Genomic DNA, 56,662 nt, shown 5'->3' on the forward strand with positions numbered 1-56,662 from the left:
CCATCAGCATCGACATCCACAACCCACCGCCTTAACAACGCACCAAACCACCTAACTAACCGGCTTTGGGGTTAACCCCTCATGCGGCACGGGTGCGTGGGCCTCGACTACTCGGAGCGGCGTCGCTCCACCACGTCCCAGCCCGGTCCCTGTGCCCCCGCTACCTCCGCGCCCACCCCGCTGACCCACCCCCACCTCCACGCCTTTCGGGGGTTAACCCCTTCGGATGGGGTTACCCCCCTGGTATGCAGGTGGGCGAACCCACAACCGAAGGGTCAACCCCTTAAAGGTGCGGCGCCGGCCCGGGCGTCGCTGCTGGCGTGGGTCTGACGCAATGGCGGGTGGAGGGGGCGGCGTCAGCCAGGAGGCGGCGTAAGCCCGGGGCGGCGTGCGGGTGGAGGCGGTGGCGGTAGTAGGCCCCACGGTTGCGCGGCGGCGGCGGCGCGGGTTGACCGCGGTGGCGTGTGGATGCGGTGGTATAGCCCGGCGTGACTCGCGGGGGTGGGGGCGGGTGACCGCGGCCTCGGAGCGGTGTTGGGGTGGAGTGGGTGGGTTAGACGAGGGTGGGTTGGGTGTTGCCGGCCTCGCGGATGCCTCGGCGCATGTCTACCCGGGACAGCAGGGCCAGGCCGACGACGAAGAAGAAGCCGAGGGCAACGATCGCCGGGCGGTACGAGCCGGTGATCTGGTGGACCAGGCCGAAGACGAGGGTGCCGAGCCAGGAGGTGCCCCGTTCGCCGGCCTGGTAGAGGCTGAAGTACTCCGCCTCGCGGCCCTTCGGGATCAGCTGGCTGAACGCGGACCGGGACAGCGCCTGGGTGCCGCCGAGCACGATGCCGATCGCCGCGCCCATCGCGAGGAACGGCACGATCTGCCCGGCCGGCAGCAGGAACCCGGCGATCACGATCACCATCCAGATCACCAGGCCGCCCATGATCGTGCGCTGGCTGCCGAACCGCCGGGCGAACCGGCCGAACGCGAGCGCGCCGAAGAACGCGATGAACTGGACCAGCAGGATCGTCATGATCAGCACCTGGGTCTCGAACCCGAGCTGCTTCTCGCCGTAGGTCGAGGAGACCGAGATGACGGTCTGGATCCCGTCGTTGAAGAACAGGTAAGCGACCAGGAACAGCAACGTCATCGGGTAGGTCCGGATGTGCCGCAGGGTCGCGAACAGCTGCCCGAAGCTCTGCCGGATCAGGCTCCCGCCACCGACCGGTACGACGCTCGCGGGCGGCCGGTCGCGCAGCCGCAGGTACGGGATGAACGTGAACAGGCCCCACCAAAGTCCCGCGCTGAGCAAGCTCAGCCGGACCGCGGTGGCCTGGCTCATGCCGAGCGCGTCGTGCGCGGTGACCACGCCCAGGTTGATCGCCAGCAGGATGAAGCCGCCCAGGTAACCGAACGCCCAGGCCCGGGAGGAGACGTCGTCGCGGTCGTCGGGTCCGGCGATGTCGATCAGGATCGAGTCGTACACGACCAGGGACGACCCGAGGCACAAGTTGCCGATGAACAGCAGCAGCGCACCGAGCGCCCATCGGCCATCCGTGACGAACACCATGCTGCAGGCGGCGAGCGCCCCGACCCAGGCGAACCCGCACATCAGCAGCTTCTTGCGGGGCGACCGGTCCGCGATCGCGCCGACCACCGGCAGGAACAGCGCCGAGATCAGCGTTGCCACCGTGACGACGTAGAACGCGAGCGAGCCGGGGGAGACGCCGAGCCCGAGCACCTGGAGGTTCGTGTGGCACGGGTCTTCCGTCGTACCGACCCGGCCGCAGGCGGCGGTCTCGGCGACCGAGGTGAGGTACGGCGCGAAGAGCACCGTGCCGACGGTGGTGACGTAACCGGAGTTCGCCCAGTCGTACAGGCTGAAGCCCCAGTACTCACGCTTGTCGACGGTGGCAGGCGCCGAGAGGAATCCCATGCGGAGGAGTGTCCCAGGTGAGAGGCGGACTCGGTGTCTTCTTCGATAACACTTCAGTCCGCGCCCCTGAACAGTGTCGCCGCCCGCGCAGCGGTGTCCGCGGCCCGGCGCCCGGTGCTGACCAACCCCAGCACCAGTACGCCGATGCCGAGCCCGGCCACCAGCCACCACACGCTGTGCTCCGCGCGGGTGAACGCCGCCCCACCGCGGGCCGTGGCGGCCGCCACCATTGCCCCGGAGATCGCGACGCCGAGCGTGGTACCGGTCTGTCGGCCGACCGAGGCCAGTGAAGCCGCCATGCCGGCCATCGACGTGGGCATACCGGAGATCGCCGTGTTGGTGATCGGCGGGTTGACCGTGCCGAGGGCGATGCCGAACAGCAGATAGATCGCGAGCACCGCGGGCAGTGGTGTGTCCGGTCCGAGCCAGAGTGACGCGAGGCCGCCCAGCGCCAGCGCAGTACCGGCAACCACCAGCGGCAGCCGGGGACCTCGCGCGCCGACCAGCCGGCCAGTGAACGGGGAGAGCACGATGATGAGCACCCCGACCGGAAGCAGGCACAGCCCAGCCGCGAGCGCCGACAGACCGCGCACGTCCTGCAGGTACTGGGTGGTGACGAACAGGAAGGCATTGAACCCGCACAACGCGAAGAGCGCCATCAGGATCGCCGAGCTGAACGGCACGCTACGGAAGAGGCGCAACTCAAGCAGCGGGTCCGTACGGCGCGGTTCGTAGGCAAGGAGTCCGCCCACGCCGAGTACCGCGACGGCCAACAGGGCAAGGATGACCGGAGAGGTCCAGCCGAGCTTCCTGGACTCGATGATTGCGTAGACGAGGCTGCCCAGCACCAGGATCACCAGCGCCTGACCCACGGGGTCGAACCGGCGCGCGCGGGTGGCGCGGGACTCGGGTACGAACAGTCTGGTGCAGATGATCGCGGCCACCACGATCGGCACGTTGACCCAGAAGACGGAGCGCCAGCCGAAGCCGTCGACCAGGGCGCCGCCGAGGATCGGGCCCAGCCCCAGCGCCAGCCCGGACATCGCACCGAACACCCCGATGGCCCTGGCCCGTTCGGCCCGGTCGGGGAACGTGGTGGCGACGATCGCCATCGCGACCGGGTTGAGCATCGTGCCCCCGACGGCCTGGAGCGCACGCGCCGCGATCAACCAGCCGATGCTCGGCGCCAGACTGCAGAGCAGCGAGCCGAGCCCGAAGGCGGCGAGGCCGATCTGGAAGATCCGGCGGCGGCCGACCCGGTCGGCGGTGGACCCGGCCAGCAGCAGGAAGCCGGCCAGTACCAGGGTGTACGCGTCGACCGTCCATTGCAGGCCGGAGACGGTGGCGTGAAGGTCCCGGCGGATCGCCGGCAGCGCGACGTTCACGATGGAAATGTCCATCACCACGACGACGATGCTGGCGCAGCAGATGGCCAGTACGAGGAGGCGGCGGCGTCGGCCGAGGTCGGGCGGATGGGTGGCAAGGAGGGAAGTGCTCATGCTCGCGACGCTAGGATTTAGAGCATGCTCGAAGTCAACCAAGCGGGCCTGAGCATCGCCGAGGCAGCTCGCCGCACCGGGGTCACCGCGCATACGTTGCGCTACTACGAACGCGCCGGCCTGGTCGTCACACCGGTCGACCGCACCGCCGGAGGCAGCCGGCGCTACCACCAGCTCGACCTCGAGTGGATCACCGTCTGCACGAGACTGCGGGCCACCGGCATGCCGATCAAGACCATCCGCCGGTACGCCGAACTGGTGGCCGCCGGGCACGGCAACGAGGACAAACGGCTGGCTCTGATGGAAGCCCATCGCGCCGATGTGAGGGCCCGGATCGCCGAGCTGGAGGAGAATCTCGAGCTCGTCGACCACAAGATCGACGTCTACCGCGGCCGCCTCGAAGCCGGCGACGCGGACAGCCTCTGGGCCCCGAACCGCCGGGCGGAGACCGCCAGCTGAAGGGCATCCGCCCAGGCAGAGTTCTGAGCTCAGGACGATCGCTGGGGGTCTCTCCCCACCACATGGGGTTCCGGGCACGATCACGCTGACGCCGCAGACCTTCAAGAGCATCGTCACGGAGTACGTCGGCAGCCTCGGCGCGCACGGGTTCGAGACGGTGCTGGTAATCCCGAGCCACGGTGGGAACTTCGGTCCGTTGCGCGAACTGGAGGCCGAGACAGGCGGCCGGATCGGTGGCGCGCGCTTCGTCCCGTACACGGATCTGCTGAGGTTCGTCGAGGTGATGTCCGAGGTCGGTCTCGCCGACGGGCTGCCCGCCGAGGTGAGCGAGTCGCACGCCGGGGAGGCCGAGACCTCGATCCTGCTGGCTCTGACCCCGGCGCTCGTCGCGATGGACCGGGCCGTGGCCGGCTACGACAAGCCTCTCGACGCTGAGATGGCGGCCAGGCTCTTCGAGTTCGGCACGACGGCGCTCAGTGAGGTCGGCGTCCTCGGCGACGCCCGGCCGGCCACCGCCGAGCGCGGTGGCCGGTATCTCGACGTCCTGGTCGACCTGCTGGTCGGGTACTTCGGTCAGACGACGGGGACGACCTCGGCGTAGTGGCAGGCGGACGGGTGGCCCTGGCCTCGGTCGGCCAGTTCGGGGACCTGCTCGATGCAGGCGGTTCGCTCGCCCTCGGTGAGCTGGGCGAACTTGGGGCACCTGGTCCGGAAGCGGCAACCGGTCGGCGGGGTTACCGGGCTGGGCACGTCGCCGCTGATCACGATGCGCTGTTTCGCGCGGGCCCGTTCGCGCCGGGGGTCGGGCACCGGGATGGCTGAGATCAGCGCCTGCGTGTACGGGTGGGCGGGCCGGTCGAACAGTTGGTCGCGGTCGCCGATCTCGACGATCCGGCCGAGGTACATCACCGCGACCCGGTGCGCGATGTGCCGGACCACCGACAGGTCGTGCGCGACGAACAGGTACGCGAGTCCCAGTTCCTCCTGCAGGTCTTCGAGCAGGTTGACCACACCCGCCTGGATGGACACGTCGAGCGCCGACACCGGCTCGTCCAGTACGACGAGGTCCGGGCGCATCGCCAACGCGCGAGCCACTCCGACCCGCTGGCGCTGGCCGCCGGAGAACTCGTGCGGATACCTGTTCCCGTGCTCGGGATTGAGCCCGACCGTGCGCAGCAGTTCCCGGACCCGCTCGGGTCCGCCGTCGGCGTACGTGCCGTGGATGCGCAAGGGTTCGGCGATCGCGTTGCTGACCGTGGCTCGCGGATCCAGCGAGGCATACGGGTCCTGGAAGACGATCTGCATCCGCTGCCGCAGCCGGCGCAGTTCCTTGGTGCTGGTGGCCCCGAGATCCTGGCCCTGGAACAGCACCTGGCCGGAGGTCGGCCGCTGCAGGTTCAGTACTGCGCGTCCGGTGGTGGACTTGCCGCAGCCCGACTCGCCGACCAGGCCGAGGGTCTCGCCGCGATGCAGGTCGAAGGAGACCCCGCACACGGCGTGGACGTCGCCGGTCGCCCGCCGGAGCAGGCCCTTGCCGCGGACGGGATAGTGCTTGACGAGATCGCGGACCGACAGGAGTGGTTCCCGCACCTGCTCGATGGCAGTCCCGGTCATGATCTTCCTCCAGCTGTCTCGGGATCGGCCGAGGTGGCGACGAAGACGTCCTCGGGCCGCCGGCCGGCCAGCTCCGCGGAGAAGTGACAGGCAGCCAGGTGGTCTGGCGACGAGGTGGCCAGCACATCCGGCTCGAGCTCGTCGCACTGCTCCCGGCGCAAGGGGCAGCGCGGCGCGAACGGACAGCCTGGCGGAAGGTCGAGCAATGAGGGCGGTGAGCCGGTGATCGGTACGAGCCGGTCGCCGCGCCGGGCGGTGTCCAGTCGGGGGAGACTGCCGATCAGCCCAAGGGTGTAAGGCATCCGGGCCTCGTAGTAGATGTCGTCGACGTCCCCGAGCTCGACCGGTCGGCCGGCGTACATGACCAGCACCCGGTCCGCAGTACCGGCGACGACGCCGAGGTCGTGGGTGATCAGCACCATGGCCGCGTTGGTCGCGGACCGGGCCGTCTCGAGGGCTTCGAGGACCTGCGCCTGCACGGTCACGTCGAGGGCGGTGGTCGGCTCGTCGGCGATGATCACGTCCGGGTCGTTGGCCATCGCGGTCGCGATCACCACCCGCTGCCGCATCCCGCCGGAGAACTCGTGCGGGTAGTCGCGGGCCCGCTCCCTGGCCCGCGGGATCTGCATCATGGTGAGCAGTTCGACGGCCCGGTCGCGGGCCGCGGCGACGCTGACGTCGTTGTGCGCCAGGACCGCCTCGGCGATCTGGTCGCCGACCGGGTACACCGGGTTCAGCGAGGTCATCGGATCCTGGAAGACCATCGCGATCCGGCCGCCCCGGACGGCCTGCAGTTCCTTCTCGGGCGCGCCGATCAACTCCTGGCCGCGGAACCGCACAGACCCGCCGACCTTCGCTGAGCCGGGCAGCAATCCCATCACTGCCTTCGAGGTGACCGACTTGCCCGAGCCGGACTCGCCGACGATGCCGAGCACCTCGCCCTGGCGCAGGTCGTAGCTGACCCCGCGGACGGCGCGGACCAGGCCGTCCTCGGTCGGGAACGAGACGGTCAGGTCCTTGACCTCGAGGACGATCTCCGAGCCGGTCATCCGCGCACCTTCGTCTGGGTCGGGTCGAAGGCGTCGCGCAGCCCGTCGCCGATGAAGTTGATGGTCAAAGCGATCAGCACGATGAAGGCGCCGGGGAAGTAGAACAGCCAGGGCCGGGTGCTGACGGCCGTGTCGGCGTCGCTCACGAGCAGGCCGAGTGAGGTGTCGGGTGGCTGGACGCCCAGCCCGAGGAACGACAGCGCCGTCTCGACCAGGATCGCGGCCGCGACCAGGATGGTGACGTTGACGATGATCGGCCCGAGCGCGTTCGGGATCAGGTGCCGGAAGATGATCCAGCGGTCGGTGGCGCCGAGCGCCCGGCTGGCCTCGATGAAGTCCTTCTCCCGCAGCGACAGCACCACGCCCCGTACGACACGTGACACGTAGGCCCACTGCAACGCGGCGATGACGAGGGCAACGAACCACCACGAGCCCGAGGTCGCCCGGGTCAGTACTGCGGCGACGGCGAGCAGCGGCAGCGTCAGCACGAGGTCCGCGATCCGCATCATCACGCTGTCGGTGACCCCGCGGTAGTAGCCGGCCACCGCGCCCCACAAAGTGCCCACCAGCCCGGCGAGCAACGCGATCAACAGGGCGATCTCCAGCGACCGCTGGGTTCCGCGCAGCACCTGGGCGAACGTGTCGTGCCCGAGGTTGTCGGTACCGAAGGGATGTGCGGAAGAGGGTGGCACCGACGCGGGCGACGAGATGTCGGCGTAGTCGTAGCGCCAGACCGCTCCGCCGACGAACGCGAGCAGGATGATGGCGACGAACAGCACCAGACTGATCACCGCGGCCTTGTGCCGCAGGAACCGGCGCAGCACCAGCTCGCTCTGCCTGCGCTGCCGTACGCCGGTAGGGTCGGCCGCGGATGGCACCGACGTACGGTCGGCCAGCACCTCGGTGTGGTCACTCATAGCGGATCCTCGGGTCGAGTAGGGCGTAGAGCAGGTCGGCGATCAGGTTGAAGACGATGACGGCGACGGCGACCACGAGCAGCCACCCCAGTACGGCGTACGCGTCGCGCTGCTCGACGGAGGTGACCAGAAAGTCGCCGAGGCCACGCCACTGGAAGACGGTCTCGGTGATCACCGCACCGGAGATCAGCGCCGCGAAGTCGAGCGCGGTCACGGTCACCATCGGGATCAGCGCCGTCCGCAGCGCGTGCCGCACGGTGACCCGGCGTCTGGACAGGCCCTTGGCCCGGGCGAACAGCACGTAGTCGCTGTTCAGCACGTCCAGCATCGACGCGCGCTGGAACCGGCTCCAGGCACCGAACGAGATCAGCGCCAGCGAGATGGTCGGCAGCACCATGTGGCCCGCGGTGTCGACCAGATGGGCCCAGGCTCCGCCCTCGACCACCACGGAGCTCTCTCCGATGGTGTAGACGACCTGGCCGCCGAGCAGGCTGTTGAGCGAGATCCCCGCCTGCTTGAGCAGTACGGCGAACCAGAACGACGGCATCGACAGGAACAGGAACGCGGCGAAGGTGAAGCCGTAGTCGACCCCGGAGTACTGCTTGACCGCGCTGACGACGCCGACCACGACGGCGAGCACCAGCGCCAGTACGACGGCCAGGGCGATCAGGCGGATCGTCACCCCGAACCGGGTGGTGAGCTCGTGACCGATGTCCAGGTTGGTGCGCACGGAGGGGCCGAAGTCACCGTGCAACACCCCGGTGATCCAGGTCCAGTACCGGTGCAGCAGGGGTTCGTCGAGGTGCAAGCGCTGTTCCTCGACCTGCACCACCTGCGGGGACGGCGGTGGGTTCTTGCCCTTGAAGTTGGCGAGCGGATCACCGGACAGCGTGACCAGCAGGAAGACGACGAAGGTCGACGCCACGATCACCGGGACGGAGGCCAGCAGCCGGCGGAGGGTGTAGGTGAGCACAGGGGCTACCAGACTTCCTTGACCGCGTCGAAGACCTTGGTCACGCTCTGCTCGATCGCAGGGGTGGTGATCTCATCGTTGGACAGCAGGCTGACGGAGATGTCCTGGTCGGGGAACAGACCGTGCACGGTGCGGAATCCGCCCATGCCGCCGTTGTGCCATATGTAGGGCTTGTCCTGGTGGGTCTGGGTGACCCAACCGCAGGCATAGCTGCCGAGCTCCGGCGTGAACATGGTCCGCAGCGACTCACGGTTGAGCAGCCCCGGCCGGAGCATCGCCGCCTGCCACCGGGCGAGGTCCCGGGCGCTGCCCACCAGGCCACCCGCGCCCACCATCCACGGGAGACTCCACTGGTATTGGCGGTGTACGCCGTCGTCCTCGGCGCGGTAGCCGAGAGCGACGTCGGTGCTGTACCGCGCGGGGTAGCCCTGGGTGGTGTCGTGCATCCGCAACGGGTCGAAGAAGGTGCGCTGCGCGAAGCGGCCGAAGCTGGTCCTGGTGACCTTCTCCACCACCAGCGCCAGCAGCAGGAAGTTGCTGTTGCTGTAGGCGTACTTCGAGCCGGGCGGGAAGGTCAGCGGCAACGACTCGAGCTTGGCGACGGTCGCGGAGTGGTCCCGTTCGCCGGAGGCGACGAACGCGTCGTAGGCCTGCTGGAACAGCGGGAAGTTGTTGTAGTCGGGGATGCCGCTCTGCTGGTGCATCAGCTGCAGCAAGGTGATGTCCGCGCCGCGGGTGTAGGCGGGCAGGTACTTGCCGAGCCGGTCGTGGATCGAGAGTCTGCCCCGCTCGTGCAGCCAGAAGACGGCCGCCGCGGTGAAGCCCTTGCTGATCGAGCCGAGGTTGAAGATGGTGTCGAACGTCGGCCGGCTCCGTCCGCGCCGCAGGCCGAGCCGGTCGTCGAGCTGCGCCACCTTGAAGAAGTCCTCACCGGTGAACTCGTCTGGCAGACCGCGGTCGCGCAGACCGTAGCCCTTGGCGAAGAACGTCCGGCCCCGCTTGCTGACGGCAACGGTGATGCCGACGTCGACCGCGGTGATGGCGGCGACGATCTCGTCGATCCGCCGCAGCCACGGGGCTTGGTGCCGCTCGGAGCCGGCCGGTGCCGCCCAGGCGCCGACGGGTCCGGCCGTCAGCGTCGCCGCTCCTGCCGCACCGGCCAGCGACGCCTTCAGCAGCGTTCGCCTGGTGGGGATGTTCTCCATCTTCGACCTCCGCGTCGTAGTGCCGCACCTAGCAGCCCAGTGCAGTCGTTCGCGCGGCGTGGGACGTCGTCGGATGTCACATAAGAATGGCCCGGAGTTCGTGAGATCTGACGAGCAGCCGGAGGCGGTGGCGGGGCCAGGATGCTCGCATGTCGACGACCCTGGTGATTCGCGGTGGAACAGTCCATGACGGCAACGGCGGCCCCGGCCGGCCCGCCGACGTACTGGTCGAGGGTGACCGGATCGTCGCGGTCGGGCCGGGAGTCGGTGATCCCGGCGCGCCCGTGCTCGACGCCACCGGGATGGTGGTCGCGCCCGGCTTCGTGAACGTGCTCAGCCACGCCTACTTCAGCCTGGAGAACGACGGCCGTGGGCTGTCCGACCTCTACCAGGGCGTGACCACGGAGATCTTCGGCGAGGGATTCTCGATCGGGCCGTTCACACCCGAGGTCAAGGCCCTGCTGGCGCCGGGCCTGGAACCCGGTGACCCGGAGCTCACCTGGGATCGTCTGCCCGAGTTCCTCGGGCACCTCGAGCGCAAGGGCGTCGCGCAGAACGTCGCGAGCTTCGTCGGCGCGCACAACCTGCGGATGATCGGCGCCGGCGCCGAGAACCGGCCGATGACCGCCGCCGAGCTCGACCGGGTCCGCGGCATCCTCGACGAGGAGATGGCCGACGGTGCGCTCGGGCTGGGATCGGCCCTGATCTATCCGCCGGGAGCCTTCGCGTCCACCGACGAACTGGTCGCGCTGTCCGAGGTCGTCGCCCGGCACGGCGGAATGTACATCTCGCACATGCGCAGCGAGGGCGACCACTTCCTCGACGCGGTGGATGAGCTGATCGAGATCGGCCGGCGGGCCGGACTGCCGGCCGAGATCTACCACCTCAAGGCGGCCGGCCGGCACAACTGGCCGAAGATGGAACGCGCCGTCGAGCGGGTCGAGGCCGCCCGGGCGGCCGGCCAGAAGGTGACCGCCGACATCTACCCCTACATCGCCGGCCAGACCAGCCTGGGTGCCTCGATCCCGCCGGACTTCCACGAGGGCGGCTACGAGGCGCTCGCGGACCGGCTGCGCGACCCGGCTGAACGAGCCCGGATCCGCGAGGCCGTCGTCACCCCGTCCGACCGCTGGGAGAACCTGTACCTTGCCGCGGGCGGTGCCAAGGGTGTCCTGCTGCTGCCGGACGCGAGCGGCCCGGCAGCGAAGTACCGCGGGCTCAGCCTGCAAGAGGTTGCTGACAGCAACGGGACCGAGCCGGTGGAGATGTTGCTGCAGCTCGTCGAGCAGGAGCCGGCGCTCAACTCGATGTACTTCATGATGGACGAGGATGTCCTGCGCACCGCGTTGCGCAATCCGTGGGTCTCGGTCTGCTCCGACGGCCAGTCCATCGCGGCCGAGGCGCCGTACGTCGACACGCCGACGCACCCGCGGACGTACGGGTCGTTCGCCCGGATCCTCGGCAAGTACGTGCGCGAGGAGTCGTTGCTGTCCCTCGGCGAGGCGGTCCGCCGGATGACCAGCCTGCCGGCCGAGAACCTCGGGCTGCGCGATCGCGGGGTGATCGCCCCGGGCAAGTTCGCGGACCTGGTCGTGTTCGACCCGGACACGATCGGCGACCGGGCGACGTACGAGCAACCGCACCAGTACGCCACCGGGGTCAAGCACGTGGTGGTGAACGGCGAACCCGCGCTCGCCGACGGCATCCCTACCGGCCTGGTGGCCGGCCGGGCGCTGCGGCGCGGGCAGTAGAGCAGACCGATGTCAAGCACCCGATCGGAGGAACGAGTGAAGCAGCAGACGTTCGAGCAAGCCGTCGCCCAGGCCCTCGAGGCAGTCGGTACCCAGGGCTGGATGCACGTCGTCGACCTGGACCACGGCACCGAGCTCGGGTACGGCGAGGACGCGCCGGTGGTGCTCGCCAGCGTCTTCAAGATCCCCGTGCTCGTCGAGCTGTTCCGCCGGTTCGGTGCCGGCAGGCTCGATCCGGCCTCGCGCCTCGACGTCCCGGTCGAGGGGCGTTCCGCCGGGCCGACCGGCCTGTCGGTGATGGCCGACCCGATCGAGCTGTCCCTGCGTGACCTGGCCTACTGGATGATGAGCGTCAGCGACAACGCCGCGACCGACATCCTGGTCCGGCTGCTCGGCACCGACGCGATCAACGCGACGCTGCGCGAGCTGGGTCTGACCGAGACGAGGGTCGACGGCACCTGCGACGACATCTACCAGACGATCTACCAGGACGTACCCCAGGGCGACGACGGTGGGGACGTGGATCTCGAGCGGCTGCGTGCCTCCCGCGCGGTGGATCCTGAGCGTTCGCTGCAGGCGGGTTCGCCGCGCGAGATCACCCGGCTGCTGAGCGCCATCTGGCGGGACGAGGCGGCGAGTCCCGAGATGTGCGCCGAGATGCGCCGCATCCTCAGCCTGCAAGCCTGGCCGCACCGGCTGCGTACCGGGTTCACCGAGCCCGGCGCGAAGGTGAGCGCCAAGACCGGGACGCTGCGCTTCTGGCGCAACGAGGTCGGCGTGGTCGAGGACGGCAACGGCGGCCGCTTCGCCGTTGCGGTGTTCCTGCGGTCTGCCGACCATACCTATCGCCGGCCAGAGATCGACGCCTGCATCGGGACCGTCGCCCGGCTCGCCGTGGACCACCTGCGATCTGTCGAGCCCTTCGACACCCTGGCCGCCGGTCGGATGCTCCGGACGGCCACCGCGGCCACGTCCGAGGAGATCAGGGACCGCGCCCACGAGCTGGGCGCGAGCATCTGGCTGCATGCGCGCGACCTCGAGACCGGGAAGACCGTCGGCGTCGACGAGACGACCCCGGTGGTCACCGCCTCGGTCTTCAAGGTGCCGGTCAGCCTCGAGCTGGCCCGCCAGTCCACCACCGGCGAGGTCGATCTCACCGAACGGATCAAGGTGGCCGACAGCCTGGTGGCCTCGCCGTTCGGCCTGGCCGCGCACCGGGACCACGCTCTCATCTCCTACCGCGATCTGGCCCTGCTGATGATGGTGATCAGCGACAACGTGGCCACCGATCTCGTGCTCGACCTGGTCGGCAAGGACAAGGTCGCGGCGCTGCTGACGGACCTGGGGCTGACCGGCACCGTCGTACCGCAGAACTGCCTGGAGATCCTCGCCACGATCGGCGAGGACCTGGCCATCGACTACGGCGACGACGAGCGGGAGCTGGCCGAGATCCCGGTCGAGCGGCTGCTGGCTCTGCGGGCGCTGGCGCCTGAGGAGACCTGCCGGACCACTCCCGAGGAGATCACCCGGCTGCTGGCCGGGATCTGGCGCGACGAGGCCGCCTCGCCGGAGGCGTGCGCGCTGGTCCGCGACTGGATGGGACACCAGGTCTGGCCGCACCGGCTCACCAGCGGCTTCCCCGGCGACGAGGTCGAGGTGAGCGGCAAGACCGGCACCCTGCCGCTGGTCCGCAACGAGGTCGGCGTCCTCGAGTACCCCGACGGCGGCCGCTATGCCGTCGGCGTCTTCACCCGCGCCGACGATCCCGCTTCGAACGCCCCGCACCTGGATGCGCTGATCGGCTGGGCCGCTGCCCAGGCCGTTGCCCAGCTCCGCGGCGAGCGCTGACCCACCACCGTTCCGACCCGATCCCACCTGGAGCCGATCATGGCCTTCCGCAACAAATTCTCACCGGCCTGGAGAACCAGCCTGCTGTGCGCGTCAGCCCTGCTGCTCGGCGCGTGTGCCGGCAACGCCGGTACGACGACCGGCGACGGGAAGATCTCCGGTGACCTCAACACGGCCAACACCGCGGCGGTCGGCCAAGGTGGCACCGTCACCTACACGATCACCTACCCGATCTCGAACTGGAACGTGCTGAACTCCGGCGGCGCGACGTACTCGGTGCTGGACATCTCCAGCGCCCTGCTGCCCGGCGCGTTCCTGATCAAGCCGGACGGGTCGAGCGCCGTCAACACGCCGGTGGTGACGAGCGCGGAGAAGATCTCGGACTCGCCGCAGACGGTGAAGTACACCATCGACCCGAAGGCGGTCTGGTCGGACGGCACCCCGATGTCGGCCGACGACTTCCGCTACACCTGGAAGGCCCTCGACCCGCGGCAGTGCCCGAAGTGCCAGGCGTCCAACACGGCCGGCTACGACCGGATCAAGTCGGTCACCGGCTCGGACGGCGGCAAGACCGTCACCGTGGTGTTCGACCAGGCCTACGTCGACTGGAAGGCGCTCTTCTCGCCGTTCCTGCCGGCCCACGTGGCGGCGACGTACGGGTCGGTGGACACGCCCGACGGGCTGGCGAAGAGCTTCAACGAAGGGTTCGCCAAGTCGGTGCCGAAGTACTCCGGCGGTCCGTACAAGATCGACGAGGTCACCAGCGACGGCTCGGTCGTGATGGTGCGCAACGACAAGTGGTACGGCGAGCCGGCGCACCTGGACAAGCTGATCTTCCGGCTCATCACCGACGTCTCCCAGCAGCCGACCTCGCTGGCCAACTCCGAGGTCGACGTCATCTACCCGAACCCGCAGGTGGACATCGTCCAGCAGGTCGACGAACTGCCCGGGGTCCGCTACCAGGTGACGCCCGGCGCGTCGATGCACCAGATCTGGCTGAACCTGAACGCCGCGGTGATGAAGGACGTCGCGCTGCGCAAGGCGATCTTCCAGGCGGTGAACGTGCAGCAGGTGATCGACAAGACCATCGGCCAGTTCGACGACACGGCCGAGCCGCTGAAGGACCACATGTTCATCAAGGGATCGCCCGGCTACTCCGACGTCGTGAGCGAGTTCGAGTACGGCATCGGCGACGCGGAGAAGGCCAAGAAGACCTTGACCGATGCCGGCTACCAGGGTGTCGGGTCGAAGCTGGTGGCACCGGACGGGAAGCCGCTGCCGGCGCTGCGGTTCGCAGTACAGGCGGGGGACAAGTTGCGGGCGAGTGAGGCGCAGTTGGTCAAGGCCGCAGTCGCGCCACTGGGCATCAACGTCGAGGTCGCCACCGTCTCCAACACGATCGACGCCGTCCAGGAAGGCAACTGGGCGATCACGGTCGGCACCGTGTCCCAGTCGCCGTTCTCGACCACCAGCAACATCCCGTACTTCCTGGCCTGCCCGGCGGGCGTGACGTTCTGCCGGTTCAACCTGGGCAACTACGGCAACCCCGAGGTCGACAAGCTGCTGAACTCGGCCCTGGCCGCGCCCAGCGCCGAGGCGGCCACGCAGCTGCTGCAGAAGGCGGACAAGATCGTCTCTGCCGACTACGCGGTCCTGCCGCTTTACCAGAACCGGTCCTTCCTCGCCTACAACGCGAAGGTCGGCAACATCCGGGAGAACAGCCTCGGCTTCCCCACCTACAACACTGAGCAGTGGGGACTGCTCAGCGGCTCGTGAGGCCCGTGGTGGAGGACCCGACCCTGGCCGAGCTGATGCTGGCCGACCTGGAACAGCTGATCCGCTGCGAGTCACCGTCATCGGATCCCGAAGCACTGCGGCGCTGTGCCGATCTCCTGTCCGACATCGGTACTGCGCGGCTCGGGTCGGCGCCGGTCCGGGCGGAGGCGGGAGGGAAGCCGGTACTGCGGTTCGGCCCGGCTGACCCGACGGTGTTGCTGCTCGGTCACCTCGACACGGTCCACCCGCACGGCACGCTCGCCGAGGCGCCGTACCGGGTCGACGAGGGACGGGTGTACGGCCCTGGCGTCTTCGACATGAAAGCTGGTCTGGTGCAGGCGTTGCACGCGATGGCGGGAGCGGAGTACCGCGACCAGGTGGCACTGCTCGTCACCTCCGACGAAGAGCTCGGCTCACCGGAGAGTCGCTCCGTCATCGAGGCGGCTGCTCTGGGGACGAAGGCGGTGCTCGTCCTCGAGGCGAGCAGTGCGGGTCGGCTGAAGACCGCGCGCAAGGGCGTCTCGAACTATGAGTTGGTGTTCACCGGACGTGCGGCCCACGCCGGCTTGGAGCCCGAGAAGGGCGCCAACGCCTGCCTGGCCATGGCTCATGCCGTCATCGCGGTCGCCGGGCTGGCTTCGGAGGGGACGACCGTGACGCCGACGGTCGCCTCAGCAGGGGCAACTTCCAACACCGTGCCCGATCGGGCCTCGCTGCTGGTCGATGTCAGAGCGCTGACCTCGACCGAGCAGGAGCGCGTCGATCTGGCGATGCGGGCGCTCGTGAGCGAGGTGCCGGACGTTCGTGTTGAGGTCGTCGGTGGGATCAATCGTCCGCCGCTCGATCCGGACTCGTCCGCACGGCTGTTCGACCTGGCGCAGGAGGTGGCGACGGAGCTCGGTCTGCGGGCGCTGGAGAGCGCGCACGTGGGCGGCGGCTCGGACGGGAACTTCACCGCGGGACTGGGGATCGACACCCTGGACGGCCTCGGCGCGGTCGGCGACGGCGCTCACACCCGGCACGAGTGGACCGATGTCGCCGCCCTGGTCGACCGGACGCGGCTGGTGTCGGCTCTCGTCGACCGGATCGTCTCGGACCAGCCCGGCGCCGACCGGGCCGACGCCGACCGGGCCGACGCCGATCAGGCTGGCGTCGATCGGGAGGTGACGGGCTGATGAGGATGACGGAGCCGACGATGACCAGTCCGGAGGTGCTCGAGGCGCGCGTGGCTGCGGACACGGTTGCGCGGGCACGCGGACTGACCGTGCGGCTGCTGACCGAACCCGTCGAGCATCGTGAGGCTGAGCAGTTGCTGAGCCTGATCTGGCGGACCGATCCGGGCAGCCCGCCGGTGTCGGGTGACCTGATGCGGGCCTTCGCCCATGCCGGCGCGTACGTCGCGGGCGCGTTCCTCGACGGAGAACTCGTCGGGGTGGCGGCCGGATTCCTTGCCCACCACCCCGGCGAGGTGCCCTGCGCCGAGTTGCACTCGCACATCACCGGCGTCGTACCGCAGGTGCAGGGCCGCCAGGTCGGCTTCGCGCTGAAGCTGCACCAGCGGGCCTGGGCACTGGAGCGGGGGATCGAGGCGATCAGCTGGACCTTCGACCCGCTGGTCCGCCGGAACGCCTACTTCAACCTGACCAAGCTCGGCGCGCGGGTCTCGTCGTACCTGGTCGACTTCTACGGCGAGATGGCCGACGGCGTCAACGCGGGACAAGGCAGCGACCGGCTCCTGGTGCGATGGCCGCTGCGTGCAGCCCAGGTGGTTGCCGCCGCCGCGGGTGAGGCGCCGGCACCGCCCGAGGCGAAGGGGGTGGTCCTGCTCGACGCCGACCCCGACGGGAAGCCACGGCGGCACGCGCCGCAGGCTGGGGGGACCTTCCTCTGCGGCGTGCCGGACGACGTCGAGGCGCTCCGGCGCTCGGATCCGGCGCTGGCCCAGGATTGGCGGCATGAAGTACGGGCGGTGCTCCGGACCGCGCTGGGCGACGGTGGCAGGGTGACCGGAATGACACGGGCCGGCTGGTACGTGCTGACCTCAGAAACGACGACAGACAGGGAGACCCGATGAAGATCACCGGCGTGGAGCTACGGCGGGTGGGGCTGCCGCTGGTCGCCCCGTTCGAGACATCGTTCGGCAGCCAGACCGACCGGGACATCCTGCTCCTCCGGGTGGTCACCACCGACGGCGAGGGCTGGGGGGAGTGCGTGGCGATGTCGGCGCCGGTGTACTCCCCGGAGTACGTCGACGGCGCGGCCGATGTACTGCGCCGCTTCCTGGTGCCGGCGTTGGCCGCAGCCGGGCCGGTCGAGGCGCCCCAGGTCGCGCAGGTACTCGCGCCGTACCACGGGCACCCGATGGCAAAAGCCGCACTGGAGATGGCCGTGCTGGACGCCGAGTTGCGCGCCTCCGGCATGTCCTTCGGCAGCTACCTCGGCGCAGTGGTGCCGTCCGTGCCGGCGGGGGTCTCGGTCGGCATCATGCGCTCGATCGATGAGCTGCTCGCGGCCGTCGAGGGATATGTTGCCGAGGGCTACGTCCGGATCAAGCTGAAGATCAAGCCGGGCTGGGATCTCGAGCCGGTCCGGGCCGTGCGCGAGCGTTTCGGTGACGATCTCCTGCTGCAGGTGGACGCCAACACGGCCTATCGGATCGGCGATGCGAGACACCTTGCTCAACTGGACCCGTTCGACCTCGTCCTGATGGAGCAGCCGCTGCCCGAGGACGACGTCCGCGGGCACGCCGTACTGGCCGGGCTGATCAAGACACCGGTCTGCCTGGACGAGTCGATCACCTCGGCGCGGTCGGCGGCCGACGCGATCGCCCTGGGTGCTTGCGCGATCGTGAACATCAAGCCGGGCCGGGTCGGCGGCTACCTGGAGGCGAGGCGCGTCCACGACGTCTGTCTCGCCAACGGCATCCCCGCCTGGTGCGGCGGCATGCTCGAGACCGGCATCGGCCGGGCCGCGAACGTCGCGCTGGCCGGGCTCCCCGGCTTCACCCTGCCCGGCGACACCAGCGCGTCCTCCCGGTACTACGCCCGCGACATCACCACGCCGTTCGTCCTCGACAAGGGGCATGTCGCCGTACCAACCGGGCCCGGGCTCGGGGTCGATCTCGACCAGGAGTTCCTCGCCGAGATCACCACCGCGACCGAGTGGATCCGCTTCTCCTGAGCTTCTTCCGGGCTCGGATCACCGATTGCGGGCGATCCGGTGCAGCCGGAGTTGCAGGGTCGCGGCCAGCCGGGCGTCCGGGTCGGCGAGGTCGATCCCGGTGATCTCGCAGACGCGCTTCAGCCGGTACCGGAAGGTGTTGGGATGCACGTGGATCGCGGCGGCCGCGTCGGTGATGTTGCCGAAGGCGTCGAGGTAGGCGACCAGTGTCTCGACGAAGCCGATGTCGTGCTTGCAGTCGTACTCCACCAGGGCGCTGAGGCCGCCGAGATGCAACTCGCCGTCCTCGGCGACCAGATCGCTCAGGCGCAGCAGCAGTGACTCGATCTGGACCTCGGTGAACCTGGCGATCCGGCGACCGTTCCGGTCCTGCTGCAGCACCCGGAGCGCCCGGTCGGCTTCCTTCCGCGAGTGGGCCACGTCGGCGAGCGTGGTCGTGGCCCGCCCCACCCCGATCACCGCGTCCGCGCGAGGACCGACCCGCGCCAGGAAGTCCTCGGCCAGTCGCACCACGGCCGCCGTACCGTCGTCCCCGTTGCTCGCAGGGCTGACGGAGAGCACGACGTAGGTGACGCCTCCGACGAGTGCGGCTGCCGAGCGGGGATGGACGGCGGCGAAGTGCAGCGCGATGGCGTCACGGAGTCGCTGAGTGGCCGCTTCGGTGCCGGCGGCGTCGCGCGCGACCACCTGCGCGGCCATCACGCAGAGCCGTCCGTCGGCCAGGCCCAGGCGACTCGCCGCCTCGGCAGCCCGCGATCCGCCCTCCAGCACCATCGCGACCAGATCGGCACTGAGCCGGCGCCCGACATCGGCCCCGGCCCTCGCGCGGAGCATGTGCAGCGCTACCACCTTGGCCGAGTCGGCGAAGGCCCGTGCCCTTTCGTCGGTCAGGGGACCGCGGACGGCTGCCCACATGGACCCGAGCAGTTCGTCACCCGCCCGGACCGCGATCGCGACCCGTGGCAGCATCTCGTCGGTCAGCGCGTCGATGTAGACCGGCGATTCCCGCTGGAAGACCTGCCGGAACGCCCCGCGCTCCTCGAGCATCTGCTGGTACTTGTCGGGCACCTGCCGGCCGAGGATGGTCTCCACTCGGCCGGGATCGGCCTCCTCCTGGTGCCCGGAGAAGGCGAGCACCCGCGACGCGCGGTCCTCGATGGTGACCGGCGCGTCCAGCAGCGCGCCCACCGCGTTCGCGAGGGCGAACAGGTCGCCGGCCGGAGCACCGGCCAGGTCCTCCGGACCGCCGGACAGGTCGACGGTTGCCATCGGCAAGGTGCGGAGGATGCTGCCGACGTGGGACCAGGACGCGGCCCGGTTCAGCCCGAGCAGCGCGACACCGCTGTCCTTGACCGCGGCATCGACCACCGCGTCGGCCTTGACCGGGTGTTTGACGATCAGCCCGAGTGCCTGACGGCCGCCGAGCCGGTGCAGCAGGTCCACGATCAGATCGTTGTCCTGGACACCTACTCCGAGCACCAGTTCGCCCCGGCCGACGTGGAGTTCGTCGTGCGGGTCATAGATCGCGACCCCGGTCAGCTCGCCGTCCAGGTCGTGCGGGGAGGCGACGACATCGAGCAGCGTGCGCCCGAGATCGTCGAGCAGGCGGGACAGCCGTGTCCTCGTTTGTCTGACCATCGAGTGGGAATCCTACGGCTTCCAGGGCGTACTCGTCAGTTCCCTGCGGCGGCAGTGACTGGACGGAACCCCTTTGTAGCCAAGGTTTCGCGGTGAGGATGCGGTCACTTCCACTGGCCGCGGTCGATCAGGACGTCGCGGAGCAGGTCCGTCCGGTCCGTGATCAGCCCGTCCACACCGGCGTCGAGCAGGCGGTGCATCCGGGCGGGATCGTCGACCGTCCACACGTGCACCTGCTTGCCGAGGGCATGGGCCCGGCGGAGCAGCCCCGGGGTGAGCACTCGCAGGGGTCCGAGGTACTCGGGGATCTGCAGGCAGGCGCCGGGGGAGGAGAGGCGGAACGGCGCGAACCGCAGCCGGGCGACCTCCTGCTCGCCGAACCCGGTGGCGAGCCGTTCGCCCACCTCCCGGCGGATCCGCCGAACCCGGGCCTGCGAGAACGACGAGACGCACACCCGGTCGATCGCGTTCAGGTCGCGCAGCACCTTCGCGGTCGGCAGCACCCCGTTGTCGGCCTTGATGTCCAGATTGAGCCGGGTCTCCGGGAACCGTTCGAGCACCTCGCTGAGCAGCGGGATCGGCTCGTGCCCGTTGATCCTCGCCTTGCGCACCTCCGACCAGGGCAGCTGGGCGACCACCCCGGTCCGGTCGGTGACCCGGTCGAGCCGGTGGTCGTGGAAGGCCACGACGACGCCGTCGCTGGTGGCGTGCAGGTCGGTCTCGAGGTACCGGTAGCCGAGGCCGACTGCCTGCTCGAAGGCGTGCAGGGAGTTCTCGAAGCCGATGTTGTCCGGGTGCAACGCGCCGCCGCGGTGGGCCATCGCGATCGGCCCGTCGTGGTCGAGGTAGGGATACACACGCCGAAGTATGTCCGACCAGGGGACGCCCGGCTCGCGGCGCCGGGCGATTCAGTACCGTTGGGACGGTGACGGACTTCAGCGCACCCCGCCCCGACCTGTGGTCCCTCGACCCCGGCGTCCTGCACCTGAACCACGGCTCGTACGGCGCGGTCCCGCGCCGCACGCAGGAGGTTCTGGCCGCACTGCGCGCCGAGACCGAGACCAACCCGATGCTCTGGTTCCGCTCGGTCGCGGACCGGCTGACCGCCAGCCGGCTCGAGCTGGCCGCCTTCCTGGGGACGGACCCGGCGGGCTTCGCCCTGGTCCCGAACGCGAGCGCCGGGGTCACCGCCGCGCTGGCCGCCCTGCCGATCCGGGCCGGCAGCCGGATCGTGCTGACCAACCACGCGTACGGCGCGGTGCTGTACGCCGCCGAGCGGTTCGCCCGGGCGAACCAGGCCGAGGTGATCGTGGTCGACGTACCGCTGGAGGCCGACGACGCCACGGTGGTCGCGGCGATCGGCGCCGCCGTGGACGACCGGACGGCGGCCCTGATCGTCGACCAGATCAGCTCGGCGACGGCGATGGTGTTCCCGATCCGGCAACTGGTCGAGCTGTGCAAGACCCTGGACGTGCCGACGATCGTGGACGGCGCCCACGCGCCCGCCCTGATCGACGCGCCGGCCGAGGACGGCGCGGACTTCTGGACCGGCAACTTCCACAAGTGGCCGGCCTCGCCCCGTGCGACCGCCGGCCTGGTGGTCGCGGAGAAGTGGCGGGCGGCGACCCTCCCGCTGATCGTCTCCTGGTCCGAGTACGACGAACGCCTGCCCGAGCGCTTCGACATGCAGGGCACGTTCGACTATGCCCCGTGGATCGCGGCGCCCGAGTCGCTGCGGGTGCTCGAGGAGCTGGACTGGCCCCGGCGCCGGACGCACCTGTCCGGCATGATCGACGAGGGCGCGAAGATCGTCGCCAAGGCTCTCGGCACGAGCGTGGCGGAGGTGGCCCACCCGGCCGCGACGATGCGCCTGGTGGAACTGCCCTTCGACGGCGCGCCGAGCCCGGAGGCGGGGGAAGCCTTCAAGATCCGGGTGTCCCGCGACCTGAAGGCCGAGATCACGCTGACCGCGTTCGACGGCCGGGTCTTCACCCGGCTGTCAGCACACGCCTACAACGGCCCGAAGGACTACGAGCTGCTCGCCGAGCGCTTGCCGACGTTGCTCTGAAGTTCGCTGAAGGAGCGCTCTCCGTGCACCGCGAGCTCGGCCAGTACTGCGGCCGGGTTGCCGGCCTCGACCAGCTCCAGAAGATACCGGTGCCGGGCCACGTGCTCGGGGAGTCCCTCGTGGTAGTGCTCCCTGGCGTAGAGGTTGCGGGCCATGCAGAGCAGGAGTTGCTGCTGCACGGACGCGTAGGCCTCTTCCAGCCGACGGTGTCCAGCGAGCGCGACCAGCGACGAGTGGAACCGGTAGCCGGCCTGCACCAGGCTGCCGCGATCCTGCGCCTCGGCGCAGCGCTCCATCTCGAGCAGGGCCTCCTGGGCGACCTTCAGCCGCTCCGGGACCTGCACCGGCACTCCGAGCTCGATCGCCAGCCGCTCCAGGGCTGACCGCAGCGTCAGGATCTCGAAGACGTCCTGATCGGTCAGGGTGGCCACCATGGACCCGCGGCGCGGCCGGGTCACGATCAGCCCTTCCTGCTCCAGCACCCGCAGTGCCTCCCGCAGCGGGGGACGACTGATACCGAGCTGCTCGGTCAGCCGTTCCTCGATCAGCCGTTCGCCCTCGGCCAGCTCGCCCGCCAGGATCATCCGGCGGATCGCGTTGGCCGCGAGCTGAACCAGGCTCAGCGACTCCAGTGCACCCTGCTGCGGCTCGCCCATACCCACCCGACTCCTAGTCACCCATCCCCGGACCCGCAAGGTAGCGGGTCCGCGGATCCATTGTGGCCGCCGATCTTGTCAGCGTCGACTATCTATTGTAGACAATAGTTCATAGACATCCCGATCAGGTGAACTGGAGGCGTTCCGTGGCCCAGATCCCCGCAGTTGTCACCCGCTCGGACCGGCTCGGCTTCGTCGGTCTGGGCAATCTCGGCAAGCCGATGAGCCAGGCCCTGGCGCGGGACGGCTGGCACCTGTCGGTGTACGACCGCGATCCCGCGCGGGCCGCCGATCTGGATGCCCGGACGGTCGGGGGACCGGCGGAACTGGCCGACTGCACGGTGATCGCCCTCGCCGTTCCGGACGACGACGCCGTCACCCAGATCGTGGACGAGTTGCTCTCCAGACTGACGCCGGGATCAGTCGTCCTGGTGCACAGCACGATCCTGCCCGGTACGGCGAGAAGGCTGGCCGGACTGCTGGAAGACCGCGGACTCGGATTCCTCGACGTACCCGTGAGCGGGGGAGCCGAGAGAGCGCTCGCCGGCTCTCTGACGGTGATGGCCGGCGGCCGTGCCGAATTGCTGGAACGGGTCCGGCCGGTGCTCGACTCGGTGGCCGACGACGTGATCCACGCCGGACCGGCCGGTGCCGGCGCGGCGGTGAAGCTCGCGAACCAGTTGATGATGTTCTCCGCACTCGCCGGGGTGCAGGAGGCGCTCGACCTGGCCGGCGCGTACGACATCCCGGAGCAGGTGGTGCTCGACGCGGTCGCGACCAGCACGGGGGAGTCGTGGATCACCCGCAACTGGGGATTCTTCGACGACGTCGCCGCCGCCTACGACCAGGCCGGTACGCCGGTGCGGGACCGGCCGTGGAGCAAGGACCTCTGGGACGTGGTGGCCGCGGCGAGAGAGCGCTCTGTACCGCTCCCGGTCGCCGGGCTTCTCGCACAGCACCTCGCCGACCGGGTGGAGGACCGCGCACGGAAGGGAGCGGGATCGTGAAGACCTCCCGGACCGGGCGGGAAGGGCTGACCGCCTACCTCTTCCTGAGCCCCTGGTTGATCGGCATCCTGCTGCTGACGATCGGCCCGATGCTGTACTCCGCCTATCTCGCGTTCACCAGTTACGACCTGCTGAGCCCGCCACGGTGGATCGGCCTGGACAACTTCGAGCGGATGTTCACCGCCGACCCGCGGTACCTGTCCTCGGTCCGTGTGACGCTCGTGTACGTCGTGGTGTCGGTGCCGCTGCTGTTGATCGTCTCGATGGTGCTGGCGCTGCTGCTGAACAAGGGGATCAACTTCCTCTCCGGCTACCGCGCGCTGTTCTACCTGCCGTCGCTGATGGGCGCGAGTGTCGCGATCGCCGTGCTCTGGCGGCAGATCTTCGGCAGCACCGGGCTGGTGAACCAGGTGCTGAGCCTGTTCGGGATCACCCATGGCAGCTGGGTCGGCAATCCGGGCACTGCGTTGTGGACGATCGTGACCCTGAACCTGTGGGCGTTCGGCGCCACGATGATCATCTTCCTGGCGGGGCTGCGCCAGGTCCCGGCGGAACTGCACGAGGCAGCCGCCGTCGACGGAGCCGGATCGATCAGGCGGTTCTTCAGCGTCACCCTGCCGCTGATGACGCCGCTGATCTTCTTCAACCTGCTGCTCGACACGATCCACGCGTTCCAGGCGTTCACCGGCGCGTTCGTGGTCAGCCGCGGTTCCGGCGGACCGGCCGACTCGACCTTGTTCTACACGCTCTACCTGTACCAGCAGGGATTCGCCGAGCTGAAGATGGGCTACGCCTCCGCGATGGCCTGGGCGCTGGTGATCGTGCTCGCCGCGTTCACCGGGTTCCTCTTCCTGACTGCCCGGCGCTGGGTCTACTACGGAGACGAACGATGACTTCTGTGTCGATCGGGGCCCGCCCGCTGTTCGGCCGGCGCGCCAGCCGCAACCCCGTGATCATCGGCCTGGTCCGGCACGTGGTGCTGATCGCCGTGCTGATCGTGATGCTGTACCCGGTGGTCTGGATGGTGGCCGCGTCGTTCCGGCCGTCGGCCGAGGTGATGAACAGCCTCGGGTTGTTCTCGCGGAACTACACGCTGGACAACTACAAGCACGGCTGGAGCGCGGGTCAGCTGGACTTCTCCCGCTATTTCCTCAACTCGATCGCGATCACGGCGCTGTCGATCGCGGGCAACCTGTTCTCCTGCTCGCTGACCGCCTACGCCTTCGCCCGGCTGGAGTTCCCGTTCAAGCGGGTGCTCTTCGGGTTGCTGCTGGCAACGATGCTGCTGCCGTACCACGTCACGCTGGTACCGCAGTACATCTTGTTCAACGAGCTCGCCTGGATGAACACCTACCTGCCGCTGGTGGTGCCGAAGTGGCTGGGGGTCGAGGCGTTCTTCATCTTCTTGATGGTGCAGTTCATCCGGACGCTGCCGCGGGAGCTGGACGACGCGGCGCGGATCGACGGCTGCGGGCACTGGAAGACGTTCATCCGGATCATCATGCCGCTGGCGCTGCCGGCCCTCGGGACCACCGCGCTGTTCACCTTCATCAACAGCTGGAACGACTTCCTCGGTCCGCTGCTCTACCTGAACCGGCCCGAGCTGTGGACCGTCTCGCTCGGCCTGAACTCCTTCCTCGACGTGACGGGTGAGTCGGCCTACGGCTCGCTGTTCGCCATGTCGACGCTCGCGCTGGCGCCGATCGTCGGCTTCTTCCTGGGGGCCCAGAAGCTGCTGATCGAGGGCGTCGCGACCACCGGACTCAAGTGACTAGGAGACTCTGATGAGAAGACTCGGTACGGCGGCCGTGGCGTGCGCGGCCCTGCTGGCAGTGGCCGGCTGCAACGGAACCTCGGTCGGTGACACCGGCAGCGACAGCGTGGCCGGCGGCCAGGACGGCAAGGGCGACATCACCGGCAGCCTGCAGCTGACCTTCTGGGGCGGCGCGAGCCGGGCCGCCAAGACGAACGCGGTCACGGACATGTTCGTCAAGGCCCACCCGGGCGTCACCATCGACCGGCAGAACGCGGACTTCGGCAACTACTTCAACAAGCTCAACATCCAGGCATCCAGCAAGACGCTGCCGTGCGTGATGCAGCTGCAGGGCAGGCAGCTGAACGACTACACCAAGCGCAAGGTGCTGCTCCCGCTCGACCCGATGATCGAGTCCGGCGCGATCAAGGTCGACGACATCCCCAAGGAGGTCGTCGACACCGGCCGCGGCCCGGACGGCAAGCTCTACTTCCTCCCGTACGGCGCGGCGTACGACGCGGTCGGCGTGAACGAGACGCTCGCGAAGCAGGCCGGGATCGGTCTGCCGCCCGAGGGCTACGACTGGAAGCAGTACACCGAGTGGATCGCCAAGGCGAAGGGCAAGCTGCCCGCCGGTGTCTTCGCGGCCGGTGCGCGCGGCGGTCTGCCGAACTACTTCATCGCCTACCAACTGGCCAACGGCAAGCAGTTGTTCACCGACGACGGCAAGCTCGGTTTCAGCAAGGAGTCGCTCGTCGAGTACTGGGAGATGTGGGAGACGCTGCGCAAGTCCGGGGTCACGATGAGCGCCGACACCCAGGCCGACGAGCCGGAGGGCGCCGAGCAGAACTTCATCGCCCAGGGCCGGCTGATGACCGACGCCATGCCGGGCAACGCGCTGACACCCGCCTCCGCGACCCTGGCGGGCAAGGCCGGCGGCCAGAAGCTGAACACGTTCCCGATGCCGTCCGGCCCGAGCGGCTCCGGCAACGCGATGTTCACCTCCGGCTTCGCGATCCCGACCAACTGCGACAACGTGCCGACCGCAGCGGCGTTCATCGACTTCTTCACCAACGACCTCGAGGCCGGCAAGGTGTTCAAGTCCGACAACGGTGCCGCCACCAACAAGAAGGTGCTCGACGCCCAGATCAACGACCCGGAGCTGCCGGCGCTGAAGAAGCACGAGCTGGAGCTGTACGCGCAGATCGTGGCCAAGAAGCCGCCGACGATCCTCTACCCGCCGGGCTACCAGGCCACCTTCGAGTCCGCCTTCACCCGGGCCTACGAGGAGATCGCGTTCGGCAAGAAGACGGTGCAGCAAGCCGCCGACTCCTTCTTCACGGAGGCGAATGCGGGGCTCGGTGGCTGAAGTGAGCACGCCGCAGGAGACCACACCCGAGACCTCACCGCGGACCGGCGACGAGGCGTCGACCGAAGGCGCCCTGGACGGACTGCGGGTGCTGGATCTGACCCAGGTGATGGCGGGCCCGTTCTGCACGATGCTACTGGCCGACCTGGGCGCGGACGTGATCAAGATCGAGAACCCGCAGTCAGGTGACCAGACCCGCCGGTCCTGGGGATACGCGGTGCACGGCGAGGACAGCCGCGCCTTCCTTGCCCTGAACCGGAACAAGCGCAGCGTCTGCCTCGACCTCAAGTCGCCCGAAGGCCTCGCGGACTTCCACCGGCTGGTGCGGACCGCCGACATCGTGGTGGAGAACTTCCGCCCCGGCGTGACGAAGCGGCTGAGCGTCGACTACGAGACCCTCGCCGAGCTCAACCCACGCCTGATCTACGCGAGCGTCTCCGGCTTCGGCCAGACCGGCCCGTACGCCGACCGGCCCGGGTACGACCTGATCGCCCAGGCGATGTCGGGCGTCATGAGCATCACCGGTGCACCGGGCGGAGTACCGGTGAAGTGCGGGCTGCCGGTCGGGGATCTCGGCGCGGGCATGTTCTGTGCGTTCGGCATCGTCTCGGCGGTGCACGCGCGGACCCGCAACGGGCGGGGGCAGCATGTGGAGACTTCGCTGTTCGAGTCCGCGCTGGCGATGTCGGTCTGGGAGTCGACCGAGTACTGGGCGACCGGCCAGGTGCCGCAGCCGCTGGGCTCGGCCAACCGGATGTCGGCGCCATATCAGGCATTGCGGACGAAGGATGGGTACCTGACCCTCGGCGCCAACAATGAGCGCCTCTGGCAACGACTGTGCACGGCCCTGGAGGTCACCCACTTGCGGACGGATCCGCGCTACCTCACGAATACCGACCGGATGGCACACCGCGACGAGCTGGCGGCCGACCTCGAGGAGAAGCTGGCCGCGGCGACCACGGACGAATGGGTCACCCTGTTGCTGGCGGCCGGCGTACCGGCGGGACCGATCCGCGACTACCGGCAGGTGCTCGACGAAGATCCGCACGTCCGGGCGCGCGGGATGGTCCAGGAGATCGACCACCCCGTGGAGGGCAAGGTCCGGGTGCTCGGCTCACCCGTGCGGCTGAGCGGCACTCCCGCCGGCATCCGGCGGCACCCACCCCTGCTCGGTGAGCACACGGCCGAAGTACTGGGTGAGCTCGCGGCCGAAGAACAGGGTGAGCCGGCGGCTGAAGAGCAGGCGCGATGAGCTCAGGCGAGCTGGTGGTCGAGCGCGAAGGCCCGATCCTGCGGCTGTGGCTGTCGAACCCCGGGCGGCGCAACGCGATCACCTGGCCCATGTACGACGGCCTGCTGCGGGTGCGGGATCTCGTGGCCGAGGACCCCGGGATCCGGGTCGTCGCGCTGCGCGGCGCGGGTGGCGAGGCGTTTGCCGCGGGCACTGATATCCGGCAGTTCGCGGACTTCGAGACCGGCGAGCAAGGCGTCGAATACGAGCATCGGGTCGGCCGAGTGATCGCGAGCCTGCTGGACATCCGCGTACCAGTGGTCGGGATCGTCGAAGGTCCTGCGGTTGGCGCCGGGCTGGCACTTGCCGCCTGTTGCGATCTGGTGGTCGCCACGCCTGACGCGGTCTTCGGAGCTCCAGTGGCTCGAACGCTGGGCAACACGTTGCCGCCGGCCGTGGTGGCGAGGCTCCGGCAGCGGCTCGGAGCGGGCCGGACGATGGCAATGCTGCTGACCGCGCGGTTGCTCCCGGCAACGGAAGCGCTGACGGCGGGCTTCGTCACGGAGATCATCGAACGGGACTCGCTTGACCAGCAGGTGGACGAGTTGCTGCAGCTGATCTGCGGGAACGCTCCGCTGACGCTGGCCGCCCTGAAGGAGGTCGAGCGGCGGATCGACCGGGACGGCCCGGGCGTCGACGCGGACGACGTACTCGCGTCCGTCTACTCCAGCCAGGACTTCAAGTCAGGTGTGGCCGCGTTCCTGGAGCACCGGACGATCGAGTGGGAAGGACGCTGAGATGCCCGTGATCGACGCGCATCATCACTTCTGGCGGGTCGCCGCGCAGGAACAACCTTGGCGGGACGACCGGCACGGGGCGATCGCGAGGGACTACACCCCGGACGATCTGCGCACCGAGCTCGCCGCGGCGGGCGTGGACGGCACCGTGCTGATCCAGTCCGTCGACGAGCCCGCCGAGAACGACCGTCTGGCCGCGTATGCCGTCGACGCGTCGTTCGTCCACGCGGTTGTCGGCTGGCTGCCGCTGTCCGATCCCATCGCGGCCCGGGCCGAGCTCGCGCGACAGCGGAATCCCTACCTCAGGGGAGTGCGCTGCCTGATCGCGCGGGATCCCCTGGACTGGCTGACCAAGCCTGACTCGGTCGAGCTCTTCAGGGAACTCGCCGAGGCCGGGTTGAGCTGGGACGTCGTACCGGTCACCGCGGCACAGACGGCGGCTGTCACGGAGCTGGCGCACGCAGTACCGGAGTTGCGGATCATCGTGGATCACCTTGGCCGGCCACCCCTGGACTCGGGCGGGTGGGAGCCGTGGGCCGGGCAGTTGCGGCAGTTGGCCGAGTGTCCCGGGATCGCGCTCAAGGTATCCCTCGGCATCGATCTGCTCACAGCGCTGCCGCGGTGGCCTGACGACGAGCTGGATCCCTTCCTGAGGTGGGTCGTCGACTGCTTCGGTGCAGAGCGGCTGATGCTCGCGAGCAACTGGCCCGTCGTGCTGCTGCGGGCCGACTACCAGACCGCGTGGAGCAGCCTGCGCGGTTCCGTCGAGCACCTGCTCGACGACCCGAACGATCTAGCGGCGGTCCTCGGAGGCACCGCCGCGCACTTCTACCGGATCAACTGAAAGGTCTGTCCATGACTGTCACCAGCCAATCCACCGAGACCGCCGACGCCAACGACCTGTCCAGCCTGTACCGGCACCTGCGGGTGGTGGACGTGGCCGACGCGCTCGACGGCATCGGCTACTTCGACATCGGCCTGATGTCGCCGGACGTGCGGCCGCTGTGGCTCGGGATGAAGTTCTGGGGCCAGGCCGCGACCATCCGGGCCGTCCCGTCGAACCGGCCGATGTGGCGGCTCGACAACACCCAGGACATCGTCGAGGCGCACCGGATCTGGTTCGAGGAGACCGGCAACGTCAAGCTGCCGGACGACCTGCAGCCCGGCCATGTCGTGGTGATGGACGCCGGCGGCGGCAAGGAGGTCGGCTTCTGGGGCTCGGAGAACGGGATGGGCGCGGTCTCCCGCGGCGCGGCCGGCATCGTCACCGACGGGTACTGCCGCGACACCGCCGAGATCACCGCGCAGCGCACGCCGATCTGCTCGCGGCACCGCGGCCGCACCATCATCCCGGGCCGGATCAAGGTGGTCGAGACGCAGTCCACGATCGCCTGCGGAGGTACTCAGGTGAGCCCGGGCGACATGGTCGGCTGTGACGACGACGGAGTGATCGTCGTACCGGCCGAGGTGGCCCAGGAAGTGGCCACGCACGCGCGGGCGATCCTGTTGGCCGACATGCGCGCCCGCCGCAAGCACTACGACGCGCTCGGCATGAAGCCCGACAGCTCAGTCGACTACGACGCCGTCGAGCAGTACTACGCGGACCTGTAGAGGCCTACCTACTCGTCCGAAACACTGCCTGAAGTCGCCACTCCGAGGGAGAAGGCGCCGATAGTCTTCGGTGAACCCTTCTCGTAGAAGACGTCGAGCTCGGTGATCGTGAACCCCGCCGCGGTCACCAGCTCGACGATCGGGCGGTCGAGATGGCAACCGCCGAAGAGCCGCTGCTCCAGTAGATCGAGGCGCCGCTGCCACCGGCGTACCGACTCGTCTTCCTTCGGCGCCAGCCCGTGCTCGACGAAGTGCAGGGTCCCACCAGGCTTGAGCACCCGACGTACTTCGTGGAGGGCGGCGTTCACATCGGGGATCGTGCAGAGCGTCCAGGTGGACAGGGCCGCGTCGAAGGTGTCGTCGCCGAACGGCAGCGACTGACCGTCGAGCCCGGCTCGCTGCACCGGGACGCCGGCCGCCGCGACCCGATCGGCCGCGAGTCGCCAGCCGAGATCGGACGGCTCGACGGCGGTCACGCTCGTCACCGTCAGCGGGTAGTAGGGAACGTTGTGACCCGTGCCGAACCCGATCTCGACGACCTCACCCGTCAGCCCTTCGCAGACCCGTTCCCGCAGTGGACCCGCTGACTTCGCCCCGCACGCGACGTTGACGATCCGCGGTACGACGCGTTCGGCGTAGAACCCCATCGCAAACCCTCCGATGTCGATAGCGACATCGTACGGATCAGCCCTTCACCGCGCCTGAGGTCAGGCCGGCGACGATCTGGCGGTTGAAGAACAGGAACATGATCAGGGGCGGGATGGTGATCAGCAGGATGTTCATGAAGAGCAGGTTGTACTGGGTGCTGAACTGGCTCTGGAAGTTGTAGAGGGTCAGCTGGACGGTCGCGTTCTGGTCGCCGGGCAGGAAGTACAGCGGATTCACGAAGTCGTTGAAGACCGCCACCGACTGGACCACGACGACCGTCACGATGACCGATCTCAGCAGCGGGAAGATGACCCGGAAGAACAGCCGCAGCGGTCCGGCGCCGTCGATGATCGCCGCCTCGTCGAGCTCGCGGGGGATCGTCGCGACGAACGCCCGGAAGAGCAGGATGCAGAACGACAGCCCGAACGCGATCTCGATCAGGATCAGCCCGGACATGGTCCGGAACAGGCCGAGGCTCTGCAGCACCCAGATCGTCGGGACGACGGCCGGCGGGATGATCAGCCCGGACAGCACCAGGAAGTTGATGAACGGGTTCCACCGGCTCCGGCGTCGCTGCAGCACGAATCCGGCCATCGCCGCCAGCACCACCATGCCGGTGACGCTGGCCACGGTCAGGATCGTGCTGTTGATGTAGGCGATCACCAGCATGTAGTCGCGAGCCTGGACGACCTCGACGAAGTTCTGGACGATGCGGAGCTGGTGCGGCCAGGAGAAGTCGAGCAGCGCGGACTGCTGCCGGTCCTTGATCGCGGTCAGCACGATGAAGGCGAACGGGATGACGAACACCACGATCGAGGCCAGGATCGCGACCGCGCTGAGCAGATAGTTGCGGCCCGGCTTGTGATTCACGAGTTCGGCGGTGCTCACATGTCCACCTCCTTGCGGTTCAGGAACCATGACAGCGGCAGGATGATCGCGGTGACCACGAGGAACAGCACCACGTTGCCGGCCGTCGACAGACCGTAGAACCCGGCCTGGTACTGCTTGTAGATGACGGAGGCGATCACGTCCGAGGTGAAGCCGGGACCGCCGCGTGTCATCACCCAGATCAGCTCGAACGACCGCAGGCCGCCGATCAGGGACAGGATGATCACGGTGACGGTGGCCGGCCGGGACAGCGGCAGCACGATCCGGCGGAACGTCTCCCAGGCGCCGGCTCCGTCGACCCGGGCGGCCTCCATGTACTCGCGCGGGATCGACACGATGCCGGCGATGTAGATCAGGGTGGCCAGCCCGACGCCCTTCCACACGTCGACCAGCGCGACCGACATCAACGCGTACTTCGGGTCTGTCAGCCAGCCCGGCCCGTCGATGCCGATCAGGCCCAGCGCGCCGTTGATCAGCCCGCGTTCGGGGTTCATCAGCACGGTGAACATGATGGCGACGCCGATCGTGCTGGCCAGCACAGGGAAGAAGACGACCGACCGGAGATAGGCCCGGCCGACGATCCGGGAGGTCAGCAGCACGGCCAGCAGCAGGCCCAGGACCACCTTCGACCCGGAGGTGATGAACGCGTAGATCAGCGTGTTGGTGAAGCCCTTGACCAGCTGGGGCTCGGAGAAGAACAGCCTGAAGTTGTCCAGGCCGATGAACTTCGAATCGAACAGGGTCCACCGGGTCAGGCTGTAGTAGAACGAGGCGAAGGTCGGAACGACGAACAGCACCCCGTAGAGCACCGCGGCGGGCAGGTAGAACCAGTACTTGTACGGCGTGTAGATCTTCCCCCCGGCCGCACGTGCGGCCGGGGTTGCGTCAGCGTGGGAGCGAGGGCGGATCGAGGTGACGGTCACAGACCTCACCAACCCGCCAGCCCGAGCTGCTGCGCCTGCTTCTTGACGTCCTCGTCGTACCGGGCGGCGCCGTCCTTGGCCTTCTGGATGCCGGAGCCGACCTCGACGGTGATCTGCTCCAGCGACGGGCCCTTGACCGGCGACACGAACTCCAGCGCCAGGCTGGAGCCACCAGACTTGTCGAGGTAGGGCTGCATGTCCTTGATCGACTGCGGTACGTCGGCCGGCAGTTCGCATCCCTTGACCGCGTACGGGCCGGTCGGGACGCCCGTGGTGGCCAGGGACTTGCAGCCGTCCGGGCTGGCGATGAAGGCGAGGAACTTCTTCGCCGCCTCCAGCTTGTCGCCGGTCGTGGTGGTCGGGATGTAGACGCCGCCGGGAGTCCACACGGTCAGGCCGTTCTTGCTCGCGTCGTCACCAGGCAGCGCGAACAGTCCGACGTCCTTGGCGGCGTTGGGGTAGGTGGAGACCATGTCGTTGACCACACCGGTCAGGATCGGGTAGTGCGCACCCTTGCCCTGGGCAAGCATGCGGAGGCCGTCGGGGAGCTTGGCCGAGGCGAAGTCCTTGTTCTCGTAGCCGGAGTCGTGCACCTGTTGGGTGTGCTCGAAGCCCTTCAGGGCGGCCGGGGAGGTGGCGTACTTCGCCTGGTTCTTCGTGTACCGGTCGGCGAAGTCCGGCTCGACCGCCGCGACATTGTGGAAGTCGCCGAGGACGAACAGCTGCGACGTCCAGGTCTCGCCGTAGGTCTGGATCACCGGCGCGATCCCCGCCGCCTTGATCTTGGCGTTGTTCGCCATGAACTCGGCCCACGTCGCCGGGACCTTCAGCCCGAGCCTGGTGTAGACCGGGATGCTGTAGAGGACCGCGCCGCCCATGAAGCCGCCGGACGGCACCCCGTAGACCTTGTCGCCGGCCGTCACCGTCTTCTTGAAGTTCTCGTCCAGGTCACCGATGTAGGGCTGGTCGCTGATCGGCGTGAGGTTCTTCTCCGGTGCGATCGCCTGGAACAGCGAACCGGTGTTGTAGGCGAACACGTCGGACATGTCGCCGGTCGACAGCCGGGTCTTGACGATGTTGTCACCCTCGCTGCCGCCCGGCCGGGTCTCGAGCTTGACCGTGACGGTGGGGTTCTTGGCGTTGAAGTCCTTGATGAGCTGGTTGGCCTCCTTGACGTCCTGCTCCAGATTGCCGGCCAGGTAGGTGATGCTGACCGATGCGGCGCCGCCTGCATCGTCACTGGAGCCGAGACTGCCCGCGCTGCAGGCGGTCAGCGCAAGCGAGCCGGCCGCAACGACGGCAAGTCCTCTCATGCGTGGGCGGAACGTCATCATGACCTCCAAGGGATGTTCATCAGGGGTGGAGTAGACCGTCGAGCTCGGCCTGCAGGGCCTCGGCGGTGGGCGAGAAGCCCCGTGGGCTGATGGCTTCGACCAGCTGAGCGGCCGGCTGGTCGAGGTAGCGCTCGAGCCGGGCGGCGAGCTCGGCGTCATCGGTGACGATCTCGTGGTTCCGGGCCGCGGTGGCGACCGCGTCCCAGCTGGCTTCGTGGTCCATCAGTTGCCGGATGCTCGCATCGGCCGGCAGTTGCGGAGCCACGGCGTACGGGTCGTCGGCAGTCCACTCGTGCGTGCCGTGACCGACGCTGCTCGGTGCGTTTTCGCCAGGTACGTGGACCTCTGCCCGTGATCCAACCGGCACGGTGACGCTGAGCCGCACCTGTCCGTCCGATCGGCTCCACGAGACGGCGGCCTCGCCGTACGGCGTGAGGTGCTTCGCCGCCGCACTAGTGAGTTGTGAGGTGAGGAGCGGGCGTACGACGATCGTGCGGTAGCCCGGATCGCCTGGTGCGAGACCGGCGACCCGGCGGTGCATCCAGTCGGCCACCGCGCCGAGCGCGTAGTGGTTGAACGACGTCATCTGGCCGGGGTTGATGCTGCCGTCCGGCAGCATGCTGTCCCAGCGTTCCCAGACCGTCGTCGCGCCCATCGTCACTGCGTACAGCCAAGAGGGGCAGCCTGTCTGCAGCAGAAGCCGGTATGCGAGGTCAGGATGTCCGGAATCGGCCAACGCGTCGGCCATCAGCGGCGTCCCGACGAATCCGGTGCTGATCCGGAAGCCCGCCGTACGGACCAGATCCGCGAGGCGTTCCCCGGCGCGACGGCGCTGTTCGTCGGTCGGCAGGAGGGCCCACTGGAGCGCGAGGGCGTAGGTTGTCGCGGCATCGCTCAGGACGCGCCCGCCGTCCGTGGTGTACTCCGCCGCGAACGCCTGCCGGACGCGCGCGGCCAGGTCGGCGTACTCCCGCGCCAGTTCCGCATCGCCGACCAGCTCGGCCGCCTGAGCGACCACCTCGGCGGAGCGGGCGAGGTGCGCGGTGGCGATGACGTCGGGGTCCGCCTTCGCACGGAAGGGGTTCTCCGGCGGCGCCGTCGGATCGAGCCAGTCGCCGAACTGGAATCCGCCGGCCCAGAGCAGGTCGTTGCCGGCCAGGTCGGCCATCCGGTCCACCCACGCCCGCATGCTCGGCAGCTGACGGGCCAGCAGTCCGACGTCCCCGGTCCGCTCGTAGATCACCCAGGGCACGATCGTTGCCGCGTCACCCCAGGCCGCGGTCGCCGGTCCGGCCTGCCGGAGGATGTCCGGTACGACGAACGGCACCGAGCCGTCCTTCTGCTGCTCGGCGGCCAGATCGGCCAGCCAGCCGGTGAGGAACCCGGCGGTGTCGAACAGGAAGCTCGCGGTGGGGGAGAAGACCTGGATGTCGCCGGTCCAGCCGAGCCGCTCGTCGCGCTGGGGACAGTCCGTCGGTACGTCGACGAAGTTGCCGCGCATCCCCCAGACCACGTTGTCGTGGAAGCGGTTGAGCAGCTCGTGCGACGACTCGAACCAGCCGGTCCGGCGCAGGTCGGAGTTGATCACGACGGCCTCGAGGTCCTCCTTGCGAAGATCCGGGACGCCGGTGACTTCGGCGTACCGGAAGCCGTGGAAGGTGAGCGGAGAGTCGAGCGTCACCTCGTCGGGCCCGGCGAGGATGTAGGTGTCGGTGGCCTTGGCCGTGCGGAGCGGGCGTACGCCGAGCTCGCCGTTCTCCAGTACCTCGGCGTGCCGCAGTACGACCTCGTCGCCGGCGGATCCACCACGAACCTTGAGCCGGACCCGGCCGACGAGGTTCTGCCCGAAGTCGACCAACGTCTTGCCCGCCGGCGAGGTGGTGATCTCGAGGGCCGGCAGGACGTCGGTGACTCGTACCGGCGGGCCATCGGGCGCGACGAGGAGGTTGAGGTCGGCGTCGAGCACGTCGACCGCGGTGGCCTCGCCCGCGACCCGGCGGAGGTCGGTGCTCTGGCCGTCGTACAGGTCGTCGGCGATGATCGCGCTCTCGTGTGCGGTCCAGGTGTCGTCGCTGCCGAAGACGTGAACCTCGCCGTCGGTGGTGGTGACCTCGAGCTGCGCGAGGACGGCCAGCCGGTCGCCGTACAGGGACTTCTTGCCGTGGAAACCGAGGCGACCGCGGTACCAGCCGTTGCCGACCAGGAACTCGAGCCGGTTCTCGCCGGCGCGGACGAGGTCGGTCACGTCGTACGTCTGATAGCGAAGCCGCTGCTGGTACGCCGTCCAGCCGGGCGCGAGCTCGTCCTGGCCGACTCGCTCGCCGTTGAGCTCGGGCAGGTAGATGCCGTACGCGGTGGAGTACAGCCGTGCGCTGCTGATCCCCTCAGGCAGTTGCAGTACGCCGCCAAGCACGGGAGCGGGTGAACCGACGGCGCCGATCTCACGCGGACTCACGAACCGCGCTGTCCAGTCGTCGCCACTGAGCAGTCCGGGCTCGACCGTCGCGGGCTCGCTCCACTCGCTCCAGTCACCATCGCCCCGAACCCGTACCCGGACCTGCGCCGACTCCCGCGACCTCAACGGCTCGCCCGGCCAAGCGACCAGCACCTGCTCGCCGGACTCGACCGGATGGACCTGCGCCGTGCCGCCGGTGAGGATCTCGACCTCGTACGCCGTCTGCTCGTACCCGGCGTCAGCGGCCGGGACCTGCCAGGACAGACGTGGAGTGGCAGTGCCGATGCCCAGCACAGGTCCGGCGTCGGTGCGGTGTTCGAAGCGGGGAGAGGAGGGAGCGGCGAGCGGGGTGGCAGGGGTGCGGGGGCTGTCTGCGGCGACGTTCGACATGTGACTCCAACCGGGGCGAGTGAAACGATTCAGTGACTGCTCTGACGAAGGGCTTGATTCTGTTTCGGATTGGTGGCGGGAAGGTTTCGCCTGTCCCACGATCCTGCGGCCGACGGCGGCCGGGGGCTAGCCCGCAGTGCACTCGTGGTAGCACAAAATGCACCTTGGGCGGTAACGTGAGGCATGGCCGACGAGCCCGTCAGGACCACCGGGACACTGCTGCACTTCGTCGACGGGACGCTGGTGCACGCAGGTCCGCACGTGCACGAGGGATCGCATCCGCTGCACACGCACAGCTTCTTCGAACTCGCCCTGGTTACCGGGGGAGAAGGCGTCCATCACAGCCTCGCCGGACGCCAGCAACTCGCGGTCGGCGACCTGATTCTGCTCCGGCCGGGGGTCTGGCACGAGTACGAGGAATGCCGCGCGCTCGAGATCTACAACTGCTGCTTCTCGGCCGACCTGGTGCAGCGTGAGCTGGCCTGGACCCGCGAGGATCCCTTGCTGGGTTACCTGTTGTGGACCGGACCGTTCTCGGCGCAGCGGCGTGGCATCCTCACCACGCATCTCGATCCGGCCACTTTCGCCGAGGGTGTCGAGCACCTCGACGGGCTGCGGCAGTTGCGCGACCGGCCGGTCAGCCGGCATCGCGGCGACATCGTCGGCCGGTTGTCGTTGTACCTGAGTTGCGTCGCGAGGACGGTCGGCGAGCGCGACGACCTTCGCGGCCAGACACATCCTGCCGTGCTGGACGCGATGCGGATGATGGAAGCCGATCCGGCCAGACAGTGGACGCTCACCGAGTTGGCTGACAAGCTGCACCTGGCGCCGGGGTACCTGGTGCGTCTCTTCAAGTCGGCCACGGGTCTGCCGCCGATGGCCTATCTGTCCCGGCATCGGGTCGAGCTCGCGGCCGATCGACTGCTGCACACCGACGACCCGATCAGCCGGATCGGCGAGTCGGTGGGCTGGCCGGATCAGAACTACTTCGCCCGGCGGTTCAAGTCCCACTACGGGTTGAGCGCGTCCACCTATCGGCAACGTTTCAACGCGCCCAGGCTCAGCCCTTCCGTGCGGTGATCAGCAGCTCGATGCCGTCGAGGATGCGATCGAGCCCGAACTCCAGGCCCTGATTCTCCGAGCCGGCTGCCGTTCGCATCGCCGTCGCGAGGCTGGGGAAGCGGCCTGCGTGTGCGCTCAGGACCTCCGTGAGCGCGGCGGTAATGTCCTCTTCCGTTGTTCCCGCGGTTCCGCCCGGCATCGTCAGGGACTGCTGGGCGATCGTCCGCACGTGCCCGGCGATCACCGCCAGTGAGTCGAGCTGCTCGCCGCCACTCAGGCCGCTGCCGGCCAGAGCCTGTACTCCGCGGTCCATCCAGGTCAGCTCGTTCGGTCCGAGCGCGCGGCGGCCGACCGTCGAGAGAAGTAGCCAGGGGTGCTTCTCGAAGCCTGCGAAGAGGTCGAGCGCCCAGGTCTTGAGGGCCTCTCGCCACGGCCGTTCAGGGTGTTCGGGCGGTAGGCCCATCGCGAGGTCGGTCATCACGGCGACGAGTTCCGCCTTGCCCGGCACGTAGCGGTACAGGGCCATCTTGGTGAAGGGCAGTTCGCCGGCGACGCGCTGCATGGAGACGGCGTCGAGTCCTTCGGCGTCGGCGATCGCGATCGCGGCGCGGGCGATGCCGTCCAGCGTCATCGCGGGTTTCGGCCCGCGGCTCGGCGGCTGCTGACGCCCCCAGAGCAGGTCGGTCATCGCGGTGGTCCTCGCTCCTCGGGTTGGCGTCGGCGAACAACTGTGTCTACCATACACATTATTGTGTCCGCCGGACACAATTCTAGTCCGAGGAAGGATTCCGATGAAGATCCTGATCTCCGGCGCGAGTGTCGCCGGTCCCGCAATCGCTTACTGGCTTGGGCGTTACGGCCACGAGGTGACCGTCGTCGAGCTCGCTCCGGCGCTGCGCAAGGGCGGTTACGCGGTCGACTTCCGAGGCGATGTGAACAAGGTCGTCCTCGAACGGATGGGCGTGCTCGACGACCTCCGCGCCCGGCAGACCGGCGGTAGCGCGATGCGGTTCGTCGACGAGAACGGCCGGCAGGTACTGCGGCTGCCGCCGGAGTTCGCCGGGGGAGACCTGGAGGTCCTGCGCTCGGATCTCTCCCAGGTGCTCTACGACCACAGCAAGCACGACGCGGAGTACATCTTCGGAGACTCGATCGCCACGCTCGACCAGCACGATGGCGGCGTCGACGTCACCTTCGAGAGCGGAAGCGCGCGGACCTTCGACCTGGTCGTCGGCGCCGATGGCCTGCACTCCGTCGTACGGCGACTCGCCTTCGGGCCCGAGCGGGACTACGCCAGCCACCTCGGCTACTACATCGCCGGGTGGGAGCTGCCGAACTCCTTCGGCCTCGAGGGAGAGTCGTTGATGTACAACGTGCCCGGCCGACTCGCGAGCGTCGGCGTGGACCACCGGGATCCGGGCAGGGCGGGCGCGATGTTCATCTTCGCCTCGCCTGAGCTGACCTACGACCGGCGGGACGTGGCGCAGCAGCACGCGATCCTCCGCGAGGCCTACAGCGGACTCGGCTGGCACGTGCCGCAGATCCTGGACGGTCTGGCCGACTCCACCGAGCTGTACTTCGACTCGATCAGCCGCGTCGACGTGGACCGCTGGTCGTCCGGCCGGGTCGTCTTGCTGGGGGACGCTGGTTACGGAGCAACCGTCGGCGGCATGGGAACCGGTACCGCGATCGTCGCGGCCTACGTGCTCGCGGGAGAGTTGGAGATGTCAGGTGGCAACCACGCGGCCGCGTTCGCGGCGTACGAACGGCAACTGCGCAAGCCTGTTCAGGCTTGCCAGTCCGGCGGCAACCGCACCGGCAAGTTCCTGGCGCCGGGCACTCGCTTCGGCCTAGCGGCGCGGAACCGCCTGCTCGGTAACCCGTTCCTGCTGAACCAGATGCTCCGGATGGGCCAGAAGAGGAGCAGCGGACTCCCGATCCGCGACTACGCCGTCAGCACTCCTGCGTGACCGCTTGGCTCACCACAGCCCGCCTCAGTGCCAGTACTGCGCCACCCGCTGCGGCCGCGGTGGTCAGCAGGAAGGCCGTGCGGAACTCGGCGGGCCCGGGGGAGGCGGTGAGCACCAGAGTGAGTACGGCGATCGTGAGGGCTCCGGCCAGGTACTGGGACGTCGTCAGCAGGGCTCCAGCCGTGCCCTGCTGGGCAGGAGCCACGTCGTGAGTTCCGATGATGAACATGGACGTATAGATCACCCCGTGCCCGAATCCACTGAGCAGCAACCCGGGCAGCAGGCTCCCGGCGTACGAGGTGCCGTCCAGAGCGAGCGCTAGCCACAGGAGCCCTACAGCGGCGATCACGAAGCCTGCGGCGAGAACCACAGCCGGGCCGTACCGGCGTACGGCGCGTTCGGCGGCGGTGTTGCCGGCAGTGACGAGTACTGCGAGCGGGAGGAACGCCAGGCCGGCTTGGAGGGGCGTGTAGCCCTTCTGGGATTGGAGAAGCAGCGTCAGCACGTAGAACTCCGAGCCGACGCTGGCCATGTAGAGCGCGGTCGCGGCGGCGCCTGCTTTCAATGAAGCCGTACTGCGTAGTCCGCGCTCGATCAGGGCGTTCGTGGACCTGCGCTCGTTGCGGACGAACGCCAGGAACAGGGCGGCTGCCAGCGCGAGGCTGACGATCGCGGCCATGGGGTGAGCGGTGCCGAGGGTCAGGCCGATCACCAGCGCCAGGACAGTCGCGGTACCGAGGGCTGAGGCTACAAAGGGCACTCGTGAGGCGACTCTCGAGGAGTTCGAGGTGATCCAGCTGGTCGCGCCCACTGCCGCGAGCAGGGTGAGCGGCACGTTGACGAGGAAGGTCAGTCGCCAGGACGCGCTGGTCAGTACGCCGCCGAGGATCGCGCCGGCGGCAAGACCGGAGGCGCCGACCGAGCCCCAGACGGCGAGAGCGCGGCTGCGGGCCGGTCCGGCGGTGAAGGTGGTGCCGATCAGGCCAAGGATCGCCGGCTGCAGCAAGGCTGCCCCGAGACCTTGGGCGCCTCGCGCGATCAGGAGCACTGTGCCGTCGGAGGCGAAACCGCCGACCGCGCTGGCGAGACCGAAACCGATGATCGCGGTGACGAACAACCGCTTGGCGCCGAGCCGGTCCGTGAGCCGTCCGCCGACCACCAGGAACCCGGCGAACAGCACGGCATACGCGCTGATCACCCACTGGGCGAGGGCTGGATCGAGGTTGAGGTCCGTGGCGACGCTCGGCAACGCGATGTAGATGATCGAGTAGTCGAGTGCGATCAGGAACTGCGCGACGGACAGCACGGCGAGGGTCGCGGCGGACGAGTTCGGGCGGCTCATGCCGCCATTCTCAAACCCTCACACTGATGTGAGACTCAAGCTGATTACCCCAGCAGGGGCAGCTTGTGGAGGAAGGACTCCCACGAGTCCGGCAGCCAGCCGGGAACACCGAGCACGGCCAGGTAGAGCCAGATCGCCACCAGCACGCAGAGGAACAGCGCGACGGTGCCGAGAGCCTTCAGCCAGGCCGGCTGCTTGCCGGTCCAAGCGGTGAACTCGTAGACCCAGCCCTTCACCCGGTAGAGCAGCCGCTGCGCCCATTCGAATTCGCTCGACAGCACGGCCAGACCCGCGATGAACAACGGGATGCCACCTGGTCCAGGCAGCCACCCGGTCAGTGGCGCGGCGATGAGGAGCAGGCCACCGACCACCCCGACCCCCATCCGGTAGATCAGGTGCTTGCGCGGGTCCGCTCGGATCTTGCGACGCCACTCCCAGCGATCGTCCTGGGCGTCCAGCGTGATGTTGTGATCCGTGCGGTCGGGACTGGTCTTCTCGGCCACCTTCCCAGCGTACGTGGTCGCCGGTCTACCGCCCGGCACCCAGCACGAACTCCCAGTGCCACGGTTCTTGCCGCGAGCCCCCTTCGCGCGCCCACTCCGGATTCACCCAGCCGTAGGCCTCCGCGTTCGCCTGCATCCACAGGTGTTCCGGCGTCCCGAAATCGTTGATCCCGTCACACAGATCCACCGCGACACCCCAGCCGTGGTTCGAAGTACCGGGAAAGGCGCCCAGCCCCGGCTTCCGCCTGATCAGATCGACCTGAGCACGGTAGGGCCGGTAGGAGTCGGTGATGCACAACTCCTTCCCGAAGTGCGCTTCGTAACCCTTCGCCAACGCCCCGTACGCCGCAGCCGCGTCACACCGGAGCTTGTGACCGCCGGCGATCCGGCAAAGCTTGGAGGCCGGCATCATGCCGTTCCCGTAGCCCTGCCAGCCGTCGGTGGTGCCGAAGGCCGACAGGTAGGGAGTCGCGGCAACGCCGAGGACGACTACGAGGACGACGGTGCAGGCTCCGGAGAGCCATCGGTGCTTGTGGATCCAGCGGAGGGGGCGGTCAGGCACTGGCGGGGTTGCCGTATTCCCAGTGCCAAGGTTCTTCGCGGGTGCCGCCTTGCCTGGCCCAGGCGGGGTGGACCCAGCCGTAGGCGGCTGCGTGGGTCATCATCCAGCGGTACTGCGCTGTGCCGAAGCGGTCGATGCCACCACAGAGGTCGACGGCTACACCCCAGCCGTGATTCGACGTACCGGGCAGGGCGGCCAGGGACGGCTTGCGGCCGTACAGGTCGACCTGGGACGCGTAGGACCGGTAGGAGTCGGTGATGCACAGCGTCTTGCCGAAGGCCTTCTTGTAGGCACTCGCCAACTGCTGGTACGCCGCGGCCGCGTCGCAGCGAAGCGCATGACCAGAGGTGATCCCGCAGAGCTTGGACGCGGGGATCAGGCCGTTGCTGTAGCCACCCCAGCCGAGACTCGCGCTGCCGGTCGCCAGGAAGGGCATCGGGTTCACCGCGTCACCACCGAGGCGCACCTCGAAGTGCAGGTGCGGGCCGGTCGAGTTGCCCTTGGTGCCGACGGCGCCGATCCGCTGGCCGGCCGAGACCCGTGCTCCGTCGGCGACGTCGATCGAGTCCAGGTGCGCGTAGAGCGTCTCCAGGCCGTTGCCGTGGTCGATGCGCACCAGGTTGCCGGCCCACGCCGGGTGCTCGATCCGCACCGTGCCGGCGGTGGCAGCCCGGACCGGAGTACCGACCGCGGCCGGGAAGTCCTGGCCGGTGTGGAACCCGGTGGCCCACTCCGCCCCGGCCTGGCCGAACGAGGTACCGATCTGGTAGGTGCCCTCGGCCAGCGGCCAGGTCCACTCGCCGGTGCCGACGTCGTACGTCGTGGTCGTGTTGCCGCAGCGGAAGGCGTACGCGCCGGAGGTACTGGCGGGGGCGACCTGCGCCTTGGCGGGTCGGCCGAGCGTCGGGCGGAGGGCGGCGTACAGGCTGTCCGGGACGGAGGTGACGACGACGGAACCCTTGGCCTCGTCGGCGGCGATCATCTCGCCGTTGTCGAGGGCGATGCCGATGTGGAACAGGCCGAGCGACTTCTTGCCCATCACCAGGAGGTCGCCGGGCTGGACCGAGGCGGCGGTCACTTTCTGGTAGTTCGGGTAGACCTTGCCGATCAGGTTCGGCAGCGTCGTGTACGGCTGCCAGGCGACCCGGGCGGCGCCGAGGCACCCGTACTTGTCCGGGCCGGTGGCGGCGACGCCGTACGGCTTGCCGAGCAGGGCGAAGGCCCGGTTGACCGCGCGGATCGTCTCGGCCGGGAGGACCCGGACAGTGCGTCCGCCATCGACCACAGCTGCCGCGCCCGCGACGGGGCGCCCGCGCACCTTGAGGGGCTGGAGACCCCGCGGGAGCTTGGCAGGGTTCTTGATCGTGCTGGCGGCCGGCGGCGTCACCTTGGTCGCGGCCAGCTCGGTCAGGTAGGTCTGCCAGTTGGACAGTGCCTGCTGGTTGCGGGTGGTCTGCAGTTGCTTGGACAGCTGGGTGGCACCGGCCAGGTCGGCGAGCTGGCCCTGCATGGCCATCGACGCGCTCGCTGCCTTGCTCTGGACTTCCTTGCTCAGCTGCTGCGCCGTCTCGGCTGCCTTGTCGGCTGCAGCCCGCTTGGTCGCCGCGTCCGACGCCGCAGTACCGGCTGCCGACTCAGCGGCCGTCGCTGCCTTGTACTGTGCGACCTGGGTGCTGCCGAGCTGCTTGATGGCGGTCTGGCGGTCCGCGATCTCCTGCAGGTTCTCGGCGACCGGCGCCAGTGACCACAGCATCGACTCGGTTCCCAGCACCGTCGGGATGCCCAGTTGGTAGGCCTGGGCGGTCAGGATGCCGAGGCGGCGGCGCTCGGCGTCGGACTTGGTCTTGGAGGCGGCCGCGAACGCCTCTGCCCGCTTGGCGGCGACCTCAGCGGTCTGGGCCGTCTTCAGCGCGTTGGTGTACGTGATGGTCGTCTTGGCGAAGTCCGCCTGGATCGCGGCGGCCTCGGCCTGCAGCTGCTCGAGGGACCGGTTGATGTCGGTCACCGAGGCCGGCGGGGGAGGCGTCGGGTCGTCGGCGTACGCGGGCACGGCGAAAACCGCCAGCAGCGTACCGAGCGCGGCGAACCGCAGCCCTCGACCCTCTCGCAGTAGACCCAGCCCCAGCACCATCCGGCCCCCATCACTCGCCTCACCGAGCACGCGGAAGGACCTGGCCCCCGCGCTTGCCCAGCCTAAGCGCCCTACGGTCCGGGCGATACCCCGCTGCGCGCGCCCCCAGCCGGACCGTGACCGTCGGCCCGCCACGGACGGTGACAATGAGCGTGATGGCCCGCTGGGAGGTGACCGCCGTCACGCCGGCCTCCCGGTGGTCTCAACCGCTGGTGCGACCCACTAAAGTTCATGGCATGGCCTCGCACTTTGACGTTGTTGTCCTCGGCGCGGGTCCGGGTGGGTACGTCGCGGCGATCCGCGCCGCCCAGCTCGGACTCAAGACCGCCGTCATCGAGAAGAAGTACTGGGGCGGTGTCTGCCTGAACGTGGGCTGCATCCCGTCCAAGGCGCTGCTGCGCAACGCCGAGCTGGCGCACATCTTCCGCAAGGAGGCGAAGACCTTCGGCATCAGCGGCGAGGTCAGCTTCGACTTCCCGACCGCGGTGCAGCGCAGCCGGAAGGTGGCCGACGGCCGCGTCAAGGGCGTGCACTTCCTGATGAAGAAGAACAACATCACCGAGCTCGACGGCTGGGGCACCTTCGTCGACGCGAACACCCTCGACGTCAGCCTCAACGACGGCAACTCCGAGACCGTCACCTTCGACAACTGCATCATCGCCACCGGCGCCACCACCAAGCTGCTGCCGGGCACCCAGCTGAGCGAGCGCGTCGTGACGTACGAGGAGCAGATCCTCACCGAGGAGCTCCCCGGCAGCATCGTGATCGCCGGCGCCGGCGCGATCGGCGTCGAGTTCGCCTACGTGCTGGCCAACTACGGCGTGAAGGTGACCATCGTCGAGTTCCTGGACCGGATGGTCCCGCTCGAGGATATCGAGGTCTCCAAGGAACTGGCGAAGGCCTACAAGAAGCTCGGCGTCGATGTCCTCACCGGCACCCGGGTCGACTCGATCGACGACTCCGGCGAGAAGGTGAAGGTCACCGTCACCGGCAAGGACGGCGCCCAGCAGACGCTGGAGACCGACAAGGTGCTGCAGGCGATCGGCTTCCAGCCGCGCGTCGACGGCTACGGCCTGGACAAGATCGGCGTCGAGCTGACCGAGCGCGGCGCGATCGGCGTCGACGGCTTCATGCGCACCAACGTGCCGAACATCTTCGCCATCGGCGACGTGAACGCGAAGCTGATGCTCGCCCACGCGGCCGAGGCGCAGGGCGTAGTCGCGGCCGAGACGATCGCCGGGGTCGAGACGATGGAGCTCGACCACGTGATGATCCCGCGGGCGACGTTCTGCCAGCCCCAGATCGCCAGCTTCGGCTGGACCGAGGAGCAGGCACGGCTGGAGGGCTTCGACGTCAAGGTCGCGAAGTTCCCCTTCACCGCCAACGGCAAGGCGCACGGCCTGGGCGACCCGACCGGTTTCGTCAAGGTGATCAGCGACGCCAAGTACGGCGAACTGCTCGGCGCCCACCTGATCGGCCCCGAGGTCACCGAGCTCCTGCCCGAGCTGACCCTGGCCCAGAAGTGGGACCTGACCACCAAGGAACTGGCCCGCAACGTGCACGCCCACCCCACCCTCAGCGAGGCTCTTCAAGAAGCCTTCCACGGCCTCGAAGGTCACATGATCAACTTCTAGATCATGCGTTGGGCATAGGGTTTGGCGGCATGGCGCTGGAACTTGTTGAGTTCAATTTCAAAGCCCGGGATGACTCGGCGCTGGGCCGGTTCTGGGCGGCGGCGCTCGACTGGGGTGTTTCCAGCGGGGAACCCGGTGCGACCAGCGTCAGGCCGGTGGGTTCCGCCTGGCCGGTCCCCGCCGCCGTCTGCATCGATGTCATCGCGGTCCCGGACCCCGAAACGGTGAACGACCGGGCGCACCTCGAACTCGCCACCACCTCCGCGGCCCATCACGCGGAGTTGGTCGCGCGCCTGAAGGAGCTCGGCGCGACGCCCGTCGATGTGGGTCAAGGCGACCTCCCGTGGACAGTTCTGGCCGACCCGGAGGGCAACGTGTTCTGCATCCTGGAGCCTCGGGAGAGCTACCGGGACACCGGGCCGATCGCCGCGGTGGTCGTCGACTGCGCGGATCCGCGGGCCATGGCCCGGTTCTGGGGCGAGGCGATGGACTGGACCCTGCACGAGGTGACCGACGATCATGCGCTCCTGCGCTCCGCCAAGGGCGTCGGCCCGTATCTGGAGTTCCTGCGCACGCCCCATGTGAAGGACAGGTGGAACCACGTCCATCTCGACCTGCTGCCCTACCCCGTTGACGGTCAAGCGGCGGAGGTGGCCCGGCTTGAGGGCCTCGGCGCGACGCACGCCGACGTAGGCCAGGGCGACGTCCCGTGGAAGGTGCTGGCCGACCTGGAAGGCAACCAGTTCTGCGTCCTCGGCCCGGCCTGACGGACACCGACCCTGGCGTCAGGGGTGGGTGACCTTGAGCCCGAGCCAGGTGGCCAGGTCGTTGATCTCGGCGCGGACTGCGGCGGTGATGGGCCTGGTGAAGCGGATGTCCTCGTGGATCGCATTGACGACGAGCGTGCCGGCCTTCCTGTCGGCGGTGGCGTCGAGCTTGCCGATCAGGCGATCGCCGTGCAGCACGGGGAGGGCGAAGTAGCCCCAGCGGCGTTTGTCCTTGGGCTTGTACATCTCGAGGATGTACTCGAAGCCGAAGAGTCGCTCGGCGCGGACGCGGTCGTGGATGAGCCGGTCGAACGGCGAGAGCAGCGCAGTACGCCCCTCGAAAGGCAGACCGACGTACGCCGGGTGGACGCGCCACGTGCCCGGGACCCCCTCGACGTGCGCCTCCTCACCGGCGTCGCCGACGTACGGCGGTTCGCCTGGTATCTGGGTGCCGGTGGATCGCGAGATGCCGAGCGCCGCGAGCCGGCGTTCGTTGCGGTGCTGGACGGCGGCCTCGAGGTCGACGGTCGGTAGGCCGGCCGGGTAGACGCGCTCAGGGAGGTCCCAGTAACGCTGACGGCCTTTGCGTCCCGAGATCGCGACGTGGCCGCGGAGAGCGAGTGCTTCTAGCATCCTCGTGAGGTTGCGGTTGTTGGTCCAGCCCGTCGAGGGCCACGGCTCGATGCTCGTGTCGGGGATGTCGCGCGAGAGCAGCGGGCCTTCTTTGTCCAGCAGGGCGAGGATGTCGCGGCGGAAGGGCTCGTTCGTCTCGAGCCAGGCGGCGGTGAAGGGGTGCGGCTCCGCGTCCCGGACCTCGGCGATCACGGCCGGCAGGTCTTGCGGCGACCGGATGTAGGCGACGGTCTCGACGAGTGAGTGGTCGTGTTCGATGGCCTTGGTCAGCTCGGCAGGGTCGTAGGTCGAGCCGAGCCGGCTCCACAGGACGAGGTCGGCATTCGGTGCGATGACCGCGGTGGGGTCGATCTGCAGGAGGGTGAGGCGCTCGACGACGGCGACGAGATCGGTCGGGCGCGGCGCATCGAGCAGTTGCGCGTGTATCGCGATCCGGCGAGCCTCGTCCTTGGTGAGGTGGTGAACAACCATGCCGCCGACCTTAACGCCCGGTTCTCGGCAACTGGCCTACTGAGGAGTCCGCCTCGTGTCTGCGTTCGTTCCCGGTCTGGAGCTGAGTCGGCGGTTCTACCTGGAGGCGGTGCGGCCGATCCTGGATGCGGAGTTTCCTTCCTTGCCACACAGCGCGGCGCTGATCGGCCGCGGCTCGGAGGTGCTGGGCTTCGACGACGAGATGTCCGGGGACCACAACTGGGAGCCACGCGTCCTGCTGTTCGTGCGGGATGAGGACCAGGCCCGCCAGGGCGAGGCGATCGCGGAAACCCTGCGTCAGCAGGTGCCAGCTCGGTTCGCGGACCGCGCGACCAAGTACGCGATCCACACCGTGCGCGGCTACTTCCTGGATCACTTGGACTTCGATGTCGACCGCGAGATCGAGGCGCGCGACTGGCTCACCTTCCCGGAACAGCGACTCCGGATGATCACGGCCGGCGCGGTCTACCACGATGAGGTCGGCCTGCAAGCCGTCCGCGATCGCTTCGCCTACTACCCCCACGACGTCTGGCTCTATGTGCTGGTGGCGGGTTGGTGGCGCATCCATCCGGAGGTCAACCTGGTCGGCCGGGCCGGTTTCGTCGGCGATGAGCTCGGCTCGGCGGTGATCGCGTCGCGGCTGGTGCACGACCTGATGGGGCTGTGCTTCCTGATGGAACGGCAGTACGCGCCGTACTCGAAGTGGTTCGGGACGGCCTTCTCCCGGCTGTCCTGCGGCGCCGAGTTGTCACCGATCCTGCGAAAGGTTCTCCAGGCCGAGACCTGGCAGGAGCGGGAGGAGGCGCTGATGACGGCGTACGAGGTCGTCGCCGCCATGCACAACGCACTGCAGATCACGCCACCTGTCTCGACAGAGGTGCTGCAAATGTGGGACCGGCCTTTCAAGGTCTTCTGGGGAGACTTCCCGGGCGCGCTCAGTGCCGAGATCGAAGACCCGGTGGTGAAGCAGCTCGCCGAACGCTGGCCTGCCAGCGGCATCGACCAACTCAGAGACGTCCTGTGGAATCCCCGCTATCGCGGCCAACTGCTCCGCTTGTTCGACTGAGCCTGGTGCCGGGGCAGGTTGGTCAGCGCTCGGTGGCTTCGCCGAGGACGGGTTTGACGTCCACGATGGGCGTGCCGTCGAGTGCCTCGAGGTGACCGACCTGGAGGCGCAGGTCGGCAACCGCGGTGATCGTCACCCGGTGGAGGCCGACGGGGTTCGGGCGGTCGGGCGACCGGGTGCTGAAGACGCCGGTGAGTGGACGGTCCTCGTCTCCACGCGGGTGAACCGCCAGGACGTCACGGTCGGCGCGATCGAACCAGGTGATCAACAAGAGCTCGTCGCCGACTCCGAGGTCGGCCAGCCCTGCGCGCACCTCCTCGTCGAACACCAGCCAAGCGTCAGGTGCTCCCTCGTCGGCCTGACGCGGCGCGTCTTTCCTGTCGGTCAGCACGGACTCCACCCGGCCGATCGGCCGGACCACCAGTTCATCGCTCATCAGCCGGCTCCAGTCTCAGCTTGAGGTCGAGGGTCAGGCAGGTATGCGCTCACGTTCAGCTTGACGTCAGATGGCGGTAAACCGTGACAAGAGGTTGACCCGGCGCGGCGATGTGCAGCGCCAGCCCGGGTGGCGCGGTCACGTCGACCAGCCCCGCGGCGGCGGCCGGTTCGAACGGCAGGGGAGCGGTGGACCTGATGCCAGGAGCAACCAACAGCGGGAACCCGGCGAAGGTCGTCGACACCCCGTTGTGGACGTGGCCGGCGAGCAGTGCGGTGATCGGCTTGTCGCGGAGCACCGCCTCGAACCCGTCCGGCGACTGCAGGATCCACTGGTCGAGGACCGGATGCTGGAGCTCGTTCGGAGGATGGTGGAACGCCACGAACAACGGCCCGCTCACCGGCTCAGCCAGTACTGCGGACAGCCACTCGAGTGACTCCGCGCTCAACAGCCCGTGGTCCTCACCCGGCACCGACGTGTCGAGCAACACGAATCTGGCTCCCGCGACATCCCGCACCTGATGCACGGGATGCCCGTCACCCGACGACTCGACGTACGCCGTGAGCCCGGCGCGCAGCGGTCCGCTGACGTCGTGGTTCCCGGGCAGCATCAACACCGGTACGTCGAGCTCCAGCTCGGCCGCGACCTCGGCGTACTCCGACTCCAACCCGTGGTCGGCCAGATCCCCGGTGACGAGCACGACGTCGACCGGCCGCGAGAACCCCCGCAGGTACGTCGTGACGAGGCGCAGGCGGTCCCGCGCGTCCGCTGACCCGTCGAGATGCGGGTCACTGAGATGAGCGATCACGAACACGGCAACCTCCAGCGGTCTAACGGTAGATCCACAACCTACCGTTAGCAGGCCTCCGCCGGATACTGGGTTTAACGCCGAGTGTTCAGCCGCAGAACGCGGTAGGCAGTTCGGGGCAGGGGACCAGGCCGTCGCGGGCCAGGATCGGGCGGGCCTGCATCGACCCGAGGTAGTCCAGGAACGCCTCCTGCAGCGAGTCCTGTCCGGGTGTCTTGTAGGTGTAGGCGTGCTCGACCTCCCAGAACCGGTACGACCGGTCCGCCACCTTCGACGCGTCCGGGACCACCCCGTCGATCGACACCACCGTGACGGCCGGGTACTTCCGCGAGCCGCCCAGCTCGGCGTACCCGATCGCGCCCTCGATATCGTTCACCCGCGACAGCAGCTCTTCCGTCGTACCGACCTCGCAGCGGTGGTGCTTGGCGACCGGGTCGTCCTTGGTGCGGCAGTCGTCGGAGGAGATGCCCAGCTCCTGGTCGCCGGCCAGCACCTTGTCCCGGAAGGTGCGGCGCGAGCCGGAGTCGGGGCCGACGCGGCTCACCATCCGGATCGGCAGGTCCCGCCCGCCGAGCTGCTTCCAGTTGGTCAGCCGTCCCGCGTAGATGTCCCGCAACTGGGTCACCGTCAGCGCGGTCACATCCGTCGAGCGGTTCAGGACGACCGCGAAGACGACCACCGCGATCGACCGGCCGCGAAGGTCGGGAGAGTCTTCGGCCGGTCCGTCCGACATGGCGATCAGCTGTCCGGCGGTCGCCGGATCCCGCGTGCCGGTCTCGTTGAGCGCCCGGGTCCCACTGCGGCTGCCGTTCGCGGCGATCGTGATGTCGGCCTGGGTGCACTCCGCCGCATAGGCACTCCGGAGCTCCTTCATGGTCGGCTCCACCGCGGTCGAGCCGATGATCTGGAGCCGACCGGACGCGCAGTTGTCCGGCGGCTGGAGCACGTCGACGACGAAGAGCGCCACCAGCGCACCCACCAGCAGCAGCGACAACGCCCCGAACATCAGCGTTCGCCGACCCGGACCGCGCGGCCGCGGCTCGTGGTAGACCCCACCGCCCGCTGATCCGCCCGCGAGGTAGCCCGAGTGCGTCACGCCGTCCCCACGGCCGCTGAGCACCAGCAGGAACTTGAAGCTGTCGCCGCGGTTGATCGCGGTCCGCGGCAGGATCAGCTTGCTCGTCTCGATGAAGTTCTCCGAGTCGAGCTGGCGCTGCAGCATCTCGCCGAGCGCCTCGGGCTTGGCCTCGGTCACCTCGAGCCCGACGATCTTGCGGTCCGGGAACGCGAACGACACCTTCTCGTGCATGTGGTGCGGCTCGATGTCCATCCCGCCGGCGTTGTCCACCCGCAGCAGCACGATGCTCGGATCCGGCACCACCGCGCCCTGGTAGCGGACCTCGACGTCCACCATGTGCGAGCTGGGGAAGACGCCGATCGGGGCGTCGACCTGGACCCGGTAGACGAGCCGCTTGCGGCGCAGGAAGTACCTGTCGACCAGCCAGACGATCACGGTGCCGATCAGCGCGATCGCCGCGATCACCGTCTCGAGATTGATGTCCCCCAGGCCGGAGAAGTCCACTGCCAGACTCATTGCCCCCACAGCATTCATCGAAGGAGCGCCGAGCGTAGGGAGCGCACACGACCGGCCGGTGAACAGCGGTTGAATCCTCACGGTGACGCGATCCGGCGCCGGCACTTACTGTCCGCTGACGCGCCGCGGCAGGGCTTGGCCTGCGACCGTCCGTCTGCGAGATTGGCGGCATGGCTGAACAGGTGGATGTGGTCGTTGTCGGGCTGGGCGTCGGTGGCGAGGAGACCTCGGGGCGGCTCGCGGAGGCGGGCCTGAACGTCGTCGGGGTGGAGCCGCGGCTGGTCGGTGGCGAATGCCCGTACTACGGCTGCATCCCGAGCAAGATGATGATCCGCGCCGGGAACCTGATCGCCGAGACCCGCCGCGTCGAAGGCATCGCCGGTACGTCGACCGTCGAGCCCGACTGGACTCCGGTGGCCAAGCGGATCCGCGAGGAGGCGACGGACAACTGGAACGACCAGGTCGCGGTCGACCGCCTGGTGAACAAGGGCGTCACCTTCGTCCGCGACCACGCCACGATCACCGGGCCGCGCACCGTGCGGGCGGGCGGCAAGGAGTACGAGGCGTCCCGCGGCATCGTCATCGCCACCGGCACGGTCCCGCTGATCCCGCCGATCGACGGCCTCGCCGGCACGCCGTACTGGACCAACCGCGAGGCGATCGAGGCGGACACGCTGCCGTCCACCATGATCGTGCTCGGCGGCGGCGCGGTCGGGCTGGAGCTGACTCAGGTGTTCGCGCGGTTCGGCGTGGACGTGACCGTGGTCGAAGGTGCCGACCGGGTGATCGCGATGGAGGAGCCGGAGTCCAGCGAACTGGCCCAGGCCGCGCTCGAGAGAGACGGGGTCACCTTCCGGCTCGGCTCGCACGCCAACACCGTGCAGCACGACGGCAGCACCTTCACCATGACGCTGGCCGACGGCGGCACGGTCACCGGCGAGAAGTTGCTGGTGGCAACCGGACGCCGGGTGGACATCAAGGGTCTCGGACTGGAGAAGGCGGGTCTCGATCCCGACGCGCGGTCCATCGCGGTGGACGAGCACGTCCGCGCGGGCGACGGCATCTGGGCGGTCGGCGACGTCACCGGTGTCGGCGTCTTCACCCACAACGCGATGTACCAGGCGAACGTGGCCGTGCTCGACATCCTCGGCGCGGAGGGAGCGCCGGTGGCGAGCTATCACGCGATGCCCCGGGTCACCTTCACCGACCCGGAGATCGGCGCGGTCGGGATGACCGAGAAGGAGGCCCGCGACAAAGGCCTCGACGTGCGGACCGGGATCACCCAGATCCCGGCGTCGACCAGGGGCTGGATCCACAAGGCGGGCAACGAGGGATTCATCAAGCTCGTCATGGACAATGAACGCGGCGTGCTGGTCGGTGCGACCAGTTCGGGACCGACCGGCGGTGAGGTGATGGCGGCGCTGGCGGTCGCGGTACACGCCGCGGTCCCGGTTCACTCTCTGCAACAGATGATCTACGCATACCCGACCTTCCACCGCGCGATCGGCGAGGCACTGAAGGCGTTCTGAACGCCTTGTTGCGATTCGGTCGCAAGTAGATCAAGAATGTCGGCATGCATGTTCCTGACGGGTTCTTCGACGCGCCCACCTCCGTCGCCACCGGCCTGATCGCGGCGGGAGCAGTCGGATTCAGCCTGCAGCGCGCCAACCGGGAGATCCGTGAGACGGGCCCGGCGCTGGCCGGCCTGACCGCGGCCTTCGTCTTCGCCGTCCAGATGGTGAACTTCCCGGTCGGCGCCGGCACCAGCGGTCACCTGCTGGGTGGCGCGCTGGCGGCCGCCCTGGTCGGCCCGTGGACGGCGGTGCTGGTGATGTCGACGGTGCTGCTCGTCCAGGGCCTGCTCTTCGCCGACGGCGGCCTGACCGCGCTCGGCACGAACATCACCCTGATGGGCCTGATCACCGTCCTGGTCGGGTACTTCGTGATCCGCGCGGTGCTGCAGGTCCTGCCCAAGCGGGTCGGCAGCGTGGTCCCCGCGACCACCCTCGGCGCCCTAGTCTCGGTCCCGGTCGCCGCGCTCGCGTTCACCGGTCTCTACGCGATCGGCGGCGCGGTCGACATCCCGCTCGGCAAGCTCGCCACCGCGATGGTCGGCTGGCACATCCTGGTCGGCGTCGGCGAGGCCGTGATCACCGCGGCGGTGCTGAGCGCGGTCGTCGCGACCCGCCCCGACCTCGTGTACGCCGCTCGCCACCTGCAGCCGGACCTCGTCCTGGTCGATGCCGACGGCAACAGCTCGACGGTGTCGCCAGACCGGCCGATCGCCGCGAAGCCCGCCGGCCGGACCCTCGGGGTGGGGGTCGCCGCCACCCTGCTGGTCGCCGGAGTCGTCAGCCTGTTCGCCAGTGCGCACCCGGACGGTCTGGAGTTCGTCGGCGCGAAGCTCGGGTTCGAAGGCGCGGCCAAGGACTCGGCAGTGGCCGGCAGCCCGCTCGCGGACTATGGGGTCAGTGGGATCGGCAACGCCCAGGTGTCCGGCGCGCTCGCGGGCATCATCGGAGTACTGGTGACGATCGCGGTCGGGCTGGCGATCGCCAAGGTAGCGTCGCTGCGGTCGTCCGCGCGCGCCGACAAGGCTGCCTGATGCGCTCGTGACCGGTTCCGCCGGCGACGGTCTGCTGGTCGTCGCGGACAGCCGGATCCATCGGTTGCCCGCGCAGGTGAAGATCGTCGCGCTCTTCGTCTTCGTGCTCGCCGTGGTGTCCACCCCGGCGGGAGTCTTCTGGGCCTTCGCCCTGTACGCCGCGCTGCTCGTCGGGTGCGTCGTGCTCGCCAAGCTGCCGCCACTGGTGGTGATGAGGCGCCTCGCGGTGGAGACGCCGTTCGTGGTGTTCGCGCTGGTGCTGCCGTTCGTGGCGACTGGCCCGCGGGTCGAAGTACTGGGGGTTTCGCTGTCGGAGTCGGGCGTGCTCGGCTCGTGGAACGTGCTGGCCAAGGGGACGCTCGGCGTGATTGCCGCGATCGTGTTGTCGGCGACGACGGCTCCGCGCTCTTTGCTTGCCGGGCTCGAGCGGTTGCGGTTGCCGTCGACGCTGGTGGCGATCCTGTCGTTCATGGTCCGGTACCTGAGTGTGGTGTCGGACGACCTGCACCGGATGCGGATCGCGCGCGAGTCCCGTGGGTACAGCGGTGGCCGCGCGGGTCATATGAAGGCGATCGCCGGGGGAGTCGGGGCGTTGTTCGTGCGGAGTTTCGAGCGCGGCGAGCGGGTGCACCTGGCGATGCAGTCCCGCGGCTACACCGGACGGATGCCGTTGCTGTCGGATTCGGGAGCGGCCCGGGTCCAATGGATCGAGGGCCTGGTGATCTCCCTGGCGGCCGTCGTCATCGCGGTCGCGGCTAGGGTGGTCGGCTTGTGAGCGGTCCATCGATCCACGTCGAGCGTCTCGTCTTCGCCTATCCCGACGGCCGGCAGGCCCTGTTCGGCGTCGACTTCACCATCCAGCGCGGCGAACGCGTCGCGCTGCTCGGCCCGAACGGTGCCGGCAAGACCACGCTCGTGCTGCACCTCAACGGCATCCTCGGCTCGGTGGCCGGCGGGAGCGGGAGCGGCCGGATCCAGATCGGCGGGTCGGACCTGCACCGCGAGCACCTGCCCGAAGTACGCCGGAAAGTCGGGCTGGTGTTCCAGGACCCCGATGACCAGTTGTTCATGCCGACCGTGCGCGACGACGTCGCCTTCGGACCGGCGAACCTGGGCCTGCGCGGCACCGATCTCGAAAGGCGGGTGCACGAGGCGCTGGTCCAGGTCGGCATGCAGGACCACGCTGATGTCGCCCCGCACCACCTGTCATACGGCCAGCGCCGCCGGGTCGCGGTGGCCACGGTGCTCGCGATGCGGCCCGAAGTACTGGTACTGGACGAGCCGTCGAGCAACCTCGATCCGGCGAGCCGGCGGGAGTTGGCGGACATCCTCTCCGGACTCGATGTGACCCTGCTGATGATCACGCACGACCTGCCGTACGCGCTGCAACTGTGCGAGCGGAGTCTCCTGATGGACGACGGCCGGATCGTCGCCGACGGCTCCACCCGGGACCTCCTCGGCGACGCCGACCTGATGTCCGCCCACCGCCTCGAACTCCCCTACGGCTTCGACCCGCTCTCGGTGCCGGGACCCGAACGCTGAAGACCTCGGTCAGCAATTGGGGGTGAATTCCCAACCAGGGTCTTGCTTGTTACTGGCTGGTCAGCGAAGGTGACTCTCAGTTCACCCTGCGCCTCGGTTCCCTCCACCAGTGCAAAGGCGGTACCGCCCAAATGAAACCCATCGCCGGCATCATCAGCGCAGCGGTCCTCGGGATCGCACTCCTCACCAGCCCGACCATCGCCCAGGCCGCGGCGCCCGACTACGTGGCGCTCGGTGACTCGTACGCCTCCGGCGTCGGGACCCGCAGCTACATCACCTCGAGCGGCTCCTGCAAGCGCTCGACCCTGTCCTACCCGTACCTCGACGCCGCCCGGATCGGCGCCACCCTGACCTCGGTGGCCTGCTCCGGCGCCCGGGTCGCGGACGTCACGGCCAACCAGCTCGGCCCACTCAACAGCGGGATCGAGTTCGTCACCGTCCAGGTCGGCGGCAACGACGCCGGATTCTCCTCGGTGATCACCGAGTGCGCCAAGCCCGCCTGGCTCGCCAACTGCGACGGCGCCATCAACACCGCCCAGGCGACGATCAACAACACGCTACCCAGCCGCC

The 56,662-nt window shown here is 68.9% G+C and carries 51 protein-coding genes (1 of these 51 cut by a window edge); 27 read left to right on the forward strand and 24 right to left on the reverse strand.

Going from position 1 to position 56,662, the window contains the following annotated elements:
* Positions 1-553: 553 nt before the first annotated feature.
* Positions 554-1,927: an MFS transporter gene (locus tag ACFPJ1_RS34405; protein ID WP_380110466.1), complete on the reverse strand. Its 1,374-nt coding sequence runs from the start codon at positions 1,925-1,927 to the stop codon at positions 554-556.
* Positions 1,928-1,980: 53 nt separating this feature from the next.
* Positions 1,981-3,426 carry an MFS transporter gene (locus ACFPJ1_RS34410; protein WP_380110467.1) on the reverse strand — a complete coding sequence of 482 codons (1,446 nt, stop codon included), beginning with the start codon at positions 3,424-3,426 and terminating at the stop codon, positions 1,981-1,983.
* 24 nt (positions 3,427-3,450) lie between these two features.
* On the opposite strand from ACFPJ1_RS34410, the gene ACFPJ1_RS34415 reads away from it, so the two are divergent.
* Together ACFPJ1_RS34415 and ACFPJ1_RS34420 are read left to right on the forward strand one after the other, a co-directional pair.
* Positions 3,451-3,885: a MerR family transcriptional regulator gene (locus ACFPJ1_RS34415; protein ID WP_380110468.1), complete on the forward strand. Its 435-nt coding sequence runs from the start codon at positions 3,451-3,453 to the stop codon at positions 3,883-3,885.
* Positions 3,886-3,922: 37 nt separating this feature from the next.
* Positions 3,923-4,486, forward strand: a complete 564-nt coding sequence (locus ACFPJ1_RS34420; protein ID WP_380110578.1) for a creatininase family protein — start codon at positions 3,923-3,925, stop codon at positions 4,484-4,486.
* On the opposite strand, the gene ACFPJ1_RS34425 is transcribed toward ACFPJ1_RS34420, so the two are convergent.
* Genes ACFPJ1_RS34425 through ACFPJ1_RS34445 form a run of 5 tightly spaced genes read right to left on the reverse strand, consistent with a single transcriptional unit; the run spans position 4,459 to position 9,643 of the window.
* Positions 4,459-5,499 carry an ABC transporter ATP-binding protein gene (locus ACFPJ1_RS34425; protein ID WP_380110469.1) on the reverse strand — a complete coding sequence of 347 codons (1,041 nt, stop codon included), beginning with the start codon at positions 5,497-5,499 and terminating at the stop codon, positions 4,459-4,461. The two genes, ACFPJ1_RS34420 and ACFPJ1_RS34425, sit on opposite strands and share 28 nt — an antisense overlap.
* The gene (locus tag ACFPJ1_RS34430; RefSeq protein ID WP_380110470.1) at positions 5,496-6,548 is read right to left on the reverse strand and encodes an ABC transporter ATP-binding protein; all 1,053 of its coding nucleotides are present in this window, start codon (positions 6,546-6,548) and stop codon (positions 5,496-5,498) included. Before ACFPJ1_RS34430 ends, ACFPJ1_RS34425 begins: the two co-directional genes overlap by 4 nt.
* Positions 6,545-7,465: an ABC transporter permease gene (locus ACFPJ1_RS34435; RefSeq protein WP_380110472.1), complete on the reverse strand. Its 921-nt coding sequence runs from the start codon at positions 7,463-7,465 to the stop codon at positions 6,545-6,547. Before ACFPJ1_RS34435 ends, ACFPJ1_RS34430 begins: the two co-directional genes overlap by 4 nt.
* Positions 7,458-8,438, reverse strand: a complete 981-nt coding sequence (locus tag ACFPJ1_RS34440) for an ABC transporter permease (protein WP_380110474.1) — start codon at positions 8,436-8,438, stop codon at positions 7,458-7,460. Before ACFPJ1_RS34440 ends, ACFPJ1_RS34435 begins: the two co-directional genes overlap by 8 nt.
* Positions 8,439-8,443: 5 nt before the next feature.
* Positions 8,444-9,643 carry a serine hydrolase domain-containing protein gene (locus tag ACFPJ1_RS34445; protein WP_380110475.1) on the reverse strand — a complete coding sequence of 400 codons (1,200 nt, stop codon included), beginning with the start codon at positions 9,641-9,643 and terminating at the stop codon, positions 8,444-8,446.
* Positions 9,644-9,792: 149 nt separating this feature from the next.
* Here ACFPJ1_RS34445 and ACFPJ1_RS34450 point away from each other — a divergent pair, with 149 nt between their 5' ends.
* The 6 genes from ACFPJ1_RS34450 to menC are packed head-to-tail and all read left to right on the forward strand — an operon-like array spanning position 9,793 to position 18,198.
* Positions 9,793-11,394 carry an N-acyl-D-amino-acid deacylase family protein gene (locus tag ACFPJ1_RS34450; RefSeq protein ID WP_380110476.1) on the forward strand — a complete coding sequence of 534 codons (1,602 nt, stop codon included), beginning with the start codon at positions 9,793-9,795 and terminating at the stop codon, positions 11,392-11,394.
* 9 nt (positions 11,395-11,403) lie between these two features.
* Complete coding sequence (locus ACFPJ1_RS34455; protein WP_380110477.1) at positions 11,404-13,242, forward strand: serine hydrolase; 1,839 nt, start codon at positions 11,404-11,406, stop codon at positions 13,240-13,242.
* Positions 13,243-13,281: 39 nt separating this feature from the next.
* Complete coding sequence (locus ACFPJ1_RS34460) at positions 13,282-15,018, forward strand: ABC transporter family substrate-binding protein (protein WP_380110478.1); 1,737 nt, start codon at positions 13,282-13,284, stop codon at positions 15,016-15,018.
* A gap of 8 nt (positions 15,019-15,026) precedes the next feature.
* A complete protein-coding gene (locus ACFPJ1_RS34465; RefSeq protein WP_380110479.1) occupies positions 15,027-16,193 on the forward strand; it encodes a M20 family metallopeptidase in 1,167 nt (388 codons plus the stop codon).
* Positions 16,193-17,092: a GNAT family N-acetyltransferase gene (locus ACFPJ1_RS34470; RefSeq protein WP_380110480.1), complete on the forward strand. Its 900-nt coding sequence runs from the start codon at positions 16,193-16,195 to the stop codon at positions 17,090-17,092. Before ACFPJ1_RS34465 ends, ACFPJ1_RS34470 begins: the two co-directional genes overlap by 1 nt.
* Entirely contained in the window at positions 17,089-18,198 is a 1,110-nt protein-coding gene (gene menC, locus ACFPJ1_RS34475; protein ID WP_380110481.1) for an o-succinylbenzoate synthase, read from the forward strand. The genes ACFPJ1_RS34470 and menC overlap by 4 nt, the downstream gene beginning before the upstream one ends.
* 18 nt (positions 18,199-18,216) lie before the next feature.
* Here the strand turns inward: menC and ACFPJ1_RS34480 are convergent, their stop codons facing one another.
* Both ACFPJ1_RS34480 and ACFPJ1_RS34485 read right to left on the reverse strand, forming a co-directional pair.
* A complete protein-coding gene (locus tag ACFPJ1_RS34480; protein ID WP_380110482.1) occupies positions 18,217-19,836 on the reverse strand; it encodes a PucR family transcriptional regulator in 1,620 nt (539 codons plus the stop codon).
* Between the two features lie 104 nt (positions 19,837-19,940).
* Positions 19,941-20,693 carry a glycerophosphodiester phosphodiesterase gene (locus ACFPJ1_RS34485; protein WP_380110483.1) on the reverse strand — a complete coding sequence of 251 codons (753 nt, stop codon included), beginning with the start codon at positions 20,691-20,693 and terminating at the stop codon, positions 19,941-19,943.
* A 68-nt stretch (positions 20,694-20,761) separates the two neighbouring features.
* Here ACFPJ1_RS34485 and ACFPJ1_RS34490 point away from each other — a divergent pair, with 68 nt between their 5' ends.
* A complete protein-coding gene (locus ACFPJ1_RS34490; protein WP_380110484.1) occupies positions 20,762-21,904 on the forward strand; it encodes an aminotransferase class V-fold PLP-dependent enzyme in 1,143 nt (380 codons plus the stop codon).
* Here ACFPJ1_RS34490 and ACFPJ1_RS34495 read toward each other — a convergent pair.
* Positions 21,865-22,560 (reverse strand): GntR family transcriptional regulator, encoded by a 696-nt coding sequence (locus ACFPJ1_RS34495; RefSeq protein WP_380110486.1) that lies wholly within the window; start codon positions 22,558-22,560, stop codon positions 21,865-21,867. The two genes, ACFPJ1_RS34490 and ACFPJ1_RS34495, sit on opposite strands and share 40 nt — an antisense overlap.
* Positions 22,561-22,706: 146 nt before the next feature.
* Here ACFPJ1_RS34495 and ACFPJ1_RS34500 point away from each other — a divergent pair, with 146 nt between their 5' ends.
* The 8 genes from ACFPJ1_RS34500 to ACFPJ1_RS34535 are packed head-to-tail and all read left to right on the forward strand — an operon-like array spanning position 22,707 to position 30,328.
* The gene (locus ACFPJ1_RS34500; RefSeq protein WP_380110488.1) at positions 22,707-23,567 is read left to right on the forward strand and encodes an NAD(P)-dependent oxidoreductase; all 861 of its coding nucleotides are present in this window, start codon (positions 22,707-22,709) and stop codon (positions 23,565-23,567) included.
* The gene (locus ACFPJ1_RS34505) at positions 23,564-24,460 is read left to right on the forward strand and encodes a carbohydrate ABC transporter permease (protein ID WP_380110489.1); all 897 of its coding nucleotides are present in this window, start codon (positions 23,564-23,566) and stop codon (positions 24,458-24,460) included. The genes ACFPJ1_RS34500 and ACFPJ1_RS34505 overlap by 4 nt, the downstream gene beginning before the upstream one ends.
* Positions 24,457-25,338, forward strand: a complete 882-nt coding sequence (locus ACFPJ1_RS34510; RefSeq protein WP_380110490.1) for a carbohydrate ABC transporter permease — start codon at positions 24,457-24,459, stop codon at positions 25,336-25,338. The genes ACFPJ1_RS34505 and ACFPJ1_RS34510 overlap by 4 nt, the downstream gene beginning before the upstream one ends.
* A 13-nt stretch (positions 25,339-25,351) precedes the next feature.
* Positions 25,352-26,689, forward strand: a complete 1,338-nt coding sequence (locus ACFPJ1_RS34515; RefSeq protein WP_380110491.1) for an ABC transporter substrate-binding protein — start codon at positions 25,352-25,354, stop codon at positions 26,687-26,689.
* A gap of 1 nt (position 26,690) precedes the next feature.
* Positions 26,691-27,941, forward strand: a complete 1,251-nt coding sequence (locus ACFPJ1_RS34520; protein WP_380110493.1) for a CaiB/BaiF CoA transferase family protein — start codon at positions 26,691-26,693, stop codon at positions 27,939-27,941.
* Positions 27,938-28,717 (forward strand): enoyl-CoA hydratase, encoded by a 780-nt coding sequence (locus tag ACFPJ1_RS34525; RefSeq protein ID WP_380110494.1) that lies wholly within the window; start codon positions 27,938-27,940, stop codon positions 28,715-28,717. Before ACFPJ1_RS34520 ends, ACFPJ1_RS34525 begins: the two co-directional genes overlap by 4 nt.
* Position 28,718: 1 nt before the next feature.
* Positions 28,719-29,561: an amidohydrolase family protein gene (locus ACFPJ1_RS34530; protein ID WP_380110495.1), complete on the forward strand. Its 843-nt coding sequence runs from the start codon at positions 28,719-28,721 to the stop codon at positions 29,559-29,561.
* 11 nt (positions 29,562-29,572) lie between these two features.
* Positions 29,573-30,328, forward strand: coding sequence for an RraA family protein (locus tag ACFPJ1_RS34535; RefSeq protein ID WP_380110496.1), 756 nt, complete (start codon positions 29,573-29,575; stop codon positions 30,326-30,328).
* A gap of 8 nt (positions 30,329-30,336) precedes the next feature.
* On the opposite strand, the gene ACFPJ1_RS34540 is transcribed toward ACFPJ1_RS34535, so the two are convergent.
* The 5 genes from ACFPJ1_RS34540 to ACFPJ1_RS34560 are packed head-to-tail and all read right to left on the reverse strand — an operon-like array spanning position 30,337 to position 36,966.
* On the reverse strand, positions 30,337-30,975 hold the full coding sequence (locus tag ACFPJ1_RS34540) for a class I SAM-dependent methyltransferase (RefSeq protein WP_380110497.1): 639 nt from the start codon (positions 30,973-30,975) through the stop codon (positions 30,337-30,339).
* A gap of 37 nt (positions 30,976-31,012) precedes the next feature.
* Positions 31,013-31,864 carry a carbohydrate ABC transporter permease gene (locus ACFPJ1_RS34545; RefSeq protein ID WP_380110498.1) on the reverse strand — a complete coding sequence of 284 codons (852 nt, stop codon included), beginning with the start codon at positions 31,862-31,864 and terminating at the stop codon, positions 31,013-31,015.
* Complete coding sequence (locus ACFPJ1_RS34550) at positions 31,861-32,787, reverse strand: carbohydrate ABC transporter permease (protein WP_380110499.1); 927 nt, start codon at positions 32,785-32,787, stop codon at positions 31,861-31,863. Before ACFPJ1_RS34550 ends, ACFPJ1_RS34545 begins: the two co-directional genes overlap by 4 nt.
* Positions 32,788-32,792: 5 nt before the next feature.
* Positions 32,793-34,100 (reverse strand): ABC transporter substrate-binding protein, encoded by a 1,308-nt coding sequence (locus tag ACFPJ1_RS34555; RefSeq protein WP_380110500.1) that lies wholly within the window; start codon positions 34,098-34,100, stop codon positions 32,793-32,795.
* A 40-nt stretch (positions 34,101-34,140) separates the two neighbouring features.
* The gene (locus ACFPJ1_RS34560; RefSeq protein ID WP_380110501.1) at positions 34,141-36,966 is read right to left on the reverse strand and encodes a family 78 glycoside hydrolase catalytic domain; all 2,826 of its coding nucleotides are present in this window, start codon (positions 36,964-36,966) and stop codon (positions 34,141-34,143) included.
* Positions 36,967-37,149: 183 nt separating this feature from the next.
* Between ACFPJ1_RS34560 and ACFPJ1_RS34565 the strand changes: the two genes are divergently transcribed.
* A complete protein-coding gene (locus ACFPJ1_RS34565) occupies positions 37,150-38,046 on the forward strand; it encodes an AraC family transcriptional regulator (protein ID WP_380110502.1) in 897 nt (298 codons plus the stop codon).
* Here the strand turns inward: ACFPJ1_RS34565 and ACFPJ1_RS34570 are convergent.
* The gene (locus ACFPJ1_RS34570; RefSeq protein WP_380110503.1) at positions 38,027-38,716 is read right to left on the reverse strand and encodes a TetR/AcrR family transcriptional regulator; all 690 of its coding nucleotides are present in this window, start codon (positions 38,714-38,716) and stop codon (positions 38,027-38,029) included. The genes ACFPJ1_RS34565 and ACFPJ1_RS34570 overlap by 20 nt on opposite strands.
* A gap of 103 nt (positions 38,717-38,819) precedes the next feature.
* On the opposite strand from ACFPJ1_RS34570, the gene ACFPJ1_RS34575 reads away from it, so the two are divergent.
* Positions 38,820-39,998, forward strand: a complete 1,179-nt coding sequence (locus ACFPJ1_RS34575) for an FAD-dependent monooxygenase (protein ID WP_380110504.1) — start codon at positions 38,820-38,822, stop codon at positions 39,996-39,998.
* Here ACFPJ1_RS34575 and ACFPJ1_RS34580 read toward each other — a convergent pair.
* Genes ACFPJ1_RS34580 through ACFPJ1_RS34595 form a run of 4 tightly spaced genes read right to left on the reverse strand, consistent with a single transcriptional unit; the run spans position 39,982 to position 44,536 of the window.
* A complete protein-coding gene (locus tag ACFPJ1_RS34580) occupies positions 39,982-41,340 on the reverse strand; it encodes an MFS transporter (RefSeq protein ID WP_380110505.1) in 1,359 nt (452 codons plus the stop codon). The two genes, ACFPJ1_RS34575 and ACFPJ1_RS34580, sit on opposite strands and share 17 nt — an antisense overlap.
* Before the next feature lie 44 nt (positions 41,341-41,384).
* A complete protein-coding gene (locus ACFPJ1_RS34585) occupies positions 41,385-41,843 on the reverse strand; it encodes a PGPGW domain-containing protein (protein ID WP_380110506.1) in 459 nt (152 codons plus the stop codon).
* Positions 41,844-41,868: 25 nt separating this feature from the next.
* The gene (locus tag ACFPJ1_RS34590; protein ID WP_380110507.1) at positions 41,869-42,405 is read right to left on the reverse strand and encodes a M15 family metallopeptidase; all 537 of its coding nucleotides are present in this window, start codon (positions 42,403-42,405) and stop codon (positions 41,869-41,871) included.
* Positions 42,398-44,536: a peptidoglycan DD-metalloendopeptidase family protein gene (locus tag ACFPJ1_RS34595; protein ID WP_380110508.1), complete on the reverse strand. Its 2,139-nt coding sequence runs from the start codon at positions 44,534-44,536 to the stop codon at positions 42,398-42,400. Before ACFPJ1_RS34595 ends, ACFPJ1_RS34590 begins: the two co-directional genes overlap by 8 nt.
* A gap of 236 nt (positions 44,537-44,772) precedes the next feature.
* Here ACFPJ1_RS34595 and lpdA point away from each other — a divergent pair, with 236 nt between their 5' ends.
* Positions 44,773-46,170 (forward strand): dihydrolipoyl dehydrogenase, encoded by a 1,398-nt coding sequence (lpdA, locus tag ACFPJ1_RS34600; RefSeq protein WP_380110509.1) that lies wholly within the window; start codon positions 44,773-44,775, stop codon positions 46,168-46,170.
* 29 nt (positions 46,171-46,199) lie between these two features.
* On the forward strand, positions 46,200-46,937 hold the full coding sequence (locus tag ACFPJ1_RS34605) for a VOC family protein (protein WP_380110510.1): 738 nt from the start codon (positions 46,200-46,202) through the stop codon (positions 46,935-46,937).
* Positions 46,938-46,955: 18 nt separating this feature from the next.
* Here the strand turns inward: ACFPJ1_RS34605 and ACFPJ1_RS34610 are convergent, their stop codons facing one another.
* Positions 46,956-48,041 carry a DNA glycosylase AlkZ-like family protein gene (locus ACFPJ1_RS34610; RefSeq protein WP_380110511.1) on the reverse strand — a complete coding sequence of 362 codons (1,086 nt, stop codon included), beginning with the start codon at positions 48,039-48,041 and terminating at the stop codon, positions 46,956-46,958.
* A gap of 55 nt (positions 48,042-48,096) precedes the next feature.
* On the opposite strand from ACFPJ1_RS34610, the gene ACFPJ1_RS34615 reads away from it, so the two are divergent.
* Entirely contained in the window at positions 48,097-49,107 is a 1,011-nt protein-coding gene (locus ACFPJ1_RS34615) for a DUF4037 domain-containing protein (RefSeq protein ID WP_380110512.1), read from the forward strand.
* Positions 49,108-49,129: 22 nt separating this feature from the next.
* Here ACFPJ1_RS34615 and tsaA read toward each other — a convergent pair whose 3' ends face one another.
* The 3 genes from tsaA to ACFPJ1_RS34630 all read right to left on the reverse strand — a co-directional run bounded on the left by tsaA (position 49,130) and on the right by ACFPJ1_RS34630 (position 51,945).
* Positions 49,130-49,543, reverse strand: a complete 414-nt coding sequence (gene tsaA, locus ACFPJ1_RS34620; protein WP_380110513.1) for a tRNA (N6-threonylcarbamoyladenosine(37)-N6)-methyltransferase TrmO — start codon at positions 49,541-49,543, stop codon at positions 49,130-49,132.
* 55 nt (positions 49,544-49,598) lie between these two features.
* Positions 49,599-50,351, reverse strand: coding sequence for a metallophosphoesterase (locus ACFPJ1_RS34625; protein ID WP_380110514.1), 753 nt, complete (start codon positions 50,349-50,351; stop codon positions 49,599-49,601).
* An 88-nt stretch (positions 50,352-50,439) separates the two neighbouring features.
* Complete coding sequence (locus ACFPJ1_RS34630; protein WP_380110515.1) at positions 50,440-51,945, reverse strand: PstS family phosphate ABC transporter substrate-binding protein; 1,506 nt, start codon at positions 51,943-51,945, stop codon at positions 50,440-50,442.
* Positions 51,946-52,115: 170 nt separating this feature from the next.
* Here ACFPJ1_RS34630 and ACFPJ1_RS34635 point away from each other — a divergent pair, with 170 nt between their 5' ends.
* The 5 genes from ACFPJ1_RS34635 to ACFPJ1_RS34655 all read left to right on the forward strand — a co-directional run.
* Complete coding sequence (locus ACFPJ1_RS34635; protein WP_380110516.1) at positions 52,116-53,474, forward strand: dihydrolipoyl dehydrogenase family protein; 1,359 nt, start codon at positions 52,116-52,118, stop codon at positions 53,472-53,474.
* A gap of 44 nt (positions 53,475-53,518) precedes the next feature.
* Positions 53,519-54,550 (forward strand): energy-coupling factor ABC transporter permease, encoded by a 1,032-nt coding sequence (locus ACFPJ1_RS34640; RefSeq protein ID WP_380110517.1) that lies wholly within the window; start codon positions 53,519-53,521, stop codon positions 54,548-54,550.
* Positions 54,551-54,557: 7 nt separating this feature from the next.
* Complete coding sequence (cbiQ, locus tag ACFPJ1_RS34645; RefSeq protein WP_380110518.1) at positions 54,558-55,325, forward strand: cobalt ECF transporter T component CbiQ; 768 nt, start codon at positions 54,558-54,560, stop codon at positions 55,323-55,325.
* A complete protein-coding gene (locus ACFPJ1_RS34650) occupies positions 55,322-56,092 on the forward strand; it encodes an energy-coupling factor ABC transporter ATP-binding protein (RefSeq protein WP_380110519.1) in 771 nt (256 codons plus the stop codon). Before cbiQ ends, ACFPJ1_RS34650 begins: the two co-directional genes overlap by 4 nt.
* A 131-nt stretch (positions 56,093-56,223) precedes the next feature.
* On the forward strand, positions 56,224-56,662 hold the 5' portion of the coding sequence (locus ACFPJ1_RS34655; protein WP_380110520.1) for an SGNH/GDSL hydrolase family protein. 350 nt of this gene lie beyond the right edge of the window; the window shows 439 of its 789 coding nt (coding positions 1-439); it begins with the start codon at positions 56,224-56,226; its stop codon lies beyond the right edge, outside the window.

This window comes from Kribbella qitaiheensis, from assembly GCF_042657745.1.
GTDB lineage: Bacteria > Actinomycetota > Actinomycetes > Propionibacteriales > Kribbellaceae > Kribbella > Kribbella qitaiheensis.

Excerpts from the sequence above, each read along its gene's own strand:
- ACFPJ1_RS34405 (WP_380110466.1), bottom strand. The coding sequence starts at position 1,927 with ATGGGATTCCTCTCGGCGCCTGCCACCGTCGACAAGCGTGAGTACTGG.
- ACFPJ1_RS34410 (WP_380110467.1), bottom strand. The coding sequence starts at position 3,426 with ATGAGCACTTCCCTCCTTGCCACCCATCCGCCCGACCTCGGCCGACGC.
- ACFPJ1_RS34415 (WP_380110468.1), top strand. The coding sequence starts at position 3,451 with ATGCTCGAAGTCAACCAAGCGGGCCTGAGCATCGCCGAGGCAGCTCGC.
- ACFPJ1_RS34425 (WP_380110469.1), bottom strand. The coding sequence starts at position 5,499 with ATGACCGGGACTGCCATCGAGCAGGTGCGGGAACCACTCCTGTCGGTC.
- ACFPJ1_RS34430 (WP_380110470.1), bottom strand. The coding sequence starts at position 6,548 with ATGACCGGCTCGGAGATCGTCCTCGAGGTCAAGGACCTGACCGTCTCG.
- ACFPJ1_RS34435 (WP_380110472.1), bottom strand. The coding sequence starts at position 7,465 with ATGAGTGACCACACCGAGGTGCTGGCCGACCGTACGTCGGTGCCATCC.
- ACFPJ1_RS34445 (WP_380110475.1), bottom strand. The coding sequence starts at position 9,643 with ATGGAGAACATCCCCACCAGGCGAACGCTGCTGAAGGCGTCGCTGGCC.
- ACFPJ1_RS34450 (WP_380110476.1), top strand. The coding sequence starts at position 9,793 with ATGTCGACGACCCTGGTGATTCGCGGTGGAACAGTCCATGACGGCAAC.
- ACFPJ1_RS34455 (WP_380110477.1), top strand. The coding sequence starts at position 11,404 with ATGTCAAGCACCCGATCGGAGGAACGAGTGAAGCAGCAGACGTTCGAG.
- ACFPJ1_RS34460 (WP_380110478.1), top strand. The coding sequence starts at position 13,282 with ATGGCCTTCCGCAACAAATTCTCACCGGCCTGGAGAACCAGCCTGCTG.
- ACFPJ1_RS34470 (WP_380110480.1), top strand. The coding sequence starts at position 16,193 with ATGAGGATGACGGAGCCGACGATGACCAGTCCGGAGGTGCTCGAGGCG.
- menC (WP_380110481.1), top strand. The coding sequence starts at position 17,089 with ATGAAGATCACCGGCGTGGAGCTACGGCGGGTGGGGCTGCCGCTGGTC.
- ACFPJ1_RS34480 (WP_380110482.1), bottom strand. The coding sequence starts at position 19,836 with ATGGTCAGACAAACGAGGACACGGCTGTCCCGCCTGCTCGACGATCTC.
- ACFPJ1_RS34495 (WP_380110486.1), bottom strand. The coding sequence starts at position 22,560 with ATGGGCGAGCCGCAGCAGGGTGCACTGGAGTCGCTGAGCCTGGTTCAG.
- ACFPJ1_RS34510 (WP_380110490.1), top strand. The coding sequence starts at position 24,457 with ATGACTTCTGTGTCGATCGGGGCCCGCCCGCTGTTCGGCCGGCGCGCC.
- ACFPJ1_RS34515 (WP_380110491.1), top strand. The coding sequence starts at position 25,352 with ATGAGAAGACTCGGTACGGCGGCCGTGGCGTGCGCGGCCCTGCTGGCA.
- ACFPJ1_RS34525 (WP_380110494.1), top strand. The coding sequence starts at position 27,938 with ATGAGCTCAGGCGAGCTGGTGGTCGAGCGCGAAGGCCCGATCCTGCGG.
- ACFPJ1_RS34530 (WP_380110495.1), top strand. The coding sequence starts at position 28,719 with ATGCCCGTGATCGACGCGCATCATCACTTCTGGCGGGTCGCCGCGCAG.
- ACFPJ1_RS34535 (WP_380110496.1), top strand. The coding sequence starts at position 29,573 with ATGACTGTCACCAGCCAATCCACCGAGACCGCCGACGCCAACGACCTG.
- ACFPJ1_RS34540 (WP_380110497.1), bottom strand. The coding sequence starts at position 30,975 with ATGGGGTTCTACGCCGAACGCGTCGTACCGCGGATCGTCAACGTCGCG.
- ACFPJ1_RS34555 (WP_380110500.1), bottom strand. The coding sequence starts at position 34,100 with ATGAGAGGACTTGCCGTCGTTGCGGCCGGCTCGCTTGCGCTGACCGCC.
- ACFPJ1_RS34560 (WP_380110501.1), bottom strand. The coding sequence starts at position 36,966 with ATGTCGAACGTCGCCGCAGACAGCCCCCGCACCCCTGCCACCCCGCTC.
- ACFPJ1_RS34565 (WP_380110502.1), top strand. The coding sequence starts at position 37,150 with ATGGCCGACGAGCCCGTCAGGACCACCGGGACACTGCTGCACTTCGTC.
- ACFPJ1_RS34570 (WP_380110503.1), bottom strand. The coding sequence starts at position 38,716 with ATGACCGACCTGCTCTGGGGGCGTCAGCAGCCGCCGAGCCGCGGGCCG.
- ACFPJ1_RS34575 (WP_380110504.1), top strand. The coding sequence starts at position 38,820 with ATGAAGATCCTGATCTCCGGCGCGAGTGTCGCCGGTCCCGCAATCGCT.
- ACFPJ1_RS34580 (WP_380110505.1), bottom strand. The coding sequence starts at position 41,340 with ATGAGCCGCCCGAACTCGTCCGCCGCGACCCTCGCCGTGCTGTCCGTC.
- ACFPJ1_RS34595 (WP_380110508.1), bottom strand. The coding sequence starts at position 44,536 with ATGGTGCTGGGGCTGGGTCTACTGCGAGAGGGTCGAGGGCTGCGGTTC.
- lpdA (WP_380110509.1), top strand. The coding sequence starts at position 44,773 with ATGGCCTCGCACTTTGACGTTGTTGTCCTCGGCGCGGGTCCGGGTGGG.
- ACFPJ1_RS34605 (WP_380110510.1), top strand. The coding sequence starts at position 46,200 with ATGGCGCTGGAACTTGTTGAGTTCAATTTCAAAGCCCGGGATGACTCG.
- ACFPJ1_RS34610 (WP_380110511.1), bottom strand. The coding sequence starts at position 48,041 with ATGGTTGTTCACCACCTCACCAAGGACGAGGCTCGCCGGATCGCGATA.
- tsaA (WP_380110513.1), bottom strand. The coding sequence starts at position 49,543 with ATGAGCGATGAACTGGTGGTCCGGCCGATCGGCCGGGTGGAGTCCGTG.
- ACFPJ1_RS34630 (WP_380110515.1), bottom strand. The coding sequence starts at position 51,945 with ATGAGTCTGGCAGTGGACTTCTCCGGCCTGGGGGACATCAATCTCGAG.
- ACFPJ1_RS34635 (WP_380110516.1), top strand. The coding sequence starts at position 52,116 with ATGGCTGAACAGGTGGATGTGGTCGTTGTCGGGCTGGGCGTCGGTGGC.
- ACFPJ1_RS34640 (WP_380110517.1), top strand. The coding sequence starts at position 53,519 with ATGCATGTTCCTGACGGGTTCTTCGACGCGCCCACCTCCGTCGCCACC.